Annotated in this window: 49 protein-coding genes and 3 pseudogenes; 19 read left to right on the top strand and 33 right to left on the bottom strand. The window is 39.1% G+C overall.

The window, feature by feature from the left end:
* A partial coding sequence (locus HWX04_RS03080) for a pertactin-like passenger domain-containing protein (RefSeq protein ID WP_175868758.1) occupies positions 1-4,612 on the bottom strand: 4,612 nt, incomplete at its 3' end.
* Between the two features lie 568 nt (positions 4,613-5,180).
* Here HWX04_RS03080 and HWX04_RS03075 point away from each other — a divergent pair.
* Positions 5,181-6,470, top strand: a complete 1,290-nt coding sequence (locus HWX04_RS03075; RefSeq protein WP_175868757.1) for an MFS transporter — start codon at positions 5,181-5,183, stop codon at positions 6,468-6,470.
* Here HWX04_RS03075 and HWX04_RS08485 read toward each other — a convergent pair.
* From HWX04_RS08485 to HWX04_RS03070, 3 genes and pseudogenes are all read right to left on the bottom strand, one after another.
* The gene (locus HWX04_RS08485; protein ID WP_246257368.1) at positions 6,467-6,733 is read right to left on the bottom strand and encodes a hypothetical protein; all 267 of its coding nucleotides are present in this window, start codon (positions 6,731-6,733) and stop codon (positions 6,467-6,469) included. The genes HWX04_RS03075 and HWX04_RS08485 overlap by 4 nt on opposite strands.
* Positions 6,720-6,900: pseudogene (locus HWX04_RS08480) on the bottom strand (hypothetical protein). Before HWX04_RS08480 ends, HWX04_RS08485 begins: the two are co-directional and overlap by 14 nt.
* Entirely contained in the window at positions 6,900-7,346 is a 447-nt protein-coding gene (locus HWX04_RS03070; RefSeq protein ID WP_175868756.1) for a DNA polymerase III subunit chi, read from the bottom strand. The pseudogene HWX04_RS08480 and the gene HWX04_RS03070 overlap by 1 nt, the downstream one beginning before the upstream one ends.
* A gap of 409 nt (positions 7,347-7,755) precedes the next feature.
* On the opposite strand from HWX04_RS03070, the gene lptF reads away from it, so the two are divergent.
* The 6 genes from lptF (at position 7,756) to rsmA (ending at position 15,282) form a co-directional block, all read left to right on the top strand.
* Positions 7,756-8,946: an LPS export ABC transporter permease LptF gene (gene lptF / locus HWX04_RS03065; RefSeq protein ID WP_175868755.1), complete on the top strand. Its 1,191-nt coding sequence runs from the start codon at positions 7,756-7,758 to the stop codon at positions 8,944-8,946.
* Entirely contained in the window at positions 8,943-10,034 is a 1,092-nt protein-coding gene (gene lptG / locus HWX04_RS03060) for an LPS export ABC transporter permease LptG (protein ID WP_175868754.1), read from the top strand. Before lptF ends, lptG begins: the two co-directional genes overlap by 4 nt.
* Positions 10,035-12,395 carry an LPS-assembly protein LptD gene (locus tag HWX04_RS03055; RefSeq protein ID WP_175868753.1) on the top strand — a complete coding sequence of 787 codons (2,361 nt, stop codon included), beginning with the start codon at positions 10,035-10,037 and terminating at the stop codon, positions 12,393-12,395.
* Between the two features lie 102 nt (positions 12,396-12,497).
* Positions 12,498-13,448, top strand: coding sequence for a SurA N-terminal domain-containing protein (locus HWX04_RS03050; protein ID WP_175868752.1), 951 nt, complete (start codon positions 12,498-12,500; stop codon positions 13,446-13,448).
* The gene (gene pdxA / locus HWX04_RS03045; RefSeq protein ID WP_175868751.1) at positions 13,448-14,461 is read left to right on the top strand and encodes a 4-hydroxythreonine-4-phosphate dehydrogenase PdxA; all 1,014 of its coding nucleotides are present in this window, start codon (positions 13,448-13,450) and stop codon (positions 14,459-14,461) included. Before HWX04_RS03050 ends, pdxA begins: the two co-directional genes overlap by 1 nt.
* On the top strand, positions 14,452-15,282 hold the full coding sequence (gene rsmA, locus HWX04_RS03040; RefSeq protein WP_175868750.1) for a 16S rRNA (adenine(1518)-N(6)/adenine(1519)-N(6))-dimethyltransferase RsmA: 831 nt from the start codon (positions 14,452-14,454) through the stop codon (positions 15,280-15,282). Before pdxA ends, rsmA begins: the two co-directional genes overlap by 10 nt.
* Positions 15,283-15,313: 31 nt before the next feature.
* Here the strand turns inward: rsmA and gmk are convergent, their stop codons facing one another.
* The 7 genes and pseudogenes from gmk to HWX04_RS03005 form a co-directional block, all read right to left on the bottom strand.
* On the bottom strand, positions 15,314-15,979 hold the full coding sequence (gene gmk / locus HWX04_RS03035) for a guanylate kinase (RefSeq protein ID WP_175868749.1): 666 nt from the start codon (positions 15,977-15,979) through the stop codon (positions 15,314-15,316).
* 299 nt (positions 15,980-16,278) lie between these two features.
* Positions 16,279-17,379, bottom strand: a pseudogene (mltG, locus tag HWX04_RS03030) (endolytic transglycosylase MltG).
* A gap of 103 nt (positions 17,380-17,482) precedes the next feature.
* Entirely contained in the window at positions 17,483-18,745 is a 1,263-nt protein-coding gene (gene fabF / locus HWX04_RS03025) for a beta-ketoacyl-ACP synthase II (protein WP_175868747.1), read from the bottom strand.
* 101 nt (positions 18,746-18,846) lie between these two features.
* Complete coding sequence (locus HWX04_RS03020) at positions 18,847-19,083, bottom strand: acyl carrier protein (RefSeq protein WP_004860281.1); 237 nt, start codon at positions 19,081-19,083, stop codon at positions 18,847-18,849.
* A 263-nt stretch (positions 19,084-19,346) separates the two neighbouring features.
* Positions 19,347-20,084 (bottom strand): 3-oxoacyl-[acyl-carrier-protein] reductase, encoded by a 738-nt coding sequence (fabG, locus tag HWX04_RS03015; RefSeq protein ID WP_175868746.1) that lies wholly within the window; start codon positions 20,082-20,084, stop codon positions 19,347-19,349.
* Between the two features lie 18 nt (positions 20,085-20,102).
* Positions 20,103-21,047 (bottom strand): ACP S-malonyltransferase, encoded by a 945-nt coding sequence (gene fabD, locus HWX04_RS03010; RefSeq protein WP_175868745.1) that lies wholly within the window; start codon positions 21,045-21,047, stop codon positions 20,103-20,105.
* Between the two features lie 29 nt (positions 21,048-21,076).
* The gene (locus tag HWX04_RS03005; RefSeq protein ID WP_175868744.1) at positions 21,077-21,712 is read right to left on the bottom strand and encodes an undecaprenyl-diphosphatase; all 636 of its coding nucleotides are present in this window, start codon (positions 21,710-21,712) and stop codon (positions 21,077-21,079) included.
* Positions 21,713-22,057: 345 nt separating this feature from the next.
* Between HWX04_RS03005 and rpsF the strand changes: the two genes are divergently transcribed.
* The 9 genes from rpsF (at position 22,058) to HWX04_RS02960 (ending at position 30,979) form a co-directional block, all read left to right on the top strand.
* Entirely contained in the window at positions 22,058-22,465 is a 408-nt protein-coding gene (gene rpsF, locus HWX04_RS03000; RefSeq protein WP_175868743.1) for a 30S ribosomal protein S6, read from the top strand.
* A complete protein-coding gene (gene rpsR, locus HWX04_RS02995) occupies positions 22,465-22,713 on the top strand; it encodes a 30S ribosomal protein S18 (RefSeq protein WP_175868763.1) in 249 nt (82 codons plus the stop codon). The genes rpsF and rpsR overlap by 1 nt, the downstream gene beginning before the upstream one ends.
* 151 nt (positions 22,714-22,864) lie before the next feature.
* Positions 22,865-23,845 carry a hypothetical protein gene (locus tag HWX04_RS02990; RefSeq protein ID WP_175868742.1) on the top strand — a complete coding sequence of 327 codons (981 nt, stop codon included), beginning with the start codon at positions 22,865-22,867 and terminating at the stop codon, positions 23,843-23,845.
* 29 nt (positions 23,846-23,874) lie between these two features.
* On the top strand, positions 23,875-24,471 hold the full coding sequence (gene rplI / locus HWX04_RS02985; protein WP_175868741.1) for a 50S ribosomal protein L9: 597 nt from the start codon (positions 23,875-23,877) through the stop codon (positions 24,469-24,471).
* A gap of 588 nt (positions 24,472-25,059) precedes the next feature.
* Positions 25,060-26,550, top strand: a complete 1,491-nt coding sequence (locus HWX04_RS02980) for a replicative DNA helicase (protein WP_175868740.1) — start codon at positions 25,060-25,062, stop codon at positions 26,548-26,550.
* A gap of 6 nt (positions 26,551-26,556) precedes the next feature.
* Positions 26,557-27,936 carry a DNA repair protein RadA gene (gene radA / locus HWX04_RS02975; protein WP_175868739.1) on the top strand — a complete coding sequence of 460 codons (1,380 nt, stop codon included), beginning with the start codon at positions 26,557-26,559 and terminating at the stop codon, positions 27,934-27,936.
* A 140-nt stretch (positions 27,937-28,076) separates the two neighbouring features.
* Positions 28,077-28,658 carry a CvpA family protein gene (locus HWX04_RS02970; protein WP_175868738.1) on the top strand — a complete coding sequence of 194 codons (582 nt, stop codon included), beginning with the start codon at positions 28,077-28,079 and terminating at the stop codon, positions 28,656-28,658.
* Between the two features lie 78 nt (positions 28,659-28,736).
* The gene (gene purF, locus HWX04_RS02965) at positions 28,737-30,227 is read left to right on the top strand and encodes an amidophosphoribosyltransferase (RefSeq protein ID WP_175868762.1); all 1,491 of its coding nucleotides are present in this window, start codon (positions 28,737-28,739) and stop codon (positions 30,225-30,227) included.
* 2 nt (positions 30,228-30,229) lie between these two features.
* Positions 30,230-30,979, top strand: a complete 750-nt coding sequence (locus HWX04_RS02960) for an SDR family NAD(P)-dependent oxidoreductase (RefSeq protein ID WP_175868761.1) — start codon at positions 30,230-30,232, stop codon at positions 30,977-30,979.
* A gap of 71 nt (positions 30,980-31,050) precedes the next feature.
* Here the strand turns inward: HWX04_RS02960 and pssA are convergent, their stop codons facing one another.
* The 5 genes from pssA to cysS all read right to left on the bottom strand — a co-directional run bounded on the left by pssA (position 31,051) and on the right by cysS (position 36,941).
* Entirely contained in the window at positions 31,051-31,902 is an 852-nt protein-coding gene (gene pssA / locus HWX04_RS02955) for a CDP-diacylglycerol--serine O-phosphatidyltransferase (RefSeq protein ID WP_175868737.1), read from the bottom strand.
* A gap of 9 nt (positions 31,903-31,911) precedes the next feature.
* Entirely contained in the window at positions 31,912-32,610 is a 699-nt protein-coding gene (locus tag HWX04_RS02950) for a phosphatidylserine decarboxylase (protein WP_175868736.1), read from the bottom strand.
* A gap of 114 nt (positions 32,611-32,724) precedes the next feature.
* Positions 32,725-34,608, bottom strand: a complete 1,884-nt coding sequence (locus HWX04_RS02945) for an ABCB family ABC transporter ATP-binding protein/permease (protein WP_175868735.1) — start codon at positions 34,606-34,608, stop codon at positions 32,725-32,727.
* 109 nt (positions 34,609-34,717) lie between these two features.
* Positions 34,718-35,389 carry a DUF421 domain-containing protein gene (locus HWX04_RS02940; RefSeq protein WP_175868760.1) on the bottom strand — a complete coding sequence of 224 codons (672 nt, stop codon included), beginning with the start codon at positions 35,387-35,389 and terminating at the stop codon, positions 34,718-34,720.
* A gap of 43 nt (positions 35,390-35,432) precedes the next feature.
* Positions 35,433-36,941: a cysteine--tRNA ligase gene (gene cysS, locus HWX04_RS02935; RefSeq protein ID WP_175868759.1), complete on the bottom strand. Its 1,509-nt coding sequence runs from the start codon at positions 36,939-36,941 to the stop codon at positions 35,433-35,435.
* 476 nt (positions 36,942-37,417) lie between these two features.
* Here cysS and HWX04_RS02930 point away from each other — a divergent pair, with 476 nt between their 5' ends.
* Entirely contained in the window at positions 37,418-37,789 is a 372-nt protein-coding gene (locus HWX04_RS02930) for a TIGR02301 family protein (protein ID WP_175868734.1), read from the top strand.
* A gap of 391 nt (positions 37,790-38,180) precedes the next feature.
* Here the strand turns inward: HWX04_RS02930 and HWX04_RS02925 are convergent, their stop codons facing one another.
* Complete coding sequence (locus tag HWX04_RS02925) at positions 38,181-39,509, bottom strand: dihydroorotase (protein ID WP_175868733.1); 1,329 nt, start codon at positions 39,507-39,509, stop codon at positions 38,181-38,183.
* A gap of 64 nt (positions 39,510-39,573) precedes the next feature.
* Here HWX04_RS02925 and ygfZ point away from each other — a divergent pair, with 64 nt between their 5' ends.
* Both ygfZ and HWX04_RS02915 read left to right on the top strand, forming a co-directional pair.
* On the top strand, positions 39,574-40,446 hold the full coding sequence (ygfZ, locus tag HWX04_RS02920) for a CAF17-like 4Fe-4S cluster assembly/insertion protein YgfZ (RefSeq protein ID WP_175868732.1): 873 nt from the start codon (positions 39,574-39,576) through the stop codon (positions 40,444-40,446).
* On the top strand, positions 40,439-41,056 hold the full coding sequence (locus tag HWX04_RS02915; RefSeq protein ID WP_175868731.1) for a YfbR-like 5'-deoxynucleotidase: 618 nt from the start codon (positions 40,439-40,441) through the stop codon (positions 41,054-41,056). The genes ygfZ and HWX04_RS02915 overlap by 8 nt, the downstream gene beginning before the upstream one ends.
* A 468-nt stretch (positions 41,057-41,524) precedes the next feature.
* Here HWX04_RS02915 and HWX04_RS02910 read toward each other — a convergent pair whose 3' ends face one another.
* The 16 genes and pseudogenes from HWX04_RS02910 to HWX04_RS02835 form a co-directional block, all read right to left on the bottom strand.
* Positions 41,525-41,893, bottom strand: a complete 369-nt coding sequence (locus tag HWX04_RS02910) for a helix-turn-helix domain-containing protein (protein WP_175868730.1) — start codon at positions 41,891-41,893, stop codon at positions 41,525-41,527.
* 91 nt (positions 41,894-41,984) lie between these two features.
* On the bottom strand, positions 41,985-42,416 hold the full coding sequence (locus HWX04_RS02905) for a hypothetical protein (protein WP_175868729.1): 432 nt from the start codon (positions 42,414-42,416) through the stop codon (positions 41,985-41,987).
* A gap of 9 nt (positions 42,417-42,425) precedes the next feature.
* Complete coding sequence (locus HWX04_RS02900) at positions 42,426-42,656, bottom strand: hypothetical protein (RefSeq protein WP_175868728.1); 231 nt, start codon at positions 42,654-42,656, stop codon at positions 42,426-42,428.
* Positions 42,657-42,696: 40 nt separating this feature from the next.
* A complete protein-coding gene (gene bgtA, locus HWX04_RS02895) occupies positions 42,697-43,359 on the bottom strand; it encodes a gene transfer agent endolysin BgtA (RefSeq protein ID WP_175868727.1) in 663 nt (220 codons plus the stop codon).
* Between the two features lie 64 nt (positions 43,360-43,423).
* Positions 43,424-43,753 carry a hypothetical protein gene (locus tag HWX04_RS02890; RefSeq protein WP_175868726.1) on the bottom strand — a complete coding sequence of 110 codons (330 nt, stop codon included), beginning with the start codon at positions 43,751-43,753 and terminating at the stop codon, positions 43,424-43,426.
* 9 nt (positions 43,754-43,762) lie between these two features.
* A complete protein-coding gene (locus tag HWX04_RS02885; protein WP_175868725.1) occupies positions 43,763-47,509 on the bottom strand; it encodes an alanine-zipper protein in 3,747 nt (1,248 codons plus the stop codon).
* Positions 47,490-47,765: a hypothetical protein gene (locus tag HWX04_RS02880; RefSeq protein WP_175868724.1), complete on the bottom strand. Its 276-nt coding sequence runs from the start codon at positions 47,763-47,765 to the stop codon at positions 47,490-47,492. Before HWX04_RS02880 ends, HWX04_RS02885 begins: the two co-directional genes overlap by 20 nt.
* Before the next feature lie 9 nt (positions 47,766-47,774).
* Positions 47,775-48,893 carry a gene transfer agent tail collar protein BgtC gene (gene bgtC, locus HWX04_RS02875; RefSeq protein WP_175868723.1) on the bottom strand — a complete coding sequence of 373 codons (1,119 nt, stop codon included), beginning with the start codon at positions 48,891-48,893 and terminating at the stop codon, positions 47,775-47,777.
* A 7-nt stretch (positions 48,894-48,900) separates the two neighbouring features.
* Positions 48,901-49,914 carry a gene transfer agent tail collar protein BgtC gene (gene bgtC, locus HWX04_RS02870; protein WP_175868722.1) on the bottom strand — a complete coding sequence of 338 codons (1,014 nt, stop codon included), beginning with the start codon at positions 49,912-49,914 and terminating at the stop codon, positions 48,901-48,903.
* 9 nt (positions 49,915-49,923) lie between these two features.
* Positions 49,924-50,925: a gene transfer agent tail collar protein BgtC gene (gene bgtC, locus HWX04_RS02865; RefSeq protein ID WP_175868721.1), complete on the bottom strand. Its 1,002-nt coding sequence runs from the start codon at positions 50,923-50,925 to the stop codon at positions 49,924-49,926.
* A gap of 8 nt (positions 50,926-50,933) precedes the next feature.
* The gene (locus tag HWX04_RS02860; protein WP_175868720.1) at positions 50,934-51,569 is read right to left on the bottom strand and encodes a transglycosylase SLT domain-containing protein; all 636 of its coding nucleotides are present in this window, start codon (positions 51,567-51,569) and stop codon (positions 50,934-50,936) included.
* The gene (locus tag HWX04_RS02855) at positions 51,566-53,743 is read right to left on the bottom strand and encodes a hypothetical protein (protein ID WP_246257365.1); all 2,178 of its coding nucleotides are present in this window, start codon (positions 53,741-53,743) and stop codon (positions 51,566-51,568) included. Before HWX04_RS02855 ends, HWX04_RS02860 begins: the two co-directional genes overlap by 4 nt.
* The gene (locus HWX04_RS02850) at positions 53,740-54,963 is read right to left on the bottom strand and encodes a hypothetical protein (protein WP_175868719.1); all 1,224 of its coding nucleotides are present in this window, start codon (positions 54,961-54,963) and stop codon (positions 53,740-53,742) included. Before HWX04_RS02850 ends, HWX04_RS02855 begins: the two co-directional genes overlap by 4 nt.
* Positions 54,964-54,994: 31 nt before the next feature.
* The gene (gene bgtD / locus HWX04_RS02845) at positions 54,995-55,846 is read right to left on the bottom strand and encodes a BaGTA-type gene transfer agent maturation protease BgtD (protein ID WP_175868718.1); all 852 of its coding nucleotides are present in this window, start codon (positions 55,844-55,846) and stop codon (positions 54,995-54,997) included.
* Position 55,847: 1 nt separating this feature from the next.
* Positions 55,848-56,273, bottom strand: a complete 426-nt coding sequence (locus tag HWX04_RS02840; RefSeq protein WP_175868717.1) for a hypothetical protein — start codon at positions 56,271-56,273, stop codon at positions 55,848-55,850.
* Positions 56,273-56,743: pseudogene (locus HWX04_RS02835) on the bottom strand (hypothetical protein); the annotation flags it as partial. The pseudogene HWX04_RS02835 and the gene HWX04_RS02840, both read right to left, overlap by 1 nt.

Here is a 56,743-nt window from a genome sequence, read left to right as displayed (position 1 = left end):
GAATTCCTCTTCCCATACGCACGCTTTGCATTTCATTGTGAAATACCATCGCTGGAGCTACAGACATAGACAATACCGCATCTGTAGAAGGCGTGGTTAAAAAGTCAGAAACTGAAAGCTTCTCACTTAAATGTGAAGAAGGTTGTTCTTGGTTGCTTGGACGCAAAGTCATATGATCGGCTAAAGATTGAGAAGAGGCTGAAACAGCCATCTGTTGTTTGTCAACAGAAAGAGAATGTGAAACTGATGGAACTGCTCCTTTAATCATTTGACTTCCCAGATTTGAAACAATTGAAGAAACAGAAGCTGGAGATTTTTGACTCACGTTGTGGCGGTTTTYTCTTTKACGTGGCAACTTAATCGCATGCTCTTGTGTATTTGTAAACGTTGAAAGAGAAGAAACTGATTGATTTTGACTTAAATGCCGCGCAGATCTGCTTATCCTCCGTGGTCCTCTTGGCGCTCTATCCATGTAAACTGCAGATAAATACCAAACTTTTCCCTCTTCATTCTCAATATTTTTGTGTTTTAAGCCATAGGTATAAGTTCCAGCATCAACAATTTGAATTTTTGCTCCAGAAAAACTTTGTAGAGTAAAAGATGCGCCTCCACTTTGATCCAAAATTAAATCAAGTTCTGTTGAAGAAGGATCAACAATTTCAATACCAGAATCTACAACACTTATTGTGTGAAAACCCCTTCCATTCTTAATAAAAAGGTAATCACCTTTTCTTTCTGCAAGGCTGACATTAAAATCGAAATTGAGACTCCCCGAAAGATCATCAACAGAAAGCTTGGAGTAATACAAATCACCTTCAGAAGAGGTAAACATGACATTTCCTATACCGCTTAACTGTTGAATGTAAGTACTTTTGTCGTCAAATTCATGAGCAATGAAGTATAATTGAGCCTTTTCTCCATTTAGATTGATATTTTCTGCTTTAGTTTGTTGATGATCATTTCCAGCATAAAGGTGGAGTTGTCCCAAATCCTGAACCGTTATTTCTCCTCCTAATATCGCACCAGCAAAGCCCCATGAATTGGCTCCTTCTTCAATTGTTAGATTTTTTACAACACCCCCAGCGTGAACTTCTTGAGCACCCCCAGTGCGTAAAATTACTGTATTTGCTTCACCCCCTGCGAATACCCTCTGTACACCATCTGCAAAAACCTCAGTATTTATGGCTAAACCACCGGCTTTTTCTGCAAAGTTATCATCATCGGGAAACCATTTAGCAAGAGTTTGTATTCCTCCACTCATCACTTTTGTTCCCACAGCCATTCCATCATCATATACATTCTGCTGGCCCAGCGTATCCCCTTGACCATAAATTGTTGTGTTGTAAGCACTGCTCCCAACAATCCCACCATTTACATAACCATCTCCCCAAATCAGTTGATTACCACCATAAATTTCAGCTCTTAATGCAGATCCTCCCCCTTCTACCTTTTGTTGTCCACCCTCGTAAATAATCGTAGACTCTGAGAGCCCCTGTTCCCCGATAATCTCTGAACCACCATTTTCAATTGTTGTATTCTTAACAAAACCACCTGCTTCAACATAAAGTGTTCCAGATCCCTCAACTGTAGCGTTCATGGATTGCTTAAGAGCTCCTCCATCATCAGAAATATAAACTACCCTGTCATCATCAAGCAAAAAGTTCTGTAGAATTCCTCCTCCCTCACGAATACTGAAATTAATGACATCAGAATATGGATCAAAATTAATATTAACATCTTGTGACAGCGTAATATTTTCTTCTTTTTCAGGAAGCTTATCTATAGACGACTCTGCATGAGGTGAGGGGAATACAGGAATAGACGTTGTTTGTAATGTCGCCAAATACCAAGTCTTTCCACCATTATAATCTTTTTTCTTTAGATCATACAAATAGGCTCCACCATCAATCGTACTCGTCTTTTCACCAGAAAAATTTGTCAGAGTAAAATGCGCATTTCCGCTTTGTTCATGAATTAAATCAAGCTCTAAAACTAAGTTTTGGTTTTGTAGAGAAGAATCGGCAATTTCAATACCAGAATCAATCACGCTTATGGTGTGATGTCCTTCCCCCTTTTTGATAAGGAGATAATCACCACGCTGCTCCTCAAAATTAGTATTTAATCTAAAACGTAAACTCCCTGAAAGATTACCAACCTCAAGTCGAGAGTAATGTGGATTAAATACCGTAGAAGTAAAAATAACGCTGCCTTCACCACTTAAATTCTCAATCAAAGAACTTTCGCCATCCATATTAGAAGCAACAGCGTATAATTTTGTATTTTTGCCCTTTAAAACAATTTTTTCTACTTCAGTACGAGATCGCTCAGCACCAGCATAAAGATAAATTCGTCCAGAATCATGAATCATGGTGCTTCCTTCTAATGTTGCACCAGAATGTAACCATGATTGTGCTTGATGCTTAATGATTAAATCTTTTACATAGCCTCCTAAATCTATTACTTGGAAAGCATTCCCTTGTAAAAGAACACTAATCGCAATTCCTCCCGCTAAAACGTGTTGCTTTCCACCAGAAAAGACCTTCGTATCAAATGCAAAACTGCTATAAGCGTTTAGATCCTGTTCTACATAAAGATTTTGTACCCCTCCTTCCATGATCTTTGTATGAAAAACCTCTCCATCATCGTACACATTCTGATATCCTCGCACCCCATTTTCACCAGAAATGACGGTGTCATAAGCGCTGCTTCTTACCATCGCACCTTTGATATCAAACTTTCCTGAAATAAACTGCTCACCACCGGAAATTTTAGCCCCTTCAGCCTTTCCCCCCTCTTCAATCCTTTGTTGTCCACCTTTATGAACAGCACTATCCAGAGAAAGACCCTGTGTTTTAATAAGCTCAATCCCGCCTCTTTGAATTGTCGTATACAAGCTAAAACTACCGCTATAAACGGAGAGCTTTCCACCATCTTTAACTGTATTACTAATTGAAGTTTCTCCATTACTCTTAACTTTTGTGCTGCTCATGTCAAAGCTAGGATCCGCAATCGTGACAATCATGCCCTTTTCAACTGTAAGTTCTGTAAGATCTTTCGATAATGAAACCATAGTAGATGGCTGCAAGCTAAAATCAGAAAATAAAGAATTTGTCTCATCAAGAGCATAATTCGCATCTAAATACCAAATTTTACCGGTGCCTTTATCATTTCTATGTTTCAAACGATACCTATAGGTTCCAGCATCAATCGTTTCAATTTTTTCACCAAAAGTGTTTGTCAGAGTAAAATGAGCATCTCCACTGTGATCAGAAATTAATTTAAGCTTTTTGTGAGAAGAATTTGTAATTTCACGCCCAGAATCCGTCACACTTATAGCGTGAAAACCAGAACCTGTTTTTTTAATGACAAGATAATCACTAAGGTTCTTGGCAAAGTTGACATTAAAATCGAAATGGAAAGAACCTGAAAGATCATCAACATTAAGCTGAGAGTAATGCTTATCAGTCCCTAAAGACGTAAAAATAACTCTCCCATTTCCTGTTAACTTCTGGATACTAACCTGAGTTTTTTTGCGGTTATCTTCAGAAGCAATAATGTATAGCTTGGTATCTTCTCCATTTAAATTAAGATTTTTTACTTTCGTAACCGCTTCACCATTCCCAACATAAAGATAGAGGCTTCCAAAATCACGAACATTTGTATCTTTATCTAATATTGCACCAGCAAAAATCCATGACCTTGCTTGATGATTAATTGTTAGAGTATCCGCATATCCAGAATTATATATCTTTTGAGTAGCTCTATCGTATAAAGTAACTTCGCTCGCATTTCCTCCTGCAAAGATATTCTGCATCCCATTTTTAAAAATTTTGGTCTTCAGTGCAAAAGCACCTTCATTGATTGTAAAATCTTCATCTTCTGTATTGGCTGTATCAACATCTTCTGAGAAACCGTTATTAAAACTCTCTTTCCCATCAAGATTCTGAACTCCTCCTTTCATAACCTTTGTGTCAACAACCATCCCCCCACTATAGACACTTTGTATTCCTAGCATTCCCTCTGCAGCATAAATTTCAGTGTTATGAGCACTACTTTTCTTATCTTTACGTGACAAACCATCTCCAAGGACCCCACCACCAAAAACAACCTGCTCACCACCATAGATTTTAGTCCCTTCAGCATTTGCACCACTCTCAACGACTTGTTTCCCCCCTTTTTTAACCATGGCATATTCTGAAGAGCTTAGGTTTTGGACAAACTCAATCCCATCATGCTCAATTGTCGTATCCCTGCTGACACCTGCTGCATCAATGTAAAGTTTTCCACCCTCCTGAACCGTATTATTAATAGAATAGCCGGCAGCTTTATAGCTAAAACTATTTATTTCAGAATCTCCAGAGTCACGGTTGGTAATATAGATCGTAGCACCACCACTTATTATTGAATTTGTGAAGACTTCAAAGAACAGGTTTTCTAATCCCTTCCTTTCCTCTTCTGAAGACCTCTTTCCTTCTATTTTCTTTTCATGCACTATCATTTTTTCCCCCCCTGTTTTTTCTTTTAGTGTCGCTACTCCGTCTGCATTCGCCATCTTGATAAAAAAACTACTGGTCATTAACGCACAAAAAATTAACTTCAATTTGCGTTGCATGATTCACACTCCACAATTCCAAATTTAAGTTCCCCATTTAGAAAAAAATGCATCGACCAAAACAACATTCTGTAATGGCTCAACCTCATATTTTTTTAAAAATAAAGTATTCGATGATTAAGCTCTGACAGATCAAATATACACCATGTGTTTTTAAATGCACACACAACCAAAGATTTAATTTTTAATAAATACACCTAAAAAGTGTTGTAATTATATTCATAAAAATTTTTTTAATCTTTTTGAGAAGCTAAACACTGATCTACGAATAAAATTGATCCTCAATAGATAAAAATGGCCTTAAACTTTAAAGGAAACAGCACTATGAATGAGAGCTGCCTTTATGGCCACATATTTCCATCTTTTACAGCATTTAAAACACAGTCTTTATTCACTTCAATTTTGATAATCCAAAAAACACTTATTGATGGTCATCAGTCGATCATCATTGTTCGAATATATTAAGAAACGTCATAATATCGACTCGACACTGATCTGAAATTTTTATAGTTATAGTGGTTCAATTTCGTGATTTGATTTGTTATACACTGAAAGGGACATTCTATTCATGTCTATAAACTCAGAAATAAAAAGTATAAGCAAAAGGAATTCTCCTCGTCGAATTTTATTTGCAAGCCTTATTGGCCCAACAATTGAATTCTTTGATTTTTATGTCTTTGCAACTGCCGCAGCTCTTATATTTCCTCATGTATTTTTTCCAACGCAAAATGACCAACTTGCTATTTTACAGTCTTTCCTAGTCTTTGGAGCAGCTTTTTTTGCACGTCCTTTTGGATCGATTGTTTTTGGACATTTTGGAGATAAAATTGGACGAAAAATAACGCTTATTGCCTCTCTTCTCACAATGGGTCTTTCAACAGTCATTATTGGTTTTCTTCCCACATATGAAACAGCTGGATGGTGGGCACCCTTTTTCTTAACCCTGTGTCGTATTGGACAAGGAATGGGTTTAGGAGGTGAATGGGGGGGAGCCGTTTTGCTTGCAACAGAAAACGCTCCTCCAGAAAAACGCGGATGGTATGCAATGTTCCCTCAATTGGGCGTTCCAATCGGTTTATTCTTATCTATTATAGTGTACTTAGGTCTATTGCACTTTCTTGATCATGATGAACTTTTAGCGTGGGGATGGCGCATTCCTTTTATTGCCTCTATCATTTTTATGATTATAGGCCTGTGGATTCGCCTTTCAATCAATGAGACAGTTCAATTCAAGAAAACCCTTGAAAGTAAAGAACGTGTCAAAGTTCCTATCATTGATGTCTTTTTGAAATATCCAAGAGTCCTATTTCTTGGAATATTTTCTGGTATGGGGACATTTGTTTTATTTTACTTGGTCACCGCATATTTATTAAGCTATTCAACAAATCACCTGAAACTGCCCTATCATCAGGCTTTGCAAGTAGAAGTGATTGGTGCTATTTTCTGTGGAATTTTTACCGTTATAACCGGAAAACTTGCCGATCGTATTAAGCGTAGAACTTTGATGATTTTGATCACAATAATTACCAGTATTTATTCTTTCGCAATTCCTTATTTTTTAAATTCTGGAGTTATAGGAATTCTTGCAATGTCTATCATTGGTTTATCACTCATGGGAATGATCTATAGCCCTCTTGGTGCTGTTTTGGCTTCACCATATCCAACAGAAGTTCGATATACAGGTGCTTCTGTAACCTTCAATTTATCTGGTATCGTTGGAGGATCTCTTGCTCCTTATATTGCAGAATACCTAGTACAAAATTTTAATACTTCTTATATTGGTTATTATTTACTTCTCGCCTCTTTCATCTCATTGCTTTGCTTCGTCGGATTTAAAGATAATGAAATATCGAGCTAAAATATAATAACGAAGAACAAAATAAAGACTGGCAGAAAAAATGCTGCCAGTCTCATTTTTAAAAACATGGGTTGCGGTATACTCCACCACAATATTCCCGCAAACAATGCACTCAAAAAGAAAAATAAAGAATCTGCAATATTGCTTATATCAACATCAGTAAACATCCTTGATAGGATATGCGTTGTCCCCAACCACGAAACGCAAAAAAAAGCTAAAACAACAGCCCATAAAACAAGCAAAATTCGATCAATAATAATCATCATGCCATTTCATTTTTTTAATTATAGGCCATATTTTTAACATGCCTAAAAGAAAAATCACAATAAAGACCCAACGTCCTCCCCCCTGATTCTTCCGCAATAAAAAGTTCTGGATTTACGATTCCTACCAATCCTATAAAAACCATAACAAAAGATATGAGATGCATTAAGCCTGTTTTTCCCAACAACGATCTTCAGTCTGTTGCCAATATGTTAAATTATGATTTTCCATTTTATATTTTTTCCACTGTGCTCGAGCAAGATTCAACTGCTCATCATTTCTACCATCAAATAGCACGACAAGCCGTTGATAAGCATCAATATCCGAACAAACAGCTCCTTCTATGAGAAAACGAATCTTTGAATCATTGGGGTTCTCTTGTCCTGTCGTCAGAAATACAGGCTGAAAATTTGAATATTGATCACACTCTGTTCCATGTCCAATAAACGATTCATCAGCATAAACCCATAAATGCATATCTATAGAATCCCGTTGTTCTTCACTCACACATTGTATTGTTACCTTATCAAAACGAGCCAATGCCCGCTCCACAAGCGTTGGCAAAATATCTTTCAGCGTTGACTGCGTCAAATGATAGAACAGAATATCCAACCTCTTAAGCCCTCATCACTCTTTATACAAAAGAGAACATCTTTTTTAGATAAACGTTTATATTCCTTATATAAAAGGAAATGGTTCAAGATATAAACCTCTTTTTTGATTGAGATACATTATCTTTTTGCCTGTAGTTTTAAAAGACTCTTTAAAAGATAAAAAATTTATTTTCAATGTTAACAAAAAAGTTTTTAAGTTATTTTCTAGATTTTTTGTAGACTATATTTGAAAATAAAATATAATGAGTGGAAAGATTAAGAGGGAATTTAACAAGCAATTTTATATTATTTATTTGCTAAAAATATCCAGTCCATGGAGGGGTGTTTTTTTAAATTTTATTATATTTTAAGTGAAAGCAGTAAAAATATCTGCTATCGAATTAGAGACTGAGGGTGATCCCTAATTTATGCGTATTATTGAGTTTTACATCCTGAAACGTGTCTTTGTTTTGTTTGGTTCAGTGATGATTGCAGCAGTGAGCGTTAGTTGGACGGTGCAGATTCTTGCACGGCTAAACTTTCTCACAACAAGTAAACAAACACTCCTTACAGTCTTGCAATTTTCACTCTCATTGGTTCCTTCGGTTATTTTTCTTGTCATTCCATTTGCATTAGTAATCGCAGTTACAATCATCCTTTCAGCAATGAATCAAGACTCCGAACTTGCTGTCATCAATGCCTCTGGTTTTCCTAAGAGTACTGTTTGGAAACCTATTCTTCTTCTTGCTATTGTTGCATCATGTATCTCCTTTTCTATCGCTAATTTTGTTGTTCCTCAAGCGCGCCTTCATATGCGACAAATGCTAGCAAATGCGCATTTTGATCTTATTAATCTGTTCATTAGTGAAGGGAGCTTTCAAAAACTCGCCAATAACCTTTACATAGAAATTGGCAAACGGAATCCAAACGGAACACTTGAACGTCTTTTCATCGCCGACCAGCGTGACCCTAAAACGGATCTTTTTTATTATGCAACAAAAGCCTCCATTATAAGCAATCAAAATGGTCGTTTTTTAATCCTCGATAACGGTGAAATAGAAAGAGTCAATCACGACAATAATAGTGTTTCAATCGTTCAATTTAGCGCATATACTTTTAGCCTAGGAGAGTTTATTCCCAGTGATAAAACACCTACTCTTTATCCCAAAGATCGATCTCTTTCTTATTTACAAAACCCTGACCCAACAGATCCCTACTATCAACGAAAACCACTCCAATATAAAGCTGAGTTTCACCGCCGATTAACACAATGGCTCTATCCAATCGTTTTTACACTTATTGCATTAGCAGCGGCAAGAGATGTATGCTCTCATCGACAAGGACGCCATTTAGCAAATTTCTCGGCGATTGCTCTTTCTTTTCTGGTCTATTGGATAGGGTATTTTTTTGCCGAAAAAGCAAAGAACGATCTTGCATATATTCCTCTCCTTTATATTACACCCATAAGCATAAGTATTTTTGTCTTTTTTATACTTTTAACGAATCATAAAATTGGACTCCCCACAAAATTTAATGAGGTACTTCAAATCATTTTTCAAAAAGTAGTGAACAAATTTGAACATCGAAAATCTCAAGATTCTCTGGATAAAATATCATGATTGGGTGGATACTTGGACGCTATTTTTTTATACGTTACCTTAAAATAACGTGTTATTTTTGGGGAAGTATTTTTGTTCTTGCTCTTTTAATCGATTTTACAGAAAATTCTGGTAAGCTACCTTCCCTTCCACATTATACAGCAAAAGACGCATTTCTCCTCTCTGTTTTACGCATCCCTTTTATTATGCAACAACTTATTCCTTTTATTGCACTCTTTTCTGCAATGGCAACGCTTATTTCGCTTAACAAAAAGCTTGAACTTGTCGTGACTCGCTCAATCGGTGTTTCTGCATGGCAATTTCTTATGCCAGCTTGTTTGGGCGCTTTTCTTTTGGGATTATTTTCAATTTTTCTCATTAATCCACTTGCTGCATGGGGATTTTCTCAAGCAGAAAAAAAGATAACTGAATGGCGCAATAATAATGTATTAACATCTCTTCATAATACGCGTATCCACTGGTTCACACAGCATACGGATTTAGGCAGAACCACCATTGGTGCTAAATTTATCACCGATCAAGGACTTTCTCTTCTCGATGCAACCTTTGTCCAATACAAAGACGACGCAACCGTCAAAAATTGGATTAATACCCCAAAAGCAACCTTGACCAATGGCGCTTGGCTCTTAACAAATGGAATAATCTATAAAATAGGGCATCCTCCTGAAAAATTTACCGTATTAAAAATAAAAACCAATCTAAAACCTGAATTTTTAACGGAACGTTTAGTGAATCCCGCAACTATTCCATTTTACCAATTACCTAAAAAAATTATGATCGCACGTTCATTTGGCTATTCTGCTAATAATTTTGACATGTATTTACAATCTTTGATTGCCTTACCGGCATTGCTTGTGGCAATGACTCTCATTGCAGCAACTGTATCTTTAAATTTTACGCGTTTTGGGCAATCTAGAACGTTGATTCTTGGTGGCGTAATAGCTGGGTTTACGCTTTATGTTATTTCCGTACTTGTTCAAGCTTTTGGTAACGCTGGATATATTCCACCAATTATTGCCGCCTGGACACCTGTCGTTATTGCATTATTCTTGGGAATCTCTTTTTTACTTCATAAAGAGGATGGTTAAGTGAAAGCATTAACGCGTAAGAAAATCATTTTAACAAAATTAAGTGCTTTCGCTTTTAGACGTGTGATGGCGGTTATTTTAACGGGAGCCTTGCCTTATTGTGCACACGCTCAAAGCCTTATGTCTTCTTCTCAAAGTCGCATTAAAAACTCGGAACTGCCTCTTTTGCTCTCCGCAGATGAACTCATCTACAATCGTGATGAAAACACTGTTTCTGCACAAGGAAATGTCCAAGTTGAATATGATGGCAATAAAGTTGTCGCTCAAAAAATCATTTACAACCAAAATACAGGCCGGCTTGTAGCACAAGGAAACGTTGAAATCACTCAAAAAGATGGTAATAAAATTTACTCTAATCAAATTGATATGACCAAAGATCTTGGCGAGGGTTTTGTAAACGCTTTACGGATTGATTCAGCCAACAATGTGCACTTTACCGCTCAAAATGCTACACGCAAAAACAATCAGGTAACAATCTTTGAAAATGCAACCTATACAGCCTGTGAACCTTGCTCTTATAAACCAGATAGAGAGGTCCTGTGGAAAATTAAAGCCAGAAAGATTATATGGAATAATAGCGTAAAAAAAATTCGGTTTGAAAATAGCAGTTTTGAAGTTTTTGGTGTACCGATTATAAAATTTCCAAATTTTGAGCTCTATGATCCAACTGTCAAGCGTGCTAGTGGTCTGCTTACGCCCCATTTTTTCTATACTGATTATCTCGGTATGGGGATGAAAAATTCTTATTTCTGGAATCTCGCTCCCCATTATGATTTTACACTTTCTTCTACGGTTTATACTCAACAAGGGCTTTTAACAGAAGGAGAATGGCGTCAGCGTTTAAAAATGGGCAGTTATAACATTCGTTTTGCTCACATATATCAAATGAAACCGCATAGATTTGACAATGATACGATTGATGCACAGCATAAAAACCGTTATATGCTGGCGACAAAGGGAGACTTTCGTATTAATTCACACTGGACTTATGGATGGGATATTCTTGCACAATCCGATCGGAATTTTAGTCATGCCTATAAGCTTGAAAACTATAGCGATCCTACACAACTTTCTCAGATCTATCTGAATGGTATTGCAGGAAAAAACTATTTTGACATGCGTTTTTATCATTTTAAAATTCAAGATTCGATATTGAACGATCCCCATTATGAACGTCACTCTCAGCAAGCATGGGTTCTACCACGCATCGATTATTCTTTTACACCAGATGAGCCCATTTATAATGGAGCACTTACCTTCCATAGCAATATACAATCAATTTACCGTCGTCATGCCGACTTCAGTTCACCCGACTTGAACGAAAATCCTCTCAACACTTTACGACTTTCTGGTATGGCTGGAAATAGTTTGCGTTTAACAAATGAAGTTGAGTGGAAAAAGCGCTTTAACACGCGCAATGGCCTCATATTAACCCCCCTTTTCTCTCTACGGGCCGATATCCTTACAATCAATGGACAAGAAAATTATTTAGAAAACAATGCTTTATCCGCAATGCGCGGCTCAAAAATTCGTGGCATGGCAACAGCAGGATTAGAGGCACGCTATCCCTTCCTCATTACAGCTGCTCATTCTACACATATTATAGAACCAACCGCACAAATTTTTATACGCAATAACGAACAATATATCGGACAACTTCCTAATGAAGATGCACAAAGCTTTGTCTTTGATGCAACCACTCTTTTTCAACGAGATAAATTTTCTGGTTATGATCGTGTAGAAGGTGGGACAAGAGCTAATATAGGTCTAAGATATTCTGGAAACTTTAATGACAACTGGTCTCTTTATGGTCTCATTGGACAATCCTTTCATCTGGCAGGAAAGAATTCTTTTGCAGAAAAGGACCTTGTTAATGTCGGTATTCATTCTAGCTTAGAGGCAAAACGTTCAGACTATGTTGCAATGTTTGGTGCAACCCATAAAAACGGTTTTTCCTTAGAAACGCGTGGACGCTTTGACAAAAAAACAGGAAAAATCCGCCGTAGTGAAATTGAAGTATCACAAAAGTGGAAACTTTTTTGGACCTCTGTACAATATGCTTATATTGCAAGCCAACCGAATTATGAATATCCACAAGAACGCCAAGAAATTTCTTTTCAAACGGGCTTCAAACTGGCAGACTATTGGTACATTAATAGCAACGCCGGTTATGATCTCGTGTCTGGTACATTTGTAAAACGAGGAATTAACTTGAATTATGCAGATGAATGTTTCGGGGTGACATTCGGTTATCAACAGGTAATGAATCCGGGAAGCCCCCCCCCCTTGCAAAACTTTAATTTCTCTCTTTCATTACGTACAATCGCAGATATCGGGAAAAAGATAGATCCAAATTTATAAAGAGAATATATAAGTGTTTTAACTTATTATTGTTTTTATGAAAGAAAGCGTATAGTTTAAGTTACTGATGAGAATTAATAAACAATGCGAAAGCCTATTGACATGAATAAATTGAAAAAGCGTGTTCTTGCTTTATTTTGTATTACGTCTTTGAGCGTAAGTAGCCTGCTCATAAATGAATTTTCGATTCCGTTGGCCTTTGCGCAGACTGCTATTGCTGTTACAGTTAATGGCAATCCTATCACGAATTATGATATACAAAGGCGTGTTGCATTTCTCAGACTGCAACAAAAGCAAGGCAATTTGGTGGCACAGGCTAAAAAAGAGCTTATCGAAGAAGAGCTCAAAAATATTGAAATAAAACGCCGTAATGTCGAGGTAAGCAATGTCGAAGTTGATAAAGCTTTTGAAAACTTTGCAACGCAAAATAATATGATAATTGATCAGCTCAACCAGATTCTGATCCAAAATGATATTACTGTGCAACATTTCAAAAATTACATCCGTGGACAAATAGGATGGGGGCGTCTTGTTAGCGCACGCTATCAAGCTCAAATGGGTATGGTTAGTGAACAAGAAGCTGTGCGCAGAATATTAAAAAATGGTGGTGTTAAACCTTCAACCAACGAATATACATTACAGCGCATTGTTTTTGTTATTCCTGCACATCGTCGCTCAGAAATCTTTGAAAGACGTCAAAGAGAAGCAAGCAATTTCCGCGCACATTTCCGTGGATGTGCAAATGCTCACAATCAAGCAAGGGGTATTTTAGACGTTACGATCCGCCCCTTAGGAAAGTTTCTGGAACCTCAACTTCCCTCTGCATGGGAGCAAGCTATTCTTGCGACACCTGCTGGGAAAATGACAAAATTACAAGAAACAACAGATGGAATCGAAGCAATTGCTGTTTGCAAAATAAAAAGGGTTTCTGATGATTATGTTGCTCGGTTGATATTTTCTCTTCAAGATAATAAAAAAAGAAGCCCGAAAGAACTTGAAAAACTAAGCGAAAAATATTTAGAAGAATTGCGGCGCGTAGCACGTATTCAATAATGACTGCTCTCGTTGTTAGTGGTGGTGATCCTGCCGGAATTGGTCCTGAAATAGCTCTAAAAGCGTGGAATTTGCGTGTTACTCGTCAAGTTCCAGCTTTTGCGCTTATCGCTGATCCAGATGTTATTCGTTCGCGCGCTCGTTTTTTACAGATGGATGTTGAAGTGGAATCTGTTTTCACCACCAATCCTGTCAAAAATTTTCAAAACGCTCTCCCTATTATACCATTAAAAAACAAACAAAGTGATCAATTAGGTTTTCCTTCTTCAAACAATGCCGCTGGAATAATTGAAGCTATTGAGCGTGGTATTCAATTGATTCAAAGTGGGCATGCTTCTGCATTGGTTACTTGTCCTATTGCCAAAAAAAATCTTTACGATGCCGGTTTTCAATTTCCAGGTCATACAGAATTTTTAGCCGATTTGGCCCATAAAGCTTTTCATAAATGTTATCATCCCGTTATGATGTTAGCAGGATCTCGATTAAAAACAGTACCAATAACTGTTCATATCCCCTTCAAAGATGTTCCTTCACAGCTGACCCGTTATTTAATCATTCAAACGGCCTTCATTACTGAATATGACTTAAAAACACGATTTAAAATAACGTTACCTCGGATCGCTATCGCTGGTCTTAATCCTCACGCTGGAGAAGAAGGTGCAATGGGAAAAGAAGATATTGAGGTTATCACTCCTGCTATTGAATATCTTAAAAAGAAAGGACTCAATATTACAGGTCCGCTTCCTGCCGATACAATGTTTCATGAGCACGCAAGAAAAACATATGATGTTGCTCTTTGTATGTATCATGATCAAGCTCTTATCCCTGTTAAAACATTAGATTTTGATACCACCGTTAATGTCACGTTAGGTCTACCTTTCATTCGTACGTCTCCAGATCACGGAACTGCTTTTGACATTGCTGATAAAGGCATAGCTTCTCCTGAAAGCTTTATTGCTGCTCTTAAACTTGCAAATCAACTTGCAAAAAATAATTCGATAACATGCCAATAGATAATCTCCCTCCTCTGCGTGAAATCATTGATACATATGGGTTACGAGCCCATAAACCTTTGGGGCAAAATTTTCTTTTTGATCTGAATTTAACAACTAAAATTGCTCATCAAGCAGGAAATATAGAAGGAAAACCTGTTATTGAAGTGGGGCCTGGTCCTGGAGGGCTTACGCGTGCCTTGCTAGCAAAGGGCGCGATTGTAACAGCAATAGAGCGCGATGAACGCTGCATACCAGCTCTCTTAGAAATAGAAAAGCACTATCCGAACAAATTAAAAGTTATTTGTAATGATGCACTGAAACAAGATTTTGCAAAACTCTTTGAAACATCTATAGAAAAACCTCGCATTATTGCGAATCTTCCCTATAATATTGGAACACAACTCTTACTAAACTGGCTGTTAGTGGAACCATGGCCTCCTTTTTATGAATCAATGACTTTAATGTTTCAGCGTGAAGTTGCCAAACGTATTACAGCAAAACCTCAATCTTCTCATTATGGACGTCTTAGTGTCTTAACGGGATGGCGTACTATTGCTAAAATTGCTTTTGATGTTCCTCCTCAAGCCTTCACACCAGCGCCTAAAGTAACTTCTTCCGTTGTTCATATCATGCCGCGAAGACAGCCTCTTTTCTGCTCTGCACAAAAACTAAGCTTTGTAACCAAAACCGCTTTTGGACAAAGACGAAAAATGCTTCGTCAAAATTTTAAAACTCTTGGAGATGAAATACTTTTAAAAAAAGCAGGAATTGATGAAACACGCCGTGCTGAAACACTTTCAATTTCTGAATTTGTGACTTTAGCGAATTTGATAACTTAAAAAGTATCATTTTTTAAAAACAATAAAAATATTAATCAATCTTTTCAGCAATAAGTTTATCAACAAAAGAGCCAAGARAAGCACATCTCTCGCGTTTTACTGTTTCAGCTAAATAAATCGATTTAATAAGTGATAAAGATTGATCTAAATCCTCATTAATAACCACATAATCGTAAGAACGCCAATGCGCTAGCTCCGTTCGTGCATTTTCCAATCGTAAATTGATGATATCTTGGCTATCTTCTGCTCGACGATGTAAACGCGAAACAAGCTCTTTCATTGATGGTGGAAGAATAAAAACAGATACGGTGTCTCCTGGCATCTTTTTTTGCATCTGCTTGGTGCCTTGATAATCAATATCAAATAACATATCACGGCCAGCACTCAATGCATTTTCAACAGTTTCACGTAACGTGCCGTAATAATTCCCATGTACTTCTGCCCATTCAATCAATTCATCTCTATCACGTTTATATTCAAATTCTTCCTGTGAAATAAAATGATAGTGGAGTCCATCTACTTCACTGGGACGCTTTTTCCTTGTGGTCACACTGACAGAAAGCTCTAATTGTCCATCTTTTAAAAGCAACCGAGAAATTGTTGATTTACCAGCCCCTGAAGGTGAAGAGAGAATAAATAAAAAACCACGGCGTTGATTTTTTTTGAGAGTATTCAATTCACTTTCAATGACTGTCATTCCACCACTCTACTTTGTTTATAAATTTTTTTCAAAATTTGAACAATACCTTATCTCAACTTTTTCCTTAATCAATTATTTTTTTAGCAGTTCTCCATGCTATTCTACACTTTCATTGAGATAATTTATCATAAAATATATTAATTTCTTTCTTAAATATTTTGTATCGATACGCTAATCCCACTTATAACATACGAGAAAATGATTTTTTATCATTCTCATCAAAAATTTAAGGTGAAAAATCTTACTCTATTTGAGGTTCTCATTTACAATGCCCAAAGATGCGGTATCATTATAAATCAATGTTTTGCCTTTAATTCTCGCCACTTGCGAACATTCGCATTATGTTCCTCTAAAGTTCGAGAGAAAACATGTCCTCCTGAACCATCAGCAACAAAATAAAGCACATCACTGCTTGGTGGATGTGCCACCGCCTTCAATGAATCGCGACCTGGATTTGCAATAGCTGTTGGAGGCAAACCATTAATTTTATAAGTATTATAGGGTGTTTCCTTCTCAAGATCTGAACGGTAAATTGCACGGCCCGATGGCTTTCCTTTTCCTCCAAAGAGACCATAAATTACCGTTGGGTCCGATTGAAGACGCATATGCTTTGCAAGGCGGTTATAAAATACCGCAGCAACCATTGGTCTCTCTGCTGCAACTCCTGTTTCTTTTTCAACAATTGAAGCCAATATGACAAATTCATCAATTGATTTAATGGGTAAATCAGGTGAACGCATAGCCCATATTGCATGAATTAATTTCTTCTGTCCTTCGAGCAATCTGTTTATAATTTCTTTACGCGTTGTCCCCCGAAGAAAGCGAACCGTATCCGTCATCAAATAGCCTTCTGGAGGCAAAACTTTTGGAAGATCTCCAATCAAAATTTCATTTTCCGCTAATCGATCGAAAACTTGCTGAACCGTTAAACCTTCTGGTACTGTAAATGTATATTCGATGGATTTTCCTTTCACAAGAACATCCATAATATCGTGCATTGAAGCATGGGCTGGCATTAAATATTCACCAGCTTTCAGGTGACTTGTGTTTTTATAATAACCAACCCCATAAACAAAAATATCTGATGATCGAATGAAACCACGTTTTTCTAGTAATGAAGCAATTTCACGAATTCCTGTCCCCGGATGGATAAGAACAACTTGTTCTTCCTCAATTTTCCCCTTTTCTTCAAAAATACTTTTTCCAATATAAAGAAGTGCACTTATGCCGAAAAGAATAATCACAATCAGCATGAGAAAAAAATGACCAAGAATAACCAACGGATTACGGACGATAGATGATTTCTTTTGTTTTTTATGTGTTAACATACCGCAATTATCCGCTCAATGATTCGAAGAGGAATCACTTACGTCCTTTAGTGATGTTCCATTTTTCACATCGGACCTAACCCCTCAATAGCGATTAAGGATAATATTGTAATTTCTCATTTACCTTATAATAAAGGTAAAAACTCAAACAGAAATTAAGTGGAAATACTTATTATCCCCTAAAACGTCGCATCACCAACGATGCATTTGTCCCACCAAATCCAAAAGAATTGGAAAGAATCGTATCAATTTTTCGTTCACGTGGTTTGTGTGGGACAAGATCAATTTTTGTTTCAATCGATGGATTGTCAAGATTAAGTGTCGCTGGCGCTATATTATCTCGTATAGCTAAAACACAAAAAATAGCCTCCGCAGCACCGGCTGCACCAAGTAAATGCCCGATAGAAGACTTCGTTGATGACATAGAAACTTGTGGTGCATAATTTCCTAAAACACGCTCAACAGCTGCTAGCTCTATGGAATCAGCCATTGTTGATGTACCATGGGCGTTAATATAATCCAGTTCACTCACATTCACTTGTGCGCGCTTAAGAGCGGCCATCATACTACGCTGAGCCCCTTCACCACTTTCTGAAGGCGCTGTAATGTGATAAGCGTCACCCGATAAACCATAGCCTATAACCTCAGCATAAATACGCGCTCCTCGCCTTTTGGCATGTTCCAACTCTTCTAAAACAACAACAGCCGCTCCCTCCCCCATCACAAAACCATCACGATCAACATCATAAGGACGTGAGGCCCGTTCAGGATCATCATTGCGACAAGTAGAAAGAGCTCTACAAGCAGAAAATCCCGCAAGAGATATACGATTTATCGGAGATTCGGTCCCCCCTGCCACCATGACATCTGCATCTCCAAACATAATCAAACGTGCCGCATCACCGATCGCATGGGCCCCTGTCGAACAAGCTGTCACAACCGAATGATTAGGTCCCCGTAAACCATATTGAATAGACACATAACCAGAAGCAAGATTAATCAAACGACCTGGAATAAAAAAAGGAGAAACACGGCGCGGACCTTTATCACACAGTGTATAACCAGCTTCAACAATGCCCTCAATCCCCCCAATCCCCGAACCGATTAATACCCCCGTACAAATCTGATCTTCATCACTCTTAGGAAACCATTCAGCATCTGTAAGTGCTTGGTTAGCAGCAGCCATTGCATAAACAATAAATGCATCAACCTTACGTTGCTCTTTAGGTTCCATATACAAATCAGCATTATAGGTCCCCTCTGTTCCATCCCCTAAGGGGATACGCGCTGCAATCTGGCATGGCAAATCGGACACATCAAATTCAGTAATACGCCGAACACCACTTCTCCCTTCAAGAAGTCGTTTCCAACTATATTCAATATTACCAGCCAATGGAGACACCAATCCTAAACCAGTAACAACAACACGTCTCATAACTTCTAACCTTGAACTAAACTTTAGCTCTCAAAGCTCTTTTTTCAAAGGAGCCCCGCAGAATACAGGCAAAAGCAATGAATGCCTTTGCCCTTTAATCATCATGCAGAAGCTTTATCAATGAACTTGACTGCATCACCAACTGTGAAAATCGTTTCAGCAGCTTCATCTGGAATTTCTACACCAAATTCTTCTTCAAAAGCCATAACGAGTTCAACCGTATCAAGGCTATCAGCCCCTAGATCATCGATAAAGCTCGCATTTTCTACAACTTTATCAGCATTCACCCCAAGATGTTCCACAATAATTTTCTTAACGCGCTCTACTGTATCACTCATGTTGAAATCCTCGAATTTATATTTCCTATAATTTGGTTAACTATATCGGCTCATCTAATCAAGCAATAGATGCATTCCTTTAAAAGATTTTAGCAATGATTTAAAACATCCTGTGGATATCCCCTACAAAATGAACCAATCTGACATTCCGACATCAATTGATCAATAACCATGTTAAAGAAATAGCGCATCTTTCCATTTCAATCGTTATTCCTATCTAAAATAATACAGCTTATAAATCAATGTGGAATACAAGAAAATACTTAAATCATTGCCATTCCACCATTAATATGGAGAGTTTGTCCTGTCATATAAGCCGCTTCATCGCTCGCTAGATAAACAGCGGCAGTGGCTATTTCTTGCCCACTTCCCATACGCTTCATTGGAATCGCAGCCATAATGGCTTCTTTTTGCTTTTCATTAAGCTTATCTGTCATTGCAGATTGAATAAATCCTGGAGCAATACAATTGACAGTAATATTTCGTGAAGCAATTTCTTTTGCCAATGCTTTAGAAAAACCTATCACCCCTGCTTTTGCTGCGCAATAATTCGTTTGTCCAGGATTTCCTACAACACCAACAACAGATGTAATATTAATAATCCTTCCATAACGACGACGCATCATAAAATGTGTTAATTCGCGCGTCAAAAGAGAAGCAGCTGTTAGGTTAACTTCTAAGACATCATCCCAGTCTTTATCTTGCATACGCACAAAAAGACCATCCCTCGTGATTCCGGCATTGTTAACCAAAATATCAACGCCATCCATTTCTTTTTCTGCAACTTCAGCCAATTGTTTAATCGATAGACGTTCAGAAAGATTAGCAGGAAACACAAAAACATTCTGTCCTAATTCTGCAGCCACTTCTTTGAGCTTGTCTTCACGTGTTCCATGAAGTCCAACCATGGCTCCCCTTGCATGAAAACAACGTGCTATTGCCTCACCAATTCCTCCCGATGCCCCCGTTATAAGAGCTTTACGTCCTGTTAATCTAAACATTTTTTTACTCCTTATAGATTAAACGCCCAGCATTCCTAGCGCTGATTCTATTTCATCAACTGTTCCAACTGTTACCCCCTTTATATCCTTGTTAATACGGCGCGTTAAACCTGTTAATACTTTTCCAGAACCAACTTCAAAAAGCGTCTCAACCCCATTAACACCGATCCATTCTATTGTTTCACGCCACCGCACTCTTCCTGTCACTTGTTGAACAAGAAGAGTAGCAATACGCTCAGGATCACTTTCTGGTGCAACAGAAACATTGGCAATCAAAGGAACCATAGGGGTTATTTTGTTAACAGTCAAAAGTGCTTTCTTCATGGCATCCGCAGCAGGCTGCATTAAAGACGAATGAAAAGGTGCAGACACGGGAAGAAGAAGTGCACGTTTTGCACCTTTTGTTGATGCAATTTCTACCGCAGCCTCAACAGCTTTTGCTTTACCTGAAATAACAATTTGCCCACCACCATTATCATTGGCAATCTGGCATAGTCCTTCTCCAGAAACAGTTTGGCAAATTTCTTCCACAACGTGCTCTTCCAAACCAATAAGTGCTGCCATAGAGCCTTCACCAACTGCAACAGCAGCCTGCATAGCATTGCCACGAATGCGCAAAAGCCTAGCTGTATCTGTGAGACTCAATGTACCAGCAGCACAAAGAGCCGAATATTCACCTAAAGAATGACCAGCAACAAACTTTACCTTTTCTTCTATACGAAGCCCTAAGTGCTCCATCACACGAATGACAGCCATGGATACAGCCATTAATGCTGGTTGTGCATTGGCTGTTAACGTTAAAACATCTGCTGGTCCTTCAAAAATGATCTCTGATAATTTTTCACCCAAAGCATCATCAACTTCCTCGAAAACTATTCGCGCCGCAAAAAATTGCTCTGTAAGCGCCTTCCCCATTCCAACAAGTTGACTCCCTTGCCCTGGAAAAATAAAAGCTGCACCCATTAATAGACTCCTAAAATTGTGCAATTAAATTATTTTCTTTTGACCTTATTCATCCGCAAAAAGTCAAGATAAAGTGCTTTATTTAGAATAAATTCTCTCTTCAAATTATATTTTAAGGGTGGAATTTGATATAAAAACTTAGGAAAATATGGGGCTATAAACTGAATAACGCCCAGACTTATGAGACTTCCTAAAATTATACCTGCTAAAATATCAAAGGGATAATGTACACCCACAAATATGCGTGCCCAACAAATCAAGCATAAAAACACCACGGCAAATTTAAAAGTACCTTTGTATCCGAAAAAATAAAAGCTTACTGCATATGATGCAATGGTCAAGGCATGATTACTAGGAAAAGAAGCTGTTGCACGATGTTTAATCAGTGGTGTCGTCAACCCTACAACGAATGGGCGTGGATGAAAATAAATGAGAGAAATGAGATAACCTATAAAAAGAGCTATGCAAATGCTCAAGCAAATGCTTAGTACAACACATCGTTCCCTTTCTCCACCACAAAACCACAACACACAAAGATGAAGAGGAATAATGTAAATTAAAAACTTTGCACAAAAAACACTAAACAACACTAAAATTGACCAAGACTGATGGTGGCCTACAAACATCTTAAAGAGCATAACATCAATCTGGTTTAAAAAATCCATTTTTCTCTCCTTTATCTGTATGTTACAGCACTACCTCTTTGTAGAAGAGGGAAATATATTGATAATATATCAAGATTTAATAAATCCATTTTTTTATGTGCATAAACTTGCTATTTTAAGAGATAACCTGTAGATATGAAATGTTCGTTGCCGGCATTTAGCTGGAGGTTGAACGGAGGGCTGAAAAATATCAGTAGGAAATACAATGTTTCCGGCCTCCCGTGTCTCCGCTCTGAGATGTCTCAAATCGTAAACGCGTCCTTTCTTCTTTGGGTTTCCAAAAAAGACAAGTCGCAGAGGCTTTGCGCTAAAACCGGTAAGATTTAATTGAAGAAAGGCAAAACAATGGCTCTTTATGAACATATGTTTCTTGCCCGACAAGATATTGCACCGCAGCAAGTTGATGAACTTTTGAGCCTTTACAAAGGTGTCATTGAAACGCACGGTGGAAAGGTTGGGCGTGTAGAAAATTGGGGACTTCGTCCTCTTGCTTATCGTATTCGTAAAAACCGCAAGGCTTATTATGTATTGATTAATATTGACGCACCAACTGCAGCAATCGCTGAAATGGAGCGTCAGATGCGAATCAATGAAGATATTTTACGCTACATGACTATTCGTGTAGAAAAACACGAAAAAGAAAGATCTGCGATGCTTTCACATCTTGATCGCAATACTCACGTTGGTCAGGATGAAGAGCGCTCTCGTTCCCCGCGTCGTCAACGTGAAAATGCTATGGAAGGGGTAGAATGATGACTGATATAAATCAAAACTCTGCGCGTCGCCCTTTTCATCGTCGTCGTAAAACATGTCCTTTTTCAGGCGCTAATGCTCCTAAAATTGATTATAAAGATATCAAATTGTTACAACGTTATATTTCTGAACGTGGAAAAATTGTCCCTTCACGAATTACAGCTGTTAGTCAGAAAAAACAGCGTGAATTAGCTAATGCTATCAAACGCGCTCGTTTTTTAGGCTTACTTCCATACGTTATAAAGTAAACGATCAAAACACTTTGCAACTGGAGGAGTTCTCCAGTTGCTTTTCTTATATGGTTTAGAAAAATAGCTCATTGTATCTTATGTTAAGCTATTAAATATAAAAGTTGGGGTATCGATATGCCTCTAACTGCAGAAGGCAGGACAGCAATAAATGAATGAAAATCGTACTTATAAGATATTAACCGGTGTTTTGGCGGGATTGTTTGCTGTTGTGATAGGAATGGCAATTATTAGGGTTGCCAATATCGTTCCCTTTTTTTCTTTTCTTCTTGGCTGCTTTTTTTCATTGCCAATTTTTATTGTTGCGTTCAGTCAAGGAACATTTGCCAGCTTTATTGCCCTAATAAGTGCGACTGTTATTCTTTTCATTGCCACGGATATCTATATTGCACTTGGGCTTATGCTGTTATTTTTTCTTCCTGCTGTTTATGCCTCTTGGCTTCTTGGGCTTGCGAAAACAGCGCAAAAAGAAAACACATTGATATGGTACCCATTATCATCCGTTATTTTTCATTTAACCAACTTTATTGCTCTTATAGTTACCTTTATTGGACTCTATGTGAAAGCCAGTCCAAACACTCCTTTCATTGCAAAAAAAATCATTGAAAATATAGTACAAGCTCTACAACAATTGCCGGCATTAAAAGAAGCTAATATACTTAACTTTAGTGATTTTTTAATGGCACATGCTGCAATTTTAGCAGCTATCGCTATGGTATTTTATAGTTTGATTTTTCTCATTGGTAATCTTTATTTTTCAATGATAACAGCCCAATATATGAAGTGGCTGAAAAGACCTAGAGATGACTGGAGCAAAACTCTTCGCCTTCCAATTTCTGGAATTGTTATTTTCATCCTTGTTTCCATCGCATCAATGGCTGAATTGAGCGATTCTCTTAATTTTGCTACACTTGTCTTTATCTCTGCTTATACTGTCATCATATCAATTAGCGGTCTAGCCTATCTTCACAATATTACAAAAGGAATCAACGGTCGGATTATTATACTTTCTTTTGTTTATATTGCTATTTTAACTGTCTTTTTTTTCCCACCCATTCCTATCATGATGCTTTTGATGGGTATTTGGGCTGCTATTCAATACAACTTTCAATCACGCAAAAAACTTCCCTAAATTTATTTATTTGTTCGAAAGGAAAAACTATGGATATTATTCTACTTGAGCGCATTCCTCATCTTGGTCAGATGGGTGATATTGTCTCCGTGAAAGATGGTTATGCACGTAATTTTCTCCTGCCTCAAGGGAAAGCTTTACGCGCAAATGAAGCTAATAAAAAACATTTTGAGATCCAACGCGCACAACTTGAAGCACGTAATCTTGAACGCAAAAGCGAAGCACAAAAAATTGCTGAAAAACTTGATGGTCAATCCTTTATTGCTGTTCGTTCTGCTGGTGAAACAGGACAACTTTATGGATCTGTGTCAACGCGTGATATTGCTGAAATCATAACAGATGAAGGTTTCTCTATTGGGCGAAATCAAATTGAACTTAATCATCCAATAAAAATGATCGGGCTTCATACAATTACTCTTAGCCTCCATCCTGAAGTTCAAATTTCTGTGGTTGTTAACGTTGCACGTTCCGCCAGTGAAGCACAACGCCAAGCAGAAGGTGAAACGCTCATTTCTGCTGAAGAAATATATAATCTTCAAGAAGAAATATTAGAAGAAAATCAGGAGGAATTGTTGGCAGAAGAAATTAATGACAACGATATAAACAATCCTCATCAAGAAGCTTAATTGTTTCTTTTGCTTTCTGTTTTATCTCTTTTATTTCATTTATAATATTGGTCATAAAATACTCACGCTTTAAAATTGAGTATTTTATGACTATCGTGTATAGCTGTTTTTTAAAAGAATTAGAAAATATATTATCTAAAGATATTGCATGCCTAAAATGATAATATCACTAAAAGGAAGTATTTTTTCCAGCATGGAAATAAAAAATAATTTAAAATTCTATCCTAAGAGTAAGGTTTGCGTGAGTGGTAAGTTGATTACATCTTCATATGATCTGAAATAATTTCAACCACAGAAAAGTAATTCTGCTTACACCAATATTAGAATTTTAAGATCATACAACTTCAACATACTTAAATTTAGATTATCGGAACTGCCACTTAAAAATCACATATTATAAAAATAAAACATAGGAAAAATATGTTATATAAATAATACACGAATAATCAATGAGCAACGAAAAGAGAGTTTTTAAAAATTATATGATTTTAACTTAAAATGAAGCTTTGTAGCTCTATTCTTTATTATGTGCGTCCTTTAATTTATCGCCTAAAGTAGCTAGAATCAGAATTTTAGTGGAAAAATATTATGGAAGAAACTAGCGTTGTTAATGTCATCTCTTCGAAAAAAGAAGATTCTCCTTCTTTTCGGCAACTTCCACATAATATTGAAGCTGAACAGGCATTACTTGGTGCCATCTTTATCAATAATGATTCTCTCGACCGCGTTTCTGATTTTCTAAAGCCAGAACATTTTTTTGAACCGTTGCATAAAAAGATTTATGCGGTTTTATCTCACCTTATTAAAACAGGAAAACGTGTAGATCCGGTTACGATCAAGCCTTATATCCAAATGGAAGAGAAAATTGGAGATATTACCGTATATCAATATGTTGTTCGCTTAGCCAAAGAGGCAGTCACCATTATTAACGCTGAAGATTATGGACGCGTTATTTACGATCTTTTTATCCGTCGTTCTTTGATTAACCTTGGAACTCAAGTTGTCAATACAGCCTTTGATGCTCCTGTAGAGCTTACGCCTACCCAACAAATTGAAACTGTTGAAAATCAGTTGTTTGAGCTCGCAGAAAAAGGGAAATATGGAGGCGGATTTGAAAATTTTAATGAGGCTGTCAAAAAAGCTATCGATATGGCAAGTGCTGCGAAAAAGCGCTCTTCACAATTATCGGGGATAGCTACCCATATTAAAACACTTGATGAAAAAATGGGAGGATTACAAGCATCTGACTTAATTATCCTTGCAGGACGCCCTGGTATGGGGAAAACTTCACTAGCCACCAACATTGCCTTTAACATTGCTAATGCTTATAATCACAATGGCAATATCCAGGAAAATGAAGGAGGCGTTGTAGGGTTCTTCTCCCTTGAAATGTCCTCAGAACAGCTTGCAACGCGTATTATTTCTGAACAAACAGAAGTCTCTTCTTCTGATATTCGACGGGGTAATATTTCAGATGAGCAATTTTCAAAAATAATTCGTGCAGTAAACCAGCTCCAAAAAGCTCCTCTTTATATTGATCAAACTGGGGGAATATCAATTACGCAACTCGCTGCCCGTGCGCGGCGTCTTAAGCGGCAACATGGTTTAGATGTCTTGTTTATTGATTATATCCAACTCATGACAAGCAGTTCAAAACGTTCATCAGAAAATCGTGTTCAAGAGATCACAGAAATTACGACTGGGCTCAAGGCCTTAGCTAAAGAGTTGAATATCCCTATTATCGCTCTGTCACAGCTTTCACGTCAAGTCGAAAACAGAACGGATAAACGGCCACAACTCTCGGATTTACGTGAATCTGGTTCAATTGAGCAAGATGCTGACATCGTCCTTTTTGTCTATCGCGAAGAATATTATTTCAAAAATGAAGAACCCAAATTAGGCACTGTGGAACATCAAAAATGGCAAGATGAAATGGATAAAATTATGGGAAAAGCTGATGTTATTGTTGCAAAACAACGTCACGGGCCAACAGGAATCGTGCCCCTTGCCTTTCAATCTGACTTTACACGCTTTAGTGATCTGGCAGATAGCAATTATCTTCCAGAGCAAATTGGCTAAATCACCATGGCACGCCCTCGTATTCAATTTATCTGTCAAAATTGTGGAACCGTCCATTCTCGTTGGGCAGGGAAATGTAGTGCCTGTGGAGAATGGAATTCTCTTGTTGAAGAAAATATAAATGGCGGCATAGGAAGTGGTCCTAAGCAAAACAATACACGTAAAGGACGCATTGTCGCTCTTACATCTCTTTCTGGAGATATCCAAGATGCTCCACGTATTCATTCTGGTCTTGCTGAACTTGATCGTGTTACCGGAGGGGGCTTTATCCGTGGATCAGCTCTCCTTGTTGGTGGTAATCCAGGTATTGGAAAATCAACATTACTAACACAAACAGCGGCTGCTTTATCACGCAAAGGATATCATGTGATCTATGTCTCAGGTGAAGAGGCTATTGCGCAAATTTGTTTGCGTGCGCAAAGGCTTGGAGCTCATAATACAGAAGTAAAACTTGCTGCTGAAACCAATGTTGAAGATATTCTTGCAACCTTAAGCGAGCATAAAAACCTTGATATGGTGATTATCGATTCGATTCAAACCTTATGGTCGGATTCGGCAGATTCAGCACCCGGCACTGTCACACAAGTCCGTATTGGTGCTCAAGCTATGATACGCTTTGCTAAGAAAACAGGAGCCACTGTTATTCTTGTTGGTCACGTGACAAAAGATGGGCAAATTGCCGGTCCTCGGGTCGTTGAACATATGGTTGATGGCGTCCTCTATTTTGAGGGTGAAGGAGGGCATCATTATCGCATTCTTAGAACTGTAAAAAATCGCTTCGGACCAACAGATGAAATTGGTGTCTTTGAAATGTCTGACAAAGGATTACGCGAAGTGATAAATCCATCCGAATTGTTTTTAGGAGAACGCAATGAAAAAGCACCTGGCGCTGCTGTTTTTGCGGGGATGGAGGGAACACGACCGATATTGGTGGAAATTCAAGCCCTTGTTGCTCCCTCTTCCCTTGGAACACCACGACGTGCGGTTGTCGGATGGGATGGAAATCGTCTTTCTATGATTCTTGCCGTTTTAGAAGCCCATTGCGGCATTCGTTTTGGACAGCATGATGTCTATCTGAACGTAGCAGGTGGATATCGTATATCAGAACCTGCTGCGGATTTAGCTGTAGCCGCTGCTTTGGTATCTTCTCTTGCCAATATCCCTTTGCCAACCGATTATGTATATTTTGGTGAAGTCAGCCTTTCAGGAGCTACTCGCGCTGTTGCACATTCAGCACAACGCATCAATGAAGCAAAAAAACTCGGCTTTCAGGGAGCATTTCATCCCACGACAACAACCGAAATGATGAAGTCGCTCAATTTTCAACAAAAAACTTTCTCCGACCTTTCCGAACTCATTGCCACTCTTACTGCAAGTAAAAAATGATCTACGCCACAGGCAGGATAATATAGAAAAAATGCTATAAAATACAAAATATCCTTGCTATAAGAATAAAAAATGACATAACTGAAGTATATTTGCATACAGATTTAAAGAAAACAATTTTATATATAAGGAACAAACAAATGATCATAACAATCCTTGATGGAATTGTCGTAGTAATCATCCTGTTGTCCGCTTTTCTTGCTATGCTTCGAGGGTTTTCACGTGAGGTTTTATCGTTGATTTCTTGGGCAGTTGCAGCTGTTACAACTCTGTTTTTATTCAAACCTGTCTTACCTTTCTTTGGACAATATTTCTCTAATAAAATGATTGCATTGATCACAACATTGGTCACAATTTTTATTATTGTTCTCATCATTACTTCGATTATTACAATGAAAATCTCCGATTTTATTATTGATAGTCGAATTGGTATCCTTGACCGTACTATTGGTTTTATTTTTGGAGCACTTCGCGGTTTACTAATTATGGTCATCGGTATATTGCTAATTAATGCCCTGATCAAACCCGAACACCAAGCAAAATGGTTAAAAGATGCTAAAACAAGGCCTATTTTAGATTCACTGGGACAAAAAGTTTGGGAAACACTCCCAAAAGATCTTGGATCTGTTCTCGAAAAGGCAGAAAGTTTATTTAAAGACAGCGATAAATATACGAATAAGCAACACCCTCCTGAAAAAACACTTCTCAAAAATGGAGAATAGCTTTTCATAAGGAAAGAGAACTAAATGATGTAAAATGTGATATGAGTGATTCCTCTCTATCACAACTGAAAGAATATGATGATCAAAAGCGATATTTCCTGTCAAAAATTTTCATTAGATGATGATACCCTTCATGAAGAATGTGGGGTTTTTGGCATTCTTGGGCATGAAGAGGCAGCAACATTAACCGCTCTTGGACTCCACGCACTCCAGCATCGTGGGCAAGAAGCAGCTGGTATTGTTTCTTATCACAATAAAATGTTTCATCAAGAAAAGCATTTAGGTCTTGTTGGTGATCACTATACAAACCCTGCCACACTTGCACGCTTACCAGGTAATCGCGCTATTGGACATACCCGTTATTCAACAACTGGAGAAGTGGCATTACGCAATGTTCAACCTCTTTTTGCTGAATTGAAAGTTGGAGGTATTGCTATTGCGCATAATGGTAATCTTACCAATGGTCTTACATTGCGCCGTGAACTCATCGCTTCCGGTGCTATCTGTCAATCAACGTCAGATTCAGAAGTTTTTCTCCATCTTATTGCCCGCTCACGTTATGAATCGTCTTCTGATCGTTTTGTTGATGCAATTCGGCAAGTAGAAGGTGGGTATGCTATGTTAGCGCTCACACGTACAAAGCTTATTGCGGCACGAGATCCAACAGGAATTAGACCTCTCGTGATGGGAGAACTTGATGGTAAGCCTATCTTTTGTTCTGAAACTTGTGCTCTTGATATTATTGGAGCAAAATATGTCCGTGATGTTAAAAATGGAGAAATCATCATATGTGAAATACAAAAAAATAAGGAAATTACGAAAAAAATTATAAAACCAGAAAATGCAAAACCAGAAAAACTTTGCTTGTTTGAATATGTTTATTTTGCCCGCCCAGATTCAATCGTTGGGGGACGTAGTGTCTATACAACACGCAAAAATATGGGAATCCGTTTAGCACAGGAAGCCCCTTGTGAAGGTGATGTCGTGATTCCTGTTCCAGATGGTGGAACACCTGCCGCAATTGGCTATGCACAAGAAATTGGAATTCCTTTTGAGCTTGGTATTATTCGTAATCACTATGTTGGCCGCACTTTTATCGAACCAACACAACAAATTCGCGCTTTTGGTGTCAAATTAAAGCATTCTGCAAACCGTCCTGTTATTGAAGGAAAACGTGTTATTCTGGTTGATGACTCTATTGTACGAGGAACAACATCCCTTAAAATTGTACGCATGCTTCGCGATGCAGGAGCAAAAGAAGTTCATATGCGCATTTCTAGCCCTATGATTTTCTATCCTGACTTTTATGGCATTGATACACCTAAAGCTGAAAGCCTTTTAGCGAATCAATATCCAGATTTAGAATCTATGTGTAATTTTATTGGAGCAGACTCTTTAGAATTTCTTTCAACGGATGGATTATATCTTGCTGTAGCAGGAGAAAAACGAAATAACGACGATCCACAATTTACTGACCATTATTTTACTGGATATTATCCTACGCATCTGGTTGATCAAGAAAATCTCTCCAAAATTCATCAATCATCTGTTCTTAAAACAAGAGATTAATGATGATAAAGCATGACTTTAATCTCCATGGGCGTGTCGCACTTGTTACTGGTGCATCAAGAGGTATTGGTTATTATTTGGCACTCGAACTCGCCGCACGCGGCGCTCATATTATTGCTCTTGCACGAACAGTCAGTGGACTTACTGAATTGGACAATCAAATCCGAGAAAAAGGGGCTCTTGCTACCCTTGTTCCACTGGATTTGCATCATATGGAAAACATCGATGCCCTTGCACTCTCAATTGCCAATCGCTGGAAAAAACTCGATATTATCGTTGCAAATGCAGGAACCCTTGGATCACTCTCACCCATAGCACATATAGAAAATACGGTCTTTGAAGATGTTTTTAAAATAAATCTTTTCAGTCAATGGCGCTTAATGAAAGCCGTTGAGCCTTTATTACGTGAATCTGATGCTGGACGAGCCATCCTGTTATCTTCAAGCGTTGCACATGTTGCACGCCCTTTCTGGGGGGCTTATGCAGCCTCTAAAGCGGCTTTAGAAATGATTTCCCGCTGTTGGGCAGAAGAACTCAAACAAACCCCTATCAAGATTAATTGTGTCAACCCTGGAGCCACACGCACTGCCATGCGCGCTGAAGCTATGCCTGGTGAAGATCCACAAACGCTCCCCTCACCACAAGAGGTTGCAAAAAAAATAGTTCATTTGCTATCCCCTGATTTAAAAGAAACTGGAAAACTCTTTAATGTCCGTAAAAATCGGTTTGTGGATTATCATATCCCTCATTGATCATCATCTGAGACGCAAATCATTGAATCTCTCTCTTTTTCCTGTACTTCTCAACAGAAGAATGAAGCATTTTATGATTCTTGGATAGCTTTAGCATCAGCCTTTTTTTCTTCTAAAGAAGCTTCTAAAGCAGCGCGTTTATTATAAGCGACAAAACTATAGGGGAGAAAAATGATATAGCTCACAGCTGTAATCAATAAAGTTTTCCATGTGTAAGTCGCAAGAAAACCGACATAAATAACAATGAACAACATGCAAGGTATAACAATATCACGCCTCAAATTTTGATCAATTGTCTTTGCATTCCACACTGGTAAACGACTAATCAAAAGAAAAGCAATAATTACAGTATAAAGACTAAAAAATAATGCCCACCCCCAACTGGGGACCAAACCAAGAGCGCCTAAATAGGTAGGCAATAAAAGGAGTAACGCGCCAGCAGGTGCAGGAACACCAACAAAATAACTTTTCTGCCATTGTGGTATATCAGCATTATCCAACATCACATTAAAACGCGCTAATCGCAAACAACAAGCAACACAATAAACAAGAGCCGCAACCCAACCAATGTGGTTTGCTTGATTCAAAATAAAAGAATAAACAATAAGTGCAGGAGTAACACCAAAATTGACAATATCAGCAAGAGAATCCATCTGTGCCCCGAAAGATGAACTACCATCTATTAAACGTGCAATGCGACCATCAGCCCCATCTAAAACTGCGGCCAAAAGCACCATTAAAATAGCAGCCTCATAGCGATTCTCAAAAGCCAAACGAATGCTGCTCATCCCTGCGCAAATTGCTAAAATAGTAATGATATTGGGAATAACATACCGCATTGATGTAGGTGAACGTCGCCGATTTGCAACATCATCGTGCTGCCCCTCAGGATTGAATGAAGAAAATAGCGAAAAAATTTTCATTGCGTGGTCCTAATCGTATCTGAAATCCGTTGTGGCACTGTTATCATCAAAAGAACCCAAAACTGTCTCTCCAGCAATTGCTATCTGCCCAACAGCAACACGCAATTTAATTTCAGTTGGTATATAAATATCAATGCGAGAACCAAAACGAATCAATCCAAATCGCTCTCCCGTGATAACGGCATCATCTTCTTTTAACCAACAAACAATCCGACGAGCAAACATCCCTGCTATTTGTACGATACCAATTTTACCATGTTTGCTATCAATAACCACCCCATTCCGCTCATTAAATTGGCTAGCCTTATCAAACTCCGCATTGGTAAACCGACCTGGATAATAAACGATAGACTCTACTGTACCACTGATAGGAATACGGTTGATATGGCATGAAAAAACATCCATAAAAATGGAAATACGGATCATTTCATCTTTCCCTAAGCCTAATTCTTCAGGTGGAACACATGATTCCACAAATGAAATACGCCCATCTGCAGGTGCCAGAACCCAATTAGAATTCAAAGGGATCACACGATCTGGATCACGGAAAAAATATATACACCAGACAGTGAAAACAAGACCACACCAAAATAACGGGGCCCATATCCAACCAACAATGAGCGAAATAACAAAAAATGCTATAATAAAAGGATAGCCTTCTTTGTGAATCGGCGCAAAGCTATTATGGACAGATTGTAGAATACTCATATAATTTCCTATTCATCCTAAACTTAAAACAAGCAATAAATCTTTTTGTTCCTCTTGCTTTTATGTATTTAATCAATCACTCTCTATAAAGATATAGATTAGATTTTGCCCTATTTATTTTTTCCGATTAACAATACCTGTCTCATCTTCTTCACGCATTTTACGTAATTTTTCTTCAGCTTGTGATGCTTCAAGCTGCTTATTCCACATTGAAGCATATAAGCCTTTCTTTCGTAAGAGCTCTGTATGCGTTCCATTTTCAATAATACGACCACTTTTAAGAACCAAAATTTCATCAGCATTGATAACCGTAGAAAGACGATGTGCAATAATCAATGTTGTACGTCCACGGCTTACAATATCCAATGCTTGTTGAATTTCCTGTTCCGTCGCCGTATCAAGAGCCGCTGTTGCTTCATCTAGAATAAGCAGTGGGGGAGCTTTTAAGAGTGTTCTTGCAATAGCCACACGTTGTTTTTCACCCCCTGATAATTTGAGTCCACGCTCTCCTACCATAGACTGAAAACCTTCCGGTAACCTCTCAATAAATTTTGATATTTGTGCCATTTCAGCAGCTTTGTGAATCTCTTCATCTGTCGCATTTGGTCGCCCATAGCGAATATTATAGGCAATTGTATCATTAAATAACACCGTATCTTGTGGAACCATGCCGATCGCTTCACGCAAACTTTTTTGTGTTATGTCACGAATATCTTGCCCGTCAATTGTAATAGAGCCTGCATCAACATCATAAAACCGAAAAAGTAATCGAGAAATGGTTGATTTACCTGCACCCGATGGACCGACAATGGCGACTGTTTTTCCTCCAGGAACTTCAAAATCAATATCTCTGAGAATCTGACGCGTTGAATCATAAGAAAACTTTACCTGATGAAAACGAATGGTCCCATCGCTTATCTCTAACGGTGTAGCATCCGATTTATCAACGATCTCCTGCGGAATATCTAAAAGATCGAACATCGCTTCAACATCCGTTAAACCTTGTCGAACATCACGATAAATTGAACCAATAAAATTCAGTGGAATGGAAAGTTGCATTAAAAGAGCATTAATAAAAACAAAATCTCCTAAAGTTTGTGTCTTATAAAAAACTTCATAAGCTGACAGCAGCATCATGATCGTCATTCCAATCCCAAAGATAAGAGCCTGGCCAAAATTAAGCCAGCTTAATGATGTCCAAATCTTTGTTGCGGCTTTTTCATAACCTGCCATAGAAGCATCAAAACGATCGGCTTCCAGAGTTTCATTGCCAAAATATTTGACCGTTTCAAAATTCAAAAGAGAATCAACAGCGCGCATATTTGCTTCAGTATCTGCTGTATTCATTTGTTGCCGAATACGAATACGCCAATCACTCGCCTTAACAGTAAACAAGGTATATAAAAAAACCGTTACAACAACAATGAGAAGATAATGCCATCCGTAATTAATGTAAAATACAAGGGCCGTTAATATAAATTCTAAAACTGTCGGGACAGTATTAAGAATTGAAAATCTTACGATTGCTTCAATTCCTTTTGTCCCACGTTCAATCACACGAGAAAGCCCACCAGTTCGGCGTTCTAAATGAAATCGTAAAGATAACTCATGAATATGTACAAAGATTTTATAAGCTAATTGACGAACCGCATGTTGACCAACAGTAGCAAAAAGAGAATCGCGTAATTGATTTAATCCAGCCTGCAAAATACGTGCAACATTGTACGCCAAAACGAGCATGATGGGAATAATCCAACTGGATGAAAACCATTCAAGAAGCTGAAAGCTTGCATCAAGCACATTCGTAGAATATTTAAAGAAATACGGTACAGATATAAGAATGAGCTTGGCCAAAACAAGATAAAATATTGCCCACAGTACACGTATTTTTAGATCACGCCGATCTGCCGGCCACATATAAGGCCATAAATTGTAAAGTGTGTGCAGAGTTTTCCCTGTATCTGATGATACAGTTTTTGTCATTTCATTACGTTTCATAAAGCCCTTACTTCTCTATCATCCACACAAACAGCCCAAATATCCCCCTCCTGTAGTTGTTTATAAGTTTCTTGCGCTTCTAGATAAGCTACCTACTCGTTGTTTGAAGTTAGACTGTTTTTGAAAAAGGAACAAGAAATAATCCACTATACAGTTTATTATTTTGATCTGTATTCTCATACCACTCTGCTGCAAATAAATTTTCAACTTTTACATGCTTTTTTTTCAATTCTGCCTGAAGCCACTTTTTTGTTTTACCAATCTCTTTAAGGCCATCATCAATAACTTCACCATTTTCTACGACAATTGTCGATTTTTTCCCCTCGTCCCTTTTAATAACAGTGCAATCACCATTCGTTTCTAAATGAACAAAAGCTGCTTCATGTAAACTACAGCCTTTAATGCGCAACATAGTAATCAAATCATTCACACTGATCCCTAAGTTTTTAATCTGTTCCATTTGAAATACACCATCTAAAACCAGTGCAATATTTCGTCCCGCAATGAGACGACGAAAAAAAACTGAATAGCGTGAAAAAAAATTAAAAGAGGTAATCAAAGCTTGCCAAATTAATAAAACAAGCAACAATTGAATGCAACTAATATTCTGATTATAAATAACGCCTCCAATGATACTTCCCATCACAAAATTACTGACCAAATCAACGGGTGTCATCTGACTAAGACTTCCACGCCCTGTCGTTCTTAAAATAAATAGGAAGGCAACAAGACCTACAGCCAGCTTAAGCGCGATATATCCATAATGATATAAAAACTCCATCATATTCTCCCTTTAATTTATGAAAGCTGCTGGAATAAAGAAATTAGAGTCGTTTTATTTCCCACACGGTTATGCGCTCACCACTCTGCGGATCCTTACTATCTTTTAAGAGAACCCCCTCGGCTGCAAGCTCATCACGAATTGTATCCGCAGCTTCCCACTCTTTATTATGGATAAGCCGCAGTCTTTCGGCAATACGCTGATCAATAAATTTTGAATCAAGAGACGTTTTTTTTATAAATAATGGGCAGTCTATTTCTTTAACCCATTCTTGTCGTAATAGTCCTAATAAACTCATCCCATTAGAAAGAGCCAAAGCATCTCCTGCTTTATAAAATTTTCGCAAAAGAGTTAATGCTTTTGGTGTATTAAGATCATCCCTGAGGGCATCTATCAAAGTATCATCAATCACTTCATTTCTTTCCATCATACTCTTTTTGCTGCGAAGCAATTCATACCAACGATACAGTTCACTGCTCGATTGCATTAAACGCTGCGCTGTCCAATTTAATGGTTCACGATAATGTGTTTGAAGCATCGAAAAACGTGCAGACAAACCCGCCCAATTTTGCTTCATTTCATCGGTTAAAACACCATTAAATTCCAAAAAATTATTTTCTAAAACAGAACGAATGGTTATGAAGTTGCCAAAGCTTTTCGACATCTTTTTCCCTTCAACTTGCAAAAAGCCGTTATGCATCCAAAAATTAGCCATTCGCTCCGTCCCAAAAGCTGAACAACTTTGTGCAATCTCATTTTCATGGTGAGGAAACATTAAATCAAGCCCACCACCATGGATATCAAAAATATTCGCGATCGGATCATCACAAGTTAAACCACCACCATAAGGCGCTAATAACTTTGCCATTGACATTGCGGAACATTCAATATGCCAACCTGGACGACCTAAAACAGGTATTCCGGCCGGCGACTCCCAACCTGGCTCTCCTTCCACAGAAGGCTTCCATAAAACAAAATCCATCTCCTCCCGTTTATAAGCAGCAACATCGATACGCGCCCCCGCCCTCATTTCATCTAAAGAACGATTTGAAAATACCCCATAATGTGGAGGATTTTTTATGCTGTTCACAGAAAACAACACATGATTTTCCGCTTTATAAGCGTGCCCCTTTTCAAGCAATCTTTCGATGAGCGCGTGCATCTCCTCTAAGTGCTCTGTTGCACGCGGCTGGCTGGTTGGCAATAGACAACCAAGTGCTATTGTATCTTGTTGAAACTGAGAATATGTACGTTCTGTTAATTGACGAATAGCCTCATTCAATGACAAATTTGGATATTCGTGGGCGGCTCGTGCATTAATTTTATCATCGACATCTGTAATATTACGCGCATATAGAACATGATCATTGCCATAAACATGACGCAATAAGCGAAATAAAATATCAAAAACAATGACAGGGCGTGCATTTCCTATATGCGCATAATCATAAACTGTTGGGCCACAAACATACAGACGTACTTTTGTCGGATCTATTGGTGTAAAATTTTCTTTTTTACGTGTCAGCGTATTATAAAATCGCAACTCTTTCATCATTATACTCCGTGAACGATATTACACACCGCTCCTTTAGATGTCTCTTATCTTAAATGATCACATTATACGGTTTAGACTAAAACTTTCACCTTATAGTCACTTCTTCTTTCTCTATTGTATTCACGGCTGTCTCCATCAATTTATCATAAAAAAATCTCTTTTATTTGATTGGACAAAAGTATTCTATAGATAGAGAGCTTTTACCCCCTTGAAGACAACAAGTTTAGAAAAAAATTTCATAAGCAATAGAATATTTATATGAAAAATAGATTACAGGAAGCAAATCTTAAAACACGCAAAGCTTCATCAGTATTTTCAATATTCCACAATGGCTTCCTTACTGTCTCTTACGCCCTATATTTTATCATTAATCATTGAGAATAATGTCGCAATTAACCCTATTTTTTACATTGTTCTCACGACACAATTCTTTTATCTGTACAGAGTTTTATTCAAAGAAAGCAATAAAAATAATGCGTAATAAATTGAGAACAATCATTGTTTTAATATTTCTTGTCATTTCAATGCCAACCTTTGCGCAACGATCTCCACCTTATGAGAAAAAATTACTTCGTCTCGCAGAAATTTTAGGATCTCTGCATTTTCTCCAAAATCTTTGTGAGCCTCCAACAAACCAATGGTATGATTATATGAACGCACTCATTGAAACAGAACACCCTATTCCACAAAGACGCGCTTATTTTTATGAAGCATTCAATGAGGCGTATCGTGCTTTCTCAGAAAATTATCATCATTGTACACAAACAGCCCTTGAAGCCAATCAAAGATATATTAAAGAAGGAAGAACTTTATCTGAAAACCTTCTCATGCAGTATAGCAATTAACCTGTATAAAAAGTATCACCTTCAATTTAAGTGATATCAATGATGCCCCCTTCATGAAGAGAGCAATAAGTTGTCTTCTAGAAAATAGAAAAACTTTTGCAGAATAATGCCTTGATATGCTTTTCCTCTGTAGAAAATCATTCTTTAGCTTCCTTCCCCCTTAAAGGATGCAATTCTTAACCCAATCTGGTTTGTAAATAGCCCAAATTCTCGTGAATTCCACTTTGCTTTCCGCCTATGTGATTTGCTTCATTAAAACTCTACAAAAAAGCCTAAGACATTCATCACACACTAAACAACATTTATGTGTCAAGGGAGCTGATATACCTTATATCACATCACCGCTCTAAAAGATGATGTTTTTGGCATAACAGGATAAAACTTATGCTGTTTACACCAAAGTTTCTATAAATTTAACAGGCTCTCCTTGTGAAGAAGTGACAATTTCACCTTCCCACATAACACGCATACCACGAATAATAGTCCCAACAGGCCAACCTTTAACCTTTTGACCATCATAAGGTGTCCAACCGGCACGCGAACCAATTAAGTTATTCGTAATAACTTCTTCTCGTTTAAGATCAATAATGGTCAAATCGGCATCATATCCAACAGCAAGACGTCCTTTACAACTGATACCAAAAATACGACTAGGGCCATGTGAAGTGAGATCAACAAAACGCTCAAGAGACATTTTTCCAGCATTCACATGTGTCAACATAATTGCTGCTGTTGTTTGAACTCCTGTCATTCCTGAAGGTGAAGAGGGATAAGATTGAAGCTTGTCCTCAAGGGTATGAGGCGCATGATCTGAGCCCAAAACATCAATAATCCCCTGTTGAACACCATACCAAAGAGCTTCACGGTGGCGCGATTCACGAATAGGTGGATTCATCTGAATTAATGTACCAAACTGCTTATAATCATCAGCCGTAAGAGTTAAATGATGGTGTGTCACTTCAATTGTTGCGACATCTTTATGTTTTTGTAGAAAATCAATTTCTTCTGCTGTTGAAAGATGTAACACGTGAATGCGTGCTTTCGTCTCATGAGCAATTTTTACCAAACGCTGTGTGCACTTTAACGCCGCAACCTCATCACGCCAAATCGGATGTGAAGAGACATCTCCTTCAATACGCAGTATTTTACGCTCTTTAAGCCTTTCCTCATCTTCAGAATGAAAAGCTGCACGACGGCGTATACTTTTCAAAATAAGACGTACACTTTCATCATCATCGACCAAAAGATCACCGGTAGAAGATCCCATAAAGACTTTAATTCCAGCTGCACCAGGAAGTCTTTCTAATTCAGAGAGTTCATGAGCATTTTCACGCGTTCCTCCAACCCAAAATGCAAAATCACAATGCATTCGATGAAATCCGCGCTTAACCTTATCGCATAATATTTCTTCTGAGGTTGTCAATGGATTGGTGTTAGGCATCTCAAACACTGCTGTAACCCCCCCTAACACAGCAGAATATGAGCCACTTTCCAAATCTTCTTTATATTCATTACCTGGCTCACGAAAGTGCACTTGACTATCAATAATTCCCGGCAAAATATGAAGCCCCGTACAATCAATCACCTCACCAGCCGAGGCAGATGTAAGGTCGCCAATTTCAGCAATACGGCCATTTGTAACACCAATATCACGCTTGCTTTTTCCATCATGATTCACAAGTGTTGCACCTTTAAAAATTGTATCAAATGTTTTAAACATAGCCACGCTCCTTACATATTGCTCACTTATCGATTATGTAACTTTGAGCAGAAAGGCAAGAACCATGATTGAAAAACAAAATGCCATTTGCTTAAAAAACCGTAGAATTATTCAAATTACAGGCGAAGAAGCAACAGATTTTCTACAATCCCTGATCACAACAGATGTAAAAAAAATCAGTCCCCAAGAAATTTTCCCTGGCGCCCTCTTATCCCCACAAGGAAAGGTCCTTGCTGATTTTCTTATCGGTAAAAAAGATGATGGTTATTTTATTGATATTGGAATGTCTTTGGCCGATACACTCTACAAGCGCTTGTTGCTCTATAAACTGCGTAAAAAAGTAGAAATTACACAACCATTACAAGAGCTTGTTACAGTTTTTTGGACCAATGAATCAGATACTTTAAATTTTTATTCAAATTTTGTTGATAAGCGCTTCCCACAACAAGAAAAAATAACACGAATCTATGGCAAAGTTCCTTTTTGGACTTCAGAAGATTACGACACATGGAATCAATTGCGTATTCGTTATGCAATTGCGGAAAGTGATCACGACTATGAAGTCGGCAAAGTCTTTCCTCATGATATTAATTACGATCAAATCAGTGGACTTGCATTCAATAAAGGGTGTTATATTGGACAAGAAATTGTTTCACGAATGCACCACCGACGTGCAGCACGTCGCCGTCTTTTAATTGTAAAAAGCCAGTGTAATCTTCCTCCTCAATCGAGTATTGAAGCAGGAACAAAAGTATTTGGGCATTTGGGAACATGTGTTGCAAATGAAGCTCTTGCTTTAATGCGTCTTGACCACGTCAAAGATGCTATGGATCATAATATTCCCTTTACTGTAAAAAACATTCCTGTCACCATACATATTGCTGAAAATATGAATTTTACCTTTTCTGAAAATACGATAGAAAATACGCATGGCTAAAGCTGAATTATTAAAAAGTGGAGAAGCACGCGCTTGGCAAAGAATGCTCTCTGGACGCAGACTTGATCTTCTCAATCCTTCTCCTTTTGATATTGAAATTGAAGATATTGCCCATGGACTTGCTCGCGTGGCACGTTGGAATGGTCAAACACAAGGAGAGCATGCCTATTCTGTTGCACAACATTCACTTTTGGTCGAACAAATATTTCAAAAACTTTTTCCACAGTCGCCGCATCATGAATGTCTCTGTGCTCTCCTTCATGATGCACCAGAATATGTCATCGGCGATATCATTTCACCCTTTAAAGCTGTCATAGGAAAACAATATGAACGTATTGAAAAGCGCATCCAAGATGCGATCCACATGCGCTTTTCTCTGCCCGTTGATCTTTCTCAAAAACTTTTTAAAAAAATTAAACAAGCCGACCGTATTGCTGCATATCATGAAGCGATCTCGCTTGCTGGATTTAATACAGAAGAAGCCCTTCGTTATTTTGGCTCTCCCAATAATCTTTCACCCGATGATCTGAATTTACACCCCTCCTCTACCCAACAAATTGAAAACGCATTTTTAACGCGTTTTAATGACTTGGATGCCCAAAGTTTATAAACTCTTCGCATTGTTGATTTCTTTTCATGATAGAATCATCACATTGATTTATAATAATAATTTGTTGTTTTTCATGTTGAAGGAGAGATCCAAATATCGTAGTATTTTCTCATTTCAAATCTGTTGATATTGAATCAATCAAAATCGTTTGCTGGCACGTCATCAACGGGGAGAATGGTGTACGATACAAGAGGACTAAAAACACCTCTTATGAACTATCTCAAGTGGCAAGCGCTGGTCGGCAACATTGGAAGTTAGCAAAATGTATGATGGTACCCGCTTGCTTTTTTATGCAGCGTAAAGAGGTAGTCTTTATAAATTTTATACACTTCCTAGAATCTTTCCCGTTATACCATTCACGGATAAAGTGTAAGTTTTATATAAAAATAACTTACTGTATTTATAAATCTTTTTTACAGTAAGGGATTTCCGAATAAAMGTARGGGRATAGGATTTTGCAATATGCCTCTATAGGACGCTTCTTTTTTTATCGAATTTCTCTAACAATTTTTTAAATCTTGTTAAGTCCTGTGGTGAAAAATTTTCTAAGTTCTTAACGAACGTACCAATAGTTTCATGTTGCAATGAATTAGAAGATTTCATTGTAAAATTCTTACGACAAACATCAGCTTCCTTTCTTAACAAAGAAGCTGTCTCTTGATCTAAGGCATACAGCTCTATAATCTTGTCTTCCATACCAATGGGTACGGATTTTTTGCCAATCTCAACTGAAGATAAAAATGCTACAGATATACCTAATTTATCAGCCATATCTAAGAGACGTTCTGAGTGATCAACGCGAAGTTTACGTAAGATTTTACCAAAAGATGTAAGCATATAAAAAGTCCTGTTAGAGAAGAAACATTCCTTCTGATTCTAACAAATCTTTTCAAAAATTTCTTCAATTATTGCGAATCAAAACTCCTTTTTAACGAGAGAATTGGATAATTTTAGAATGAAAAATCTTACGGTATTTCTTGTTTCCTAAATGAAGTGGAAAACTAAAACCGTTTACTTTTGCTACGAAATAAAAATCGTCAAAGCTACCAGAACTATAGCATCTTGCAATATAGCAATCATCAAAATCTTCCTTGAAGAAATCAGACAAATAATAACTAATCAACGCAATACGTTGTTCAATCACGTCATTATCAGAAAAATCAATCACATCCTTCTGAAAACTAATATCTGGATTTTTTACTTTATTTTTTTTACGAGAATGATAGCTAGCTATGAGAAGATTATTAAAAATTTTTTGCCATTGACGATTCATTGTTGATGTTAAGAGGCAATCTTGTTCTAAACTGGCATCTCCATTATGAGTTTTTAAAAATCTAATTCTATGCGGTATATCAAACATAGATTGTCTCTAACTCTTGGTTATCCATTTTTTTAAATGTGAGAAGCTATTTCCTAGCGCGTCCATGAAACGGGAAAAATCCATGACAAACATAAAAACAATGAAGGCTAACCACTTCATGATGCGTGACATCATCTTTAAGCCTTGATAGGTTTCTATCATCTCATGAAGCAGCCGTTGCTCTGTTTCTGAGAGATCTCGTTCCTTCTTACTTTCCTTGCACCTCATTTTGCCAACCACATAAGCGTGCTCCCTGTTGTTAAAGCTTTTGATCAAAACATCACAAGCGCTGTTCCTTAAACCGCTTGGCGACAATCACTAGTCCTGTACACGCGGCTAAAACCATAATCCCTGCTAATGCCCATTGAATCGGTCCATTGCCGACCAAAAAACCGCCAAATCCAGAACAAGACCCGATAATCGGCGCTAACGCCTCTATCTTTAAAAGACCCGTTGCCTCCTTCGTTTCTACCCGTTGATAATTTGAAGCAATGTAAGACCCTTTTGCCCACAAACCGGCTTCTGCGGCGCGACGATTGGATAATCCCACAAGAGGCTTACCCCCCACTTTATTCCATTTCTGTAGTTCACTTGGAACGCATTCATAATCCCCTTGATTAAGCTTCTTCAACAATGTTGACTTACAAAAAGCTTTCGTTCCTACGTTATAACAAAATGATACCAATGCCGCGAATTGACTATTCGTTAACGAAACAGTAACGGATTCCTCTACCGTCTTCTCAAATTGCTTTAAGTCTTCACGAAGAATTTCTTCTGCTTGCTCTTGTGTGATACGCATGCCTTTTTTTACAAGCGGTTGACCTGCGTTGCTGGTGTGACCATAACCAATCGTCCAGATACATGCCGTATCTCTATAAGCCTCTAAACGTAAACCTTCCCATTGTTTAATCAGCTCTAGTCCTTCTTGGGATATCTTTCTCATCTCAATCCTCCATAAAAAAAGCCCCACAAACGCGGGGCTGGATAAAACTCTTTTTTTATGATCTCTATTGGCTATGCTCTTTGATCAACTGCTCGACTTCTTCAACGCTAAAGCCAAGTTGAAAAAGCGGGGCATATTCGCTTTCCTGTAATTCATACTGACAACGCTTTTCTACAAAATCTCCATTTGAATCAAATGGTATATTTGATGTTATAAAAACCTTATGCGTATCATCTTCTAACCCCTCTTCTCCTTCACTAAGCTCTTTAACAAACACCCAATAAAAACGCGTTGATAAAAGCATCTCTAGCCTTCTTACCGTTTCTGCCTTATCAAATTCAAGCATATTCAGATAATCTTCTTTGCTATTTAAATGCTCTGGATATTCTATCATCTCTCCCTCCTAAGAAAAATGACGCGTATGGCTACAACCACGCGCCGCAACTTGTTCATTTCTACCATTTATACCCATGGTTGTTCGATAAAAATGCCCATTCTGCACTGTATTGCTCCAGCTGCCGCCCCCTATCAATGCTCTCATTTCAAACGTATTTTGCACACCGCTTATTGCTGGTACAGGAAACATTCCTGATAAATATTGCCAAACATAACCGCAACCATCCTCACAACCGATATACGAAATCATTCGACGATTTGCCGTATCCTTATATCCCCCTGAAGTCTTAGGAAAGGGTGCCTTCTTACCGACAATACTTGTCTTCTCATTACTTCCATACATCGCAGAAGCAAACGCTTCATCACTCAGTAAAGATTTTTTAACACGTGCCATATCTGTTGCATGTTCGGTATAACTACGGTGTGTTGTTATATTGGTACGATAGACCGATTTTGTATTTGCACCCGTGCCTGATTGAAGATAAATATCAACCCAAAGATCTGTAGAGGGGTCGTAGACCATTCCTTCTGGTGAACTATGCGGGCGGTGATTGAGACACCAAACTGAATTGGGTAAGATATCCCCAGCCCTATAACCAGATAAGGGGTGTCCGTAAATCGTACCAACATCCGCACAAAGCGTATGAAACCCTCCTATCTTGCGCGAATTATTAACTGTATAACCCCTTGGATAGGTAGAGTTTTCTGATACAACAAATTTATGAGACTGCCTTCCTTCTGATACCAAATAAAGATAATAATCCTTGCCCGCCGAAAGAGGCTGAACGTTTATTATTTTATCTACCGTATTATTTGCAACCAAAATATCATTGTCTAATGCCAAGGTTATACACGTTCCTTTTTTCACGGTTAATTGCGCTTTGCTTGTCGCAACAAGAAACGGAGTGAAAGTTGACAAAACCGTTAAATTAGACTGTTTCAGAAAAGTGTTTACCTTTTCTGCTAGCGCTTTTGCTGCTGTTGCTGTTGTTTGAGCTGCTGTCGCTGTTGCTAGAGAACTCTTGATACCACCAAACTCTTGCTTCGTCGTATCGGCTGTTGCTTTGGCTTGATCCGCAACCTTCTTCGCCTCTCCGGCTACTGTCTCTAACTGTTGGACCTTCTTCTGGGCGTCCTCTGCCAAATTCTTAGCTGTTTCTGAAACTTGTTTGGCTGTTTGCAAACCAGACTCTATTGTTAATGCCTTTGCCTTAAATGAAATAACATCTGCCGTCGCTTTCCTTGCGGATGTTTTCGCATCGCTAACCTCTCTTAGTGCTTGCTCTGCTGTCTTTTGCGCTTCTGTAGATGCCGTTGTCGCTTGTTTATCGGCTTGTAATGCCTGATCTGCGGCGGCTTTCGCTTCAGAAGCTACGCGAGATGCTTCTTTTGCTTCTTGTTGCGCCTCTTCCGCTTTCGCCTTTGCACCATCTGCTGTACTTTTTGCCTCCTCTGCTAAACCCTTCGCTTCCGATGCGGTTTGAGATGCTTGTTCGGCTGTCGTTTTCGCAGTCTCTGCCGTACCCTTGGCTTCTCTTGCTTCTGTTAAAGCTGTCTCTACGGATGTTTCTACTTGTGATACTGTTTTTGTGAGTTCTGTAACTGAAGCTGTTGTACGTTCCGATAAACCTTTCGATTCTTCGGCAATAACCTTGGCTGCATCCGCTGTTTCTTTCGCAACATCCGCCTTACTCCCTGCTTCTGTCGCTATGGTCTGAACTTCCTGAAACGTCGCTACCGCAGTCGCTACTGCTTGCGTTGTTTCTGTGGCTGTCTGTAAAGCTTCATTCGCAACGGCTTCTACGCTTTCGGCTTTAGCCTTTGCTTTTTCTGCTGCCTCTTGTGAGCTTGATGCCAACTGTTGTGCCTTTTCGGCTTCTGACTTTGCCTCTCCAGACTTCCTTAACGCTTCTGTGGTTTGTTGGCTTATCTCATCACCTGTCTGCTTCGCTGTAGTGGCTCTCGATAATGCCCGTTCCGCAATTCCTTTTACTTCTTCAAGGCTTTTATTCGATTCATCAAAAGCTGCCTTGTTTTCCTGAACAAGGTTCTTTGCCTCTTCGGCTTCAGCCTTTGCTTCTCCAGCAATCCTCTTGGTATCATTGGCTGTGTTAGACGCCGTATCCGCCGTTGTTTTCGCTGTATTTGCTTCTCTTAACGCTTGTTCTGATGTCTTTTGCGCCTCTGTAGATGCCGTCGTCGCTTGTTCTGCTAAACTTTTAGCCGTTTCAGAAATCCCCTTCGCATCGCTTGCTTCTGTAAGCGCATTACTAGAGGCATTTTTGGCTTCTGTTGCCAATTGCTTGGATTCTTCACAAATTCTCTTACTTTCTTGTGAAACTCTCTCTGCTTCTTCAGCTTTCTTTTGAACGGCTTCGACCAAACTCTTGGTGCTTTCATTGCCTTCACGAACCGCTTGCCTATCGGCTTGTAATGCCTGATCTGCGGCGGCTTTCGCTTCAGAAGCTACGCGAGATGCTTCTTTTGCTTCTTGTTGCGCCTCTTCCGCTTTCGCCTTTGCACCATCTGCTGTACTTTTTGCTTCTAACGCTGTCGCCTTCGCATGACTTGCCTCGTCTTTTGCTTCTTCTGATAAACTTTTAGCTATAGAGGCGCTTTGGCTTGCCTCATCACTCGTGGCTTTCGCTGCATTGGCTACAACTTCTAAACCTTCTGATTTCGACTGCGCATCTTTCGACGCGGTCAATGCCTCCTCTGCTATACCCTTGGCTGCTCTTGCTTCTGTTAAAGCTGTCTCTACGGATGTTTCTACTTGTGATGCCGTTTTGGTGAGTTCTGTAACTGAAGCTGTTGTACGTTCCGATAAACCTTTTGCCTCTTCCGCAAGTCCCTTGGCTGCATCCGCAATATTCTTCGCTTGTTCCGCCATCTCTTTCGCAGTATCTGCTGTCTGTTTGCCTTCTCTGACCTCTGTCAAAGCTGTCTCTACTGACTTTTCTACTTGGGATACTGTTTTCGTGAGTTCTGTAACTGAAGCCGTCGCGCCTTCCGATAACTCTTTTGCCTCTTTTGCCATATCTTTGGCATCATCAGCTATCTGTTGGGCTCCATCCGCCTTACTACTTGCTTCTGTCGCTATGGTCTTTACTTCATGACACGTTGCTACTGCTGTCGCAGATACTTGGGTCGTCTCTGTTGCCGTCTGTGAAGCTTCTCTGGCTGTTTGTTCTGCACGTTCAGCAATGGACTTCGATTCATCAGCTAACCTCTTAGCTTCTGTTGAGACATGGACTGCACTATCACTTGCCTGCTTGACCTCTGCAAAACTTTCCAATGCCGTCGCTAAAGAACCTTTCGTTGCGCCTACTTCTCCTGTAGCTTTATCGACGGCGGATTTGATCTCTTCTGCCATGTGCTTCGCAGCATCAGAAGCATTCTTGGCTTCTTCGGCTAAGCCCTTGGCGCTATCCGCTGTTTCTTTCGCACCATTGGCGGTTGTCGTTATTGCTGTAACCGCTTCACCCGTTTTCGTGACCTCTGTAAGCGCTTGCTCCGATACCCTCTTGGCTTCTTCGGCAACCTGTTGCGCTCCATTTGCACGCGCCATGGCTTTTTCAGCCTCTTGCCTTGTATTCACAACCTGTTCTAACGGGGCAAAAGTTTCATAAGAATACAAAGAAGCTGTTCCTAACAACTTGGGAACAACGACACTATCTTGAGAACGACCCTCTAGCATCTCTTCTCGGGTGGCTACCGGTATCAAATATTCATGACTATGATCGGGTATCTTCATCTGCTTTCGTCCTTACATCATTATGAATAACTTCATCCAAAGAACACTCTTTCAATTCTTCAAAATCTTCGCTTAAGGCTTCCAAGCGCTGCTCTATATCTTTCAGTGAACCATCAAACTCTGCTTTCAAGGCTGTTTTCATCAAATCCAAAACCCCATTAAGCGGCGCGTGCACTAAACCTCCCCCAGAATACAAAACGACCCGTACTTGAGACGGGTCGCTAAGCTCTGATATCGCAAACGGTTTTAAGGTCATTTTAACTCCTCATGTCTTAATCCCATAAACAACACTCACATTAACGGGGCGCGTTTCAATACCACCAACCCTTTCTGCCATAAGGTGATGTTCATGGTGATCCCTGTCGTGTATCCCTTCTTTTAGCGGTATCGAATAATATAAAAAGTTGGCAAAAGGGCTTCGGATAAACCAAGGTAAACGGGGTGGTTTATCTTTATCGGTAAACCAAAAGGGAACCTCTGGTTGTGGACTGCCGGCTATTTCGTCAAAGGCTTCATTGCACCTTTGCAACGCATCACCACTCAGCCCTAAACACTCTTCGTCCACTGATCTCTTTCGCCTTGGTAAAGAAACATCCCGTTTCTTGCGTGAAGAACTCTCATCAGTAGCGCTTGAACCGACAAAATGTTCATGGGCTTTCAAAGAACATGCTTGCTGGCTTGCAAAAGAACGCCAAGGGTCTAGACCACGTTCATGGTCCAATCCCCTTAAAAACATCCCCCGAAAATCCGGAACATTAAACGTCGCAACGCCATCCCCATCGCCCCATATCGTTCCTATCGCATCAAACAACGCTCTATAAGTACTTCGCGAATAAGCCTGCCCATCACAAAGCAACCAGCCATCCGGTAAGCGTTCCATCGCAAAAGGACCTATCAAACCAGACGGTAAGCGTTTTAAGAAAGAAACTTTCTCTCTTGTTGGATTGAGAATTTGCCAACCGGTTATCTCTTCATCATACACAAGCGTATAAAGACAGCCCTCTTGTATCTCACCTCCCGATAAGGCTAATAAACCCGTTTCTGTTGCCTTATAAACCGGCTTGCCGGATAAATTATTCAAAGAAATCGTGGTTGCCCCTACATTCTTACCCTTCGCTTTAAAACAGATCGATATCCCATTCTTATACGCTAAAAATCTCGATTGGCTTTGAAGATATATCGCACTCGTCTTTTGTTTATGATTAACCGTAACAATCCCTTCACTCACTCCTCCCGTATCCGATAAATACTCACTGACCCTTTGCATCATAAAGCGCGCGCTATTATTAACCGTGTTAGGATGCTGTCCTTCTGACCAATGAATAAGATTATCCGCACCACCATTCTCAGATGCCGTTAAAGACCAATCATAAATCGTTGACATTTTGACCTCACGTCTTAATCCCAAACACAACACTCATATTAATCGGGCGTGTCTCACTTACCCCTGAACTTGCCCAAACAACATCACGCATATGAAGATGAGAATGGGGAAAGGCAAGCGTATGATGCACCCGTATATCCTTTGCCTGCACATCCAAACGTTCAGCAAGCTTTTCCCTTTGCTGGTCATTCAGCATATACCCCCAGATAACCATCATATTTCCATACCAACTCTCTTCTTCATTGGCATCATTCAAAATCGTAACAGAGTGACCGCCATGATCATGCTTTCTCATCGCATCATGCTGTAATGTGCCAAGATAACGCCAACGGTCTATTTCACGGTCATCATCAACACCCCGTAAAAAAACACCTCGCAAATCGGGAACATTAAACTTCGTCCAACTATCACTACCGCCCCACCTCGTCCCTATCGCTTCATAAAGAGCTGGATAATCCGTACGTAAATAAGCCGCCCCATCGCAGGGTAACCAGCCTTCTGGAAAAAACTGCATTCCAAAAATCCCTATCGTACCCGTAGGATAAACTGAAATCATCGGTTCTTGTAATAAAGGCAAAGGGGTAGGATTTAAAATATGCCAACCATTATCCCTATAAACCAAGCAATAAATGCACCCCTTTTGTATCTCGCCTCCTATCAAAGCACTGATACCTAATTCCGTTGCCTTATAAACCGGCTTACCCGCTAAATCATTCAAGGCAATCGTGGTCGCCCCTACATTCTTACCCTTCGCTTTAAAACAGACCGATATCCCATTCTCATAGCCTAAAAACTGAGAAGAACTTTGAAGTCTTATCAACGTTGTCTGTTGTTCCCCGTCAACCGTAAAGCTATTTTCAATCAGACCACTCGTATCCGATAAATATTCCTTCACGCGTTGCATCATCACACGCGCGCTGTTATTGATACTGCTTGGACGTTGTCCTTGTGTCCAATCAATCAAATCATCACAATAGGCATTCTCAGAGGCTCTCAAAGACCAATCATAGATCGTCGACATCTTAAAACCTCATGTCTTAATCGCATAAAGAACAGATACATTCACTGGACGCGTCTCACCTTCACCAGAGTTTCTCAAGTCAACCTCTCCGCTTTCATCAAGAGTATAAGGACTTGCAATATAGCTTCCTAAATTCTCACGCTCTATGCCCATAAAACTCGCTAGAGAACTTCCTCCAAACAACCCTAGACGATACCCCAACACATCCGTCGTATTCCCATCCCAAAAGTCTTCATTGCTGGTAAAATGGGGAAAGGAAAGATTTTGCCCCTCATGTTGATGTGACTCGATTAAATCTTTTTGTACACTTGCAAAAGAACGCCCCTCATCAATATGACGCCCCCCATCAACACCCCGTAAAAACAGCCCCCGAAAATCCGGAACATTGAACGTCGTAACACTATTCCCTTCTCCCCAAACCGTCCCTATCGCAGAAAACAAATCACTATAATCAGTCCGCGAATAAGCCTTCCCATCGCAGATTAACCAATCCTTTGGAATGTTTCGCATCGCAAACGTTCCTATGAAACCAGTAGGATAAAGACTGCTTTCTTCTTCTAAAGGGATAGAGGTAGGATTAACAAGATGCCAATGATCTCCATGATAAACCAATGTATAAATGCATCCCTGCTGGATTTCTCCACCCGATAAAGGACCAACCCCTAAGGCGGTCGCTTTATAAACAGACTTGCCCTCTAAAGCATTCAGAAAAACCCTCGTCGCTCCAATATTCTTATCCATCGCAACAAAACGCAAAACGATACCATTCTTGTATTCTAAAAATTGCGATTGGCTTTCAAGACGTATCGTACTCGTTTGTTGGGTATGATCATTCGTCACAATCCCTTTAAGCGTTCCACCCGTATCTAACAAATATTCCTTGATACGCTGCATCATCACACGGGCGCTGTTATTAACTGTGCTAGGGTGCTGCCCTTCTGACCAATCAATCAAATCATCCGCACGCGTATTATCCGACGCTCTTAGCGACCAATCATATATCGTTGACATGGGTTATCCTAAATTCCGTAAAAAGCCCGCATCAATTGCGTCATCAAAGGATTATCATCTTCACGCTCTTCTTCTTCTGAAGGCTCTTCTTGTGACACTAATAATGCCCGTAAAACCTCTAGCAAGTTCTCTCTATTGCCAATGCCCCCACGGGCGATAGGGCTTGCTCTATAAGGCTGTCCACCATACATTTGAAAAACACGATTAACAAAATCACTTGCGCGCATTGCGTTATTACCTGCATTCAAACCAACCGCATTGCTGCCAACCAATTGTGCTGCATTGGCATGGGGATTTTGTAAAAGCCGCGCGGCTCCTCCTGCCCCTTGTTGATGTGCTAAATACAATTCTGCTTCTGTTGGCGCTCTTCCCAAGACACGGCTTAAATGGTTGCGATTATCAAGCGTCAACCGCCCCATGGCATCAGCTGCTTGCATGGGGTCAAAACGGTCTTGCAAACCATATTGTTTAGCGGTGCTGTCTATAAACTGATACAACCCACCCGCAGAAGAGCGTGGATTCCTTGCATTCGGATTACCGCCACTTTCCACTTGCGCAACGCGGTATAAATAGCTTTCCGGCAAGCCATAACGCGCTGCTGCCTGTCTTATCGCTTGATCAACTGAAGGACTATAACGGGTCATCGGTTAAACATTCTCACAACTTCGTTTCCACTTAATCTAGCCAAAGCAGCAAACCGTTTTTTCACCCACTCTTTCGTAACATATCCCTTATGATGCGCTTTCACCATACCTTGAATGAGCTCTACAATTTTCTCATTTGAAATATCTGACCCCCCTGTTAACAACTTGACAACATCCTTTTCAATTCGTTGACGCTCTCTAAACGCCGCTTCCTTGAAAGGAAGCCAAGAAGCTTTTACCGCTGCTTTACCCGCTTGCATAACCGCATCACCTTTACCCGTTGGCATACTGACATTATGCGTAAAAGAGATATCTTTATTCGCTCTACGATTTGGTATTCTGTTATAAAAATCTGCATAATTAGCTTCTCTATCCACAACACTCTTAACAGCAGAAACTTTATCGGCGCCATAAACCTTTGCAAACCTATCATACAGATCATCCGTACTAAAAAACTCCTTTGCTTTAGAGACTTGATCTTCTGTTTGCCCCATGCCCTTGAGAAGTTCTCCCCTTGAGCCCTTTTTAAAGTATTCTTGTTGTGCTTCTGGTAATTCATCAAAAATTTTACTAAATTGATCCTTATTAATCGACTTGCTAAGGATTTTTGAACCTTCACGCATAGCGTCTACACGGGAACTATATTGATGAAATAATTCACGCGCTTTATTATATTTAGGCGATATATCATCCATAATCTCTAATAACTTTTTCTGAATGCCAACTAAGCTATGAACTTTGCTATTATCTCCTTTTCTCTTTTCTGTCCTTATCATAAAATCAATAGCCTCCTTAGTCTTATGGAGAACCCCCATGTTTGGTTTCTCTTTAAGGAGACTAAATTTTTGAGAAGAGAACGGACTGGCTTTATTGCCATCACTAATGAACCCTTTTAGCCCTTTATTATAAGCTTGTTTGAAGTATGGACGCTCCATTAATTCGTTAAGAGCGCCATAATATTTTTCTCCTATCGGCGTCTTCTTGGCTATTTCGTAAAGATCATGGGATGCTGCTTTCCTACTCGCAATAAGATCATCTTTTAAACCTGTAACATTTTGACGAGGAACAAAGTATTGATCTGCCGCCTGATGAATACGTTCCCCTCCTCCAAGAGCTCTTTGAGAAGCCCTTTTGGTCAAATCAAGATAAGCCCCTTGATTTTTTTGCGCGATATCAAAAACAAGATCTTGTAAAAAAGGACTATGATCGGCTACATAATCGGTATCAACAGCTTTACTGCCAAAAGATTTTCCAAGAGCTTCAGAGGACTCATTACCTAAATGTTTACTGATTGCTCTTAATGTTGCTTTTTCAACACCTTCCTTATGAGAAGGTGTAAAAACTCTTCGTATTCCACCAACCGTAGAACCAGCCAAATGACCTAAAGCACTTCCAACCCCTGCCCCTACTACTCCTAAACCTCCTCCAAATCCCGTAGTTGCAAGCGTATTCCAAAATCCTTCCCCTTCACCTGCACCATGTAATGCACTAGATGCCGCACCTACTTTAGCCAAATGAGGAAACGTTGTTTTTGTCGTGATACCTAAAAAAGGGCTTACAAGTTTGCTTGCACGTGACTGACCTGCCTTCAAAAAAGATTGACCTAATTTAGATCCAAGAAGTCCTAATCTTGCCGCCCCTCCTATGCCTAAAGTCGCAAGAGAAGGAATTGCCGCCCCTAAAGCATTTCCTAAAAACGACGTCCAATAATGCTGATCACTCATCCTACGGTAATAATCACGCAGTTTATTGGCTTCTTGCTCATACTTTTCTTCGTATTGCTTATCTCCAGACAACCAATATCTGAACATCCCCTTTGCAAAAGCCTTTAGCGCATTCTCATCCTCATGATCTCGTCCAGCCGCTATAATTCCTGCAACTTCATCATCTAAATTAAAACTAAGCCCGTGTTTTAAAGAGTTCCTAAACGCTTCTCCTTGCGTGATTTCGGGATGTTCTGCTTCTTCTTCATAAGAATGGTTGTTATAGTCTGATATAGAACCCAAATTGATGAAATTCGGACCAAGCTCTGATGGATATTGTCGATTAGCCGCATATTCTGAAACAGAACCAAGGTTGATAAAATTTGGACCAAGTTCTGATATTTTTTTACCTTGCTTGTTCGTAGAACCTAATGCACGATCAACTACAAGAGAATTCTTATTATTAATCATTGAGCCCTCGTATAAAAATGATTATTGTAAATGAATTTAACTCCTACTGGCATTTTATTAGCTTCTTCTATGCTACTTATCGTTGGCAAGTTTGCACTGCCTCCTTGTGATATTGTCTGAACCTCATTATTTTTACCTAATAAAAAAGTTTTTGCTTCAGGGGATAATTTTTCAAGAACATCTTTTATTTGAGACAGACTTCGCGCAAATAGTTCTACATTCATATCAATACTTAGTGCACCTAAAGAATCCTTTAGCATGTCAAGATCTTTGTCACTGACATTTCCAAGTCCTAACCCTCCTGTCCTTGATAAGCTTTTCAGTTCGTCTATACGATTACTTGCTATATGGCTCCTAAGCGCTTGCACAACTCTATCTGCACCGCGTGCTTCCGTTCCGGGAATCCAGCTTTTAAGCCAAGCAATGAGACCAGTTGAATAAGTACCATGTTTCTTCATGTACTCATCAAGATATCCAATATCATTAAATAAAACAGTGTCGCGTACTATATTCTTCTCATGGAGTTTTTTTGCACGCTCAGCTTCCTCATATGTTTTACTACCCTTGATAAGCTTTGCTTCCAATTCTCCAGTCTCAGGATTGGTAATAAACTGATAATCAGCAGAAAGTTTAGGTTTATCACCACCTGTTAGCAGCGCACTAAGCATTTGCGGATTACGTGCCATGACCGCAGCTTCTTCTTCGCTGTAGCCTTTGGACTTTAGATACTCGACGGTTTGGTTAACCTGCCCTCTTTGTTTATCCCCTTGATGCACGTTTTTCAGACCCTTGGCAAAAAGTTGCCATCCAGATGAATCTGGACTCGCTGTCATTGCTCCTAAAAGAAAGTCATCAATTTTCTTACTAGCATCAGACTGTGAAAAACGAGAAAGTTTATCCCAAAAACTAGGTTCTGGTTCAGGACGCTGTTCTTGGGGTATCACTGATGCTGTTGGAATAGATGCACTAGGTGAAATTTTTTCTCTTGGAACTGGAGTGGTTTTATTCTCAATAGGGGGAATAGAGCCTATTGGAGGAGGAGAAAAGGACGCCAGATCATATAGATTGTTCATAGGAATCATACTAGGCATAGCTGGTACTTGTGGAATAAATGATGCTTTGGGGTCCGGTCTTTTATTCTGCATTTCTTCCCGCAATAACCCTATTTTCGTTTTTTGCGGGTTAAATGCGAAACGTTTATATCTCGGGTCAAAATCCATAAAAACCATTATATTACCTCTTTAAAACTGTTTATTTTCCAGCAGGCTTTCCTATCATTTCCGCTGCCTGCTTTGCTCCATAAATCGCCGTCGCTAAATTCTGCCAAGGATTATTGCCTTGCATCTCATAACCGGTCATATTATTCATCGTCGTTCCGTAATTTCTTGCAAAGCCATGACCGGCGTTCATCAACATGTTCAGTCTGTTCCAACCGCTGTTGTCTTGCTCCAGCCAACGTTCTCTATTGGCATCGACAAGCCGTTGATTATAGTCATTAAGAACTGATGAACCCTGCAACATATTGGAATAAGCATTATTGTAAGCGGGGAATAAGTTACCTACCATGCCTACCCGATACTTATTAAAGTCACCTAGTAAGGCATTAGCTTGTAGCATGTCCTGCTTATTCTGACGGTAATGATTAATCCTAGCACTTTTAGACAATGCATCAAGTTCACGCGCCAACACTTTCATATGCGCACCAGATCCATAACCACCAGAACCTGCAAAATAGCTGTTAATTGTATCTGTCACATCCTCTTTAGACTTTTGAAGGACATCTTCAAAATCTTGATCATATCCCCCTTTATAACTAGAAGCCAATTCACCTATATTTCTTTCTGCCTGCATAGGCATATTCATCAAATGATTCATATAATTTTGGTACTGATGTGGAACACTTCCAAGACCACCTATAGCTTGATAAGTTGGTGCACTTAACGGCGCAACGCGCGGTCCACCGTAAACATTACCACCCATCCCTGTGTTATACATTTGATAAGCATCCGCACCACCACGCTTAAAGACATTCTCCATCCAAGAAGGCGGGGCGCTTGTTTGTACCTGCTTCTGTTCTGTCGTTGTCGGTGTTTTGCTCCCCATGTTATAATTCCTTCCTGTAATAAAGCATCGTTATGCCGTAACCTTGCTTGTCTAAGGCGCGCTTCCAACCAAGACGCCCTAAAATTTCTATCTCAAAAGCGCCATTCTCACGCGCCCAATCCTCTACAACTTTTAAATTGTCAATCTGATCAAGAACACCCTTGCCACTACATTCACAAATCAAGGCGCGCTTCTTGCCCAAAACTGTCTCTTGTATCTGGGTCGTAAAAGCCGCTAAAAATCGCTCGTCATCATCCAAAACAAGCCACAACTGTTTCTTGCCCGTGCAAATAGCTTCAATGAGATTTTGCAACGTAACTTCATGTTTGAAACGCTCTACATACGCACTCAATGACGCAAATATCTCTTCAAAATACGGGGCTATGCGCTCCATATCCCAAGAACTGGTCAAATAGACTTTTGCCATTACCCTCTACCGAAAGGACGTAAATCAACGTTAAAGCCCGTAATCATTGTCCAATGTTCATGTTCTGGAATACGCAATTTAAATAGGTGATAACGATTGCGCGAACGCCCTTGATAAGCACCTGTAACGTAAGAACACACCCTCTCCTTGTGCCATGTGATCGGTGTCTGACCATTGCGAAGTCGACGTTCCCCTATGCTTAAAAGACCTTGCGTCGTATCAATCTCTGCAAACATCTTCGTGATAAAGCTAAAACTTCCATCTGGTGCCCCCATCTCTTGCGAAACAACCGTTGCCTCCATTGGGGCTCCTGTAAACACAACAAGATGATTTTGATCGTTAAAACCACCAAGGATAGGCGCTCCACTTTGCCAACGAGGGCTGTCTAAAGAAGCCGGTAAAGACTCAAGATTGATCGAAATCTCATCTAATTGTTCTAATGTATAACCTGTCGTAAAGCTGTCGTAAAG

The organism is Bartonella gabonensis, assembly GCF_903679515.1.
Lineage (GTDB): Bacteria > Pseudomonadota > Alphaproteobacteria > Rhizobiales > Rhizobiaceae > Bartonella > Bartonella gabonensis.
This window is presented reverse-complemented; position numbering and strand designations above follow the sequence as displayed.

Excerpts from the sequence above, each read along its gene's own strand:
- bgtC (WP_175868721.1), bottom strand. The coding sequence starts at position 50,925 with ATGTCAACGATATATGATTGGTCGCTAAGAGCGTCGGATAATACGCGT.
- purF (WP_175868762.1), top strand. The coding sequence starts at position 28,737 with ATGATCAAAAGCGATATTTCCTGTCAAAAATTTTCATTAGATGATGAT.
- HWX04_RS02855 (WP_246257365.1), bottom strand. The coding sequence starts at position 53,743 with ATGATTAATAATAAGAATTCTCTTGTAGTTGATCGTGCATTAGGTTCT.
- HWX04_RS02930 (WP_175868734.1), top strand. The coding sequence starts at position 37,418 with ATGCGTAATAAATTGAGAACAATCATTGTTTTAATATTTCTTGTCATT.
- HWX04_RS02850 (WP_175868719.1), bottom strand. The coding sequence starts at position 54,963 with ATGGATTTTGACCCGAGATATAAACGTTTCGCATTTAACCCGCAAAAA.
- rsmA (WP_175868750.1), top strand. The coding sequence starts at position 14,452 with ATGCCAATAGATAATCTCCCTCCTCTGCGTGAAATCATTGATACATAT.
- cysS (WP_175868759.1), bottom strand. The coding sequence starts at position 36,941 with ATGAAAGAGTTGCGATTTTATAATACGCTGACACGTAAAAAAGAAAAT.
- bgtD (WP_175868718.1), bottom strand. The coding sequence starts at position 55,846 with ATGGGGAGCAAAACACCGACAACGACAGAACAGAAGCAGGTACAAACA.
- HWX04_RS02960 (WP_175868761.1), top strand. The coding sequence starts at position 30,230 with ATGATAAAGCATGACTTTAATCTCCATGGGCGTGTCGCACTTGTTACT.
- HWX04_RS02915 (WP_175868731.1), top strand. The coding sequence starts at position 40,439 with ATGGCTAAAGCTGAATTATTAAAAAGTGGAGAAGCACGCGCTTGGCAA.
- HWX04_RS03005 (WP_175868744.1), bottom strand. The coding sequence starts at position 21,712 with ATGGATTTTTTAAACCAGATTGATGTTATGCTCTTTAAGATGTTTGTA.
- HWX04_RS03020 (WP_004860281.1), bottom strand. The coding sequence starts at position 19,083 with ATGAGTGATACAGTAGAGCGCGTTAAGAAAATTATTGTGGAACATCTT.
- HWX04_RS03050 (WP_175868752.1), top strand. The coding sequence starts at position 12,498 with ATGAATAAATTGAAAAAGCGTGTTCTTGCTTTATTTTGTATTACGTCT.
- bgtA (WP_175868727.1), bottom strand. The coding sequence starts at position 43,359 with ATGAGAAAGATATCCCAAGAAGGACTAGAGCTGATTAAACAATGGGAA.
- HWX04_RS08485 (WP_246257368.1), bottom strand. The coding sequence starts at position 6,733 with ATGATTATTATTGATCGAATTTTGCTTGTTTTATGGGCTGTTGTTTTA.
- lptF (WP_175868755.1), top strand. The coding sequence starts at position 7,756 with ATGCGTATTATTGAGTTTTACATCCTGAAACGTGTCTTTGTTTTGTTT.
- HWX04_RS02980 (WP_175868740.1), top strand. The coding sequence starts at position 25,060 with ATGGAAGAAACTAGCGTTGTTAATGTCATCTCTTCGAAAAAAGAAGAT.
- HWX04_RS02880 (WP_175868724.1), bottom strand. The coding sequence starts at position 47,765 with ATGACCTTAAAACCGTTTGCGATATCAGAGCTTAGCGACCCGTCTCAA.
- HWX04_RS02940 (WP_175868760.1), bottom strand. The coding sequence starts at position 35,389 with ATGGAGTTTTTATATCATTATGGATATATCGCGCTTAAGCTGGCTGTA.
- fabG (WP_175868746.1), bottom strand. The coding sequence starts at position 20,084 with ATGTTTAGATTAACAGGACGTAAAGCTCTTATAACGGGGGCATCGGGA.
- rpsR (WP_175868763.1), top strand. The coding sequence starts at position 22,465 with ATGACTGATATAAATCAAAACTCTGCGCGTCGCCCTTTTCATCGTCGT.
- HWX04_RS02860 (WP_175868720.1), bottom strand. The coding sequence starts at position 51,569 with ATGACCCGTTATAGTCCTTCAGTTGATCAAGCGATAAGACAGGCAGCA.
- radA (WP_175868739.1), top strand. The coding sequence starts at position 26,557 with ATGGCACGCCCTCGTATTCAATTTATCTGTCAAAATTGTGGAACCGTC.
- rplI (WP_175868741.1), top strand. The coding sequence starts at position 23,875 with ATGGATATTATTCTACTTGAGCGCATTCCTCATCTTGGTCAGATGGGT.
- HWX04_RS02910 (WP_175868730.1), bottom strand. The coding sequence starts at position 41,893 with ATGCTTACATCTTTTGGTAAAATCTTACGTAAACTTCGCGTTGATCAC.
- pdxA (WP_175868751.1), top strand. The coding sequence starts at position 13,448 with ATGACTGCTCTCGTTGTTAGTGGTGGTGATCCTGCCGGAATTGGTCCT.
- HWX04_RS02905 (WP_175868729.1), bottom strand. The coding sequence starts at position 42,416 with ATGTTTGATATACCGCATAGAATTAGATTTTTAAAAACTCATAATGGA.
- lptG (WP_175868754.1), top strand. The coding sequence starts at position 8,943 with ATGATTGGGTGGATACTTGGACGCTATTTTTTTATACGTTACCTTAAA.
- HWX04_RS02950 (WP_175868736.1), bottom strand. The coding sequence starts at position 32,610 with ATGAGTATTCTACAATCTGTCCATAATAGCTTTGCGCCGATTCACAAA.
- HWX04_RS02925 (WP_175868733.1), bottom strand. The coding sequence starts at position 39,509 with ATGTTTAAAACATTTGATACAATTTTTAAAGGTGCAACACTTGTGAAT.
- bgtC (WP_175868722.1), bottom strand. The coding sequence starts at position 49,914 with ATGTCGACGATCTATGATTGGTCTTTGAGAGCCTCTGAGAATGCCTAT.
- fabD (WP_175868745.1), bottom strand. The coding sequence starts at position 21,047 with ATGGGTGCAGCTTTTATTTTTCCAGGGCAAGGGAGTCAACTTGTTGGA.
- HWX04_RS02840 (WP_175868717.1), bottom strand. The coding sequence starts at position 56,273 with ATGGCAAAAGTCTATTTGACCAGTTCTTGGGATATGGAGCGCATAGCC.
- ygfZ (WP_175868732.1), top strand. The coding sequence starts at position 39,574 with ATGATTGAAAAACAAAATGCCATTTGCTTAAAAAACCGTAGAATTATT.
- HWX04_RS02890 (WP_175868726.1), bottom strand. The coding sequence starts at position 43,753 with ATGATAGAATATCCAGAGCATTTAAATAGCAAAGAAGATTATCTGAAT.
- rpsF (WP_175868743.1), top strand. The coding sequence starts at position 22,058 with ATGGCTCTTTATGAACATATGTTTCTTGCCCGACAAGATATTGCACCG.
- HWX04_RS02970 (WP_175868738.1), top strand. The coding sequence starts at position 28,077 with ATGATCATAACAATCCTTGATGGAATTGTCGTAGTAATCATCCTGTTG.
- fabF (WP_175868747.1), bottom strand. The coding sequence starts at position 18,745 with ATGAGACGTGTTGTTGTTACTGGTTTAGGATTGGTGTCTCCATTGGCT.
- bgtC (WP_175868723.1), bottom strand. The coding sequence starts at position 48,893 with ATGTCAACGATTTATGATTGGTCTTTAACGGCATCTGAGAATGGTGGT.
- HWX04_RS02945 (WP_175868735.1), bottom strand. The coding sequence starts at position 34,608 with ATGAAACGTAATGAAATGACAAAAACTGTATCATCAGATACAGGGAAA.
- HWX04_RS03075 (WP_175868757.1), top strand. The coding sequence starts at position 5,181 with ATGTCTATAAACTCAGAAATAAAAAGTATAAGCAAAAGGAATTCTCCT.
- HWX04_RS02885 (WP_175868725.1), bottom strand. The coding sequence starts at position 47,509 with ATGAAGATACCCGATCATAGTCATGAATATTTGATACCGGTAGCCACC.
- HWX04_RS02990 (WP_175868742.1), top strand. The coding sequence starts at position 22,865 with ATGAATGAAAATCGTACTTATAAGATATTAACCGGTGTTTTGGCGGGA.
- pssA (WP_175868737.1), bottom strand. The coding sequence starts at position 31,902 with ATGAAAATTTTTTCGCTATTTTCTTCATTCAATCCTGAGGGGCAGCAC.